Source organism: Variovorax sp. Varisp36 (genome assembly GCF_047304235.1).
Lineage (GTDB): Bacteria > Pseudomonadota > Gammaproteobacteria > Burkholderiales > Burkholderiaceae_C > Variovorax.
The window spans coordinates 1-56,267 of record NZ_JBGLYU010000008.1; the positions used below are offsets into that span (position 1 = coordinate 1).

Sequence of the window (56,267 nt, forward strand, 5' to 3'; positions counted from 1 at the left end):
GTTTTTTAAGACCAGTCAAACTTTTTGAAGACTTTCTTTGCCGACTCGCAAGCAGAACCCCTGGGAGGACTGCTTGCCTCGAACACCTTGCGGTATTCATCAGCGAAGCCCACGAGTATATGACAGTTTTCGGACCTTGCAAGGCTGCCCGCAAGAAACTTGAAGAAGGCCCCTCAAGCCCCTCACACGGGGTGGCCTCCTCCTCCACCGCCAGGCCCTGACATCGGCTCCTCCGATAATCCGCGCCACATGGCACTCATCACACTCCTCGACGCCCAGCTCGCGTTCGGTCACGTCCCGCTGCTGGATCATGCGGACTTCTCTCTTCTCGAATCGGAGCGTATCGGCCTGATCGGCCGCAACGGTGCTGGCAAGTCTTCCCTGCTCAAGATACTGGGAGGCCTGGAGAAGACCGACGACGGCACTCTCCAGTTGCAGCAGAACCTCCGTGTGGCTTATGTCGCCCAGGAACCCTTGCTGGACATGGACGCGGATGTATTCACCGCAGCCAGCCAGGGCCTGGGCCCCGTCATTGCCATTCGCGATCTCTATCTCTCCGGTGCGGACGGCCTCGATCTGGACGCGCTGCAGTCCCAGATCGAAGCCTTCGACGCCTGGAACTGGGAGCAGCGCGTGGAAGAAACGCTGCACCGCCTCCACCTGGACCGCGACGCCCGCGTCGGGTCGCTCTCCGGCGGCACCCGCAAGCGCGTCGCACTGGCCCAGGCGCTGGTGGCCGCGCCCGACGTGCTTCTATTGGACGAACCCACCAACCACCTGGACCTCGACTCCATCGAATGGCTCGAGCAGTTGCTGATCGACTTCAAGGGCAGCGTCGTCACCGTCACCCACGACCGCAGCTTCCTGAACCGCGTCGCTACCCGCATCGTCGAGCTGGATCGGGGCAAGCTGGGCTCCTACCCCGGCAACTTCGAGCAGTATCTCCTGCAGAAGGAAGAGCAGCTCGCCCAGGAAGCCGTGATCAGCGCCAAGGCCGACAAGCTCCTGGCGCAGGAAGAGATCTGGATCCGCAAGGGCGTCGAAGCACGCCGCACCCGCAGCCAGAGCCGCATCAACCGCCTGCAGGAACTGCGCGCCACGCACGCCGCCCGCCGGAACGTGCAAGGCAGCGTCAACATGGACGTGGCCTCGGGTCAGTCCAGCGGCAAGATCGTGGCCGAGCTCACCGATGCCACCAAGTCCTTCGGCGAGAAGACCGTCATCCGCAAGTTCAGCAGCACCATCTTGCGCGGCGACAAGGTCGGCCTACTCGGGCCGAACGGCGCGGGCAAGACCACACTGCTGAAGCTGATCCTGGGCGAGCTCGAGCCCGACACCGGCAAGATCCGCCGCGGCACCAACCTGCAGGTGGCGTACTTCGACCAGATGCGCGACAAGCTCGACCTCGACGCCACGCTGGAAGACTTCATCAGCCCCGGCAGCGAGTGGATCGAGATCGGCAGCCAGAAGAAGCACGTCAAGAGTTACCTCTCGGATTTCCTCTTCTCGCCGGCACGCGCCAACTCCCCGGTCCGCTCCCTCAGCGGCGGCGAGCGCAACCGCCTGCTGCTGGCCCGCCTGTTCGCCCGCCCGGCCAACGTGCTGGTGCTGGACGAACCCACCAACGACCTCGACATCGACACCCTCGAGCTGCTCGAAACCCTGCTGCAGGATTACGACGGCACGGTGTTCCTGGTGAGCCACGACCGGACCTTCCTCGACAACGTGGTGACCAGCACCATTGCCTACGAAGGCGACGGCAGCTGGCGCGAGTACGAAGGCAGCGTGCAGGACTGGCTGATCCAGTCCAGGCGCGCCCGCGAGATCGCCGAGCAACGCCTCGCCGCAGCACCCGCTCCAGCACCTGCGCCCGCCCCGGCCGCGGAACCCGCGGCAGCGCCCCGGACAGCCGTCGCCCGCAAGAAGCTCTCTTATAAGGAGCAGCGCGAACTGGACGCCCTCCCCGCGCAGATCGAAGCCCTCGAAGCCGAGCAGAAGCGCATTACCGAGATGCTCGAACTCGACGGTGGCGCCATCTACGCCACCGATGCCTCTCGCGCCGCCGAGCTGGCCGAGCGCCACGCCAACATCGACGACGAACTGCTCGCCGCCCTGGAGCGCCAGGAAGAGCTGGTCGCCGGGCGCTGACGCCCATGCCGGTCGTCCGCCTGTCCGACGCGCGGCAGGCGCCGACTAGGCTATACATGCTGCTCATCTCAACATCGGGAGAAGCCGCATGCCTTCCTCCTTCCAGGCGTTCTGCCGCCGATCCGCGACGCTTCCCGCGCTCGGCGCGTTCCTGGCGCTCCTGTTCCTCTGCGGCTGCGCGCAATTGCCGCAGAACGTCGAGCGCCCCATCTCGACCGCGATCACCTCGCCAGCCAGCGGCACCGCGCTGGCCGACCTGGTGCAGCAGCGCCGGCAGGCCGACAAGGCCCGCTATGAATCCGGCTTCATGCTCATGGGAGGCCCGCAAGCGGCGTACGGCAGCCGGCTGGCACTGATCGAGGGTGCCCAGAAGACGCTGGACCTGCAGTACTACGCCATCCACGCCGATGCCAGCACCGGCCGCCTGATGCGCGGCCTGCGGGGAGCTGCCGAGCGCGGCGTGCGGGTGCGCGTGCTGCTCGACGACTTCCACACTACCGGCCGCGACGCGGCGGTGCTGGGGCTGGCCTTCATTCCCAATATCGAGATGCGGCTGTTCAATCCGATCGCGGGCTCGCGCGATTCCCGCATCAGCCGCTTCCTCAATTCGATCGACGACGCTTCGCGCATCCAGCAGCGCATGCACAACAAGCTGTTCATTGCCGACAACGTGCTCGCCGTCACGGGCGGGCGCAATCTCGGCGATGCGTATTTCGGCAATGCGGCCAACGCCAACTTCATCGATGTCGACGTGCTGGCGGCCGGTCCCATCGTGCAGGATCTCTCGCGCAGCTTCGACAGCTACTGGAACAACGAGCGCGCCTACCCCGTGCAATCGCTGATCACGCGCGAGGAGCTGCAGGCCATGCGCGACCGCGCGCGCAAGGCCGATCAGGAACTGGCCGAGGAATCGGCCCGCGCCCAGGACGCGAACGGCAACCCGAAACCGCCGGACGGCGAGCCGCGCCCCAACGCGCCTCCCACCGCCGCCCAGCGCGCCCGCGCCTGGGACGAAAAGCCGCTGGACCTGCGCACCGCCACCTTCGTCTGGGCTCCGGCCGTGATGCTGGCCGACAAGCCCGGCAAGATCCCCGCCGACTCGGATCCCACCAATGCGAAGGCACCGGGCCTCGTGGTCAGCCGGCCCGATGACAAGGCCGGCACCTCGCGCGGTGCGGCATCGCTGGAAGCCGCCTCCGACCGGGCGGCCAACGGCGACACGGTGGTCGAGGGCCTCCTGCAGCTGATCGGCCAGGCGCGCACCGACCTGGTCATCATCTCGCCCTACTTCGTGCCCGGCAAGGACATGCTGCGGGCTTTTTCCGAAGCCCGCGGGCGGGGCGTGCGCATCCGCGTGCTGACCAACTCGCTGGCCTCGAACGACGCCCCGGTGGCGCACGTGGGCTACGCGCGCCATCGCGAGGAACTGCTCAGGATGGGCGTCGAGCTCTACGAACTGCGCAGCGAGCAGGCGAGCCTCGGCAATGTCTTCGGCTCTTCGGTCGGCGACAGCGCTCCCGGTGAATCGCGCGCGATGCTGCACTCCAAGGTGCTGGTGATGGATGGCCGGCTGCTGGTGGTCGGCTCAATGAACCTCGATCTGCGCTCGCAGCTGCAGAACACCGAGCTCGCGCTGCTGATCCGCAGCAACGAACTCTCGCGCGCAGCGTCGGAGCAGATCGAGCGCGGCATGCGCGAGCGCTCCTGGCACGTCGATCTGGTGGACGGATCGCTGCAGTGGCACGCGCCCGAAGGCAGCAACCTGAAGGACACCCGCACCGAGCCAGACGCCAGCGCCATGCTGCGGCTGATGCTCAAGCTCTTCGGGCCGCTGGCGCCCGACCAGCTGCTTTGAAGAGGCTCAGTGCTTGTGCTGATGCGCCGGGCCGGCCGCATCGGCACCTTCGGGCGCGCCCACCGGCAGCGCTACGTCCAGCGCGGTCTTCACGCCCTTGGCGTCCTCGAACTTCAGCGTCATCGGCACGCTCGCGCCCTTGGCCAGCGGGCCCTTCAGGTCCATCATCATCACGTGATAGCCGCCGGGCTTGAGCTCGACGGTCTGGCCCGCGGGCAGGTCCAGGCCGCCGGTGAGTTCGCGCATCTTCATGGTGTCGCCTTCCATCTTCATCTCGTGCACTTCGGCGATGCCGGCTGCCGGGGTCGAGATGCCGACCAACTTGGTGCCGGTAGGTGCGGTGAGCTTCATGAAGGCGCCGGTGCCGCTCTGGCCCGGCACCGACTGGCGCACCCAGCCATCGCGTACGTCGACGGTGGCCACGCCCTGCGCCACCACTTCGAGCTTCGCGGCGGGGCTCTTCAGCCCCTTGGTCGAATTGCCCGAGGCCGGCACCTCGGCCCAATCGGCCACGCCAACGTCGCAGGTCTGCAGCACCTTGAACCACAGCGTGCCCGGTGCCGCGGGCATCTTGCCGCGCAGCACGAACTCGGCGCGCTCGCTGCCGGGCAGCGCGTTCTCGGGCTTCTCGGCGGTCCAGCGCACTTCGCCATCGCCGCCCGTTCCGCCCTTCTGCACGTCGAGCTTCCAGCCCTTGCGCGCCTGTGCGTCGCTCAGCACGAAGCCCTTTGGCAGGCGCACGGCGAGGCCGGTGGTGGCCTTGGCGCCTTCGCAGGCGTGGCCAACGCGGAAGGCGGCGTTGTAGTCGCTGCCCACGGTGGCGCCGCCCGGCGGCAGCGTGACATGCGCGGAGGCGGCCGCAACGCCCGTCAGCATGGCGCAGGCAGCGAGAGTCTTGAGAGTGGTCGAGGCATTCATGGCGAAAGATCCTTGAAGTGGAAAGAGGGTCAAAGGTCGAACTTGAGTTCGGCCACGTAGGTGCGCTGCGGGTATGGGTGGAAGGCCCAGTACCTGTTGTTGTTCAGGTTGTCGATGCCGAAGGACGCGCTCCACTGCCGGTCGATCCGGTAACGTACGCGCGCGTCGACCACGAAGAACTTCGAGAAGCCCATGTACGCGGCGCCGTTGGGGTCGCTGTTGTCGAGCGTGCCGTACTGCCTGCCGCCGTAGCGCGCGCCGACGGTGTAGCTCCAGCGGGCGTCGGGGCGGTAGGTGGCGAGCAGCGTGGCGCGCACCTTGGGCACGCGCGGCTGGTCGCGGCCGACGCTGGCCGCAAAGCCGCTGTTGGCGGTGATCTTCGAGCGGGTCAGCGTGAGGCTGCCGCTCAGGTCGAGCCCCCGCACGCCCACGTCGACCGCGTTCATCGCCACTTCGAGCCCGCGCGTGCGGATGGCATCGACGTTCTGCACCGTGCTCACGAGGTTGGTGAGTGCCTGGGTGTAGAGCGCGTCCTTGGTGTTCTCGAAGAACAGCGTGGTGCGAAGCACGCCGTCGAGCCCCCAGCCCTTCATGTCGCGCTCGGCGCTGAGCTCGGTGGTCCACGAGCGTTCAGGGCGCAGGTTCGGATTCGTGTTGACGATGCGGTTGCCGTCGATCGAGCCCTGGTAGAGCTCGCTCACCGTCGGCATGCGCACCGCACGGCCGGTCGAGGCCTTGAAGAGCCAGTCGGACGTGGCCTGCCACGCGATGGCGGCCTTGGGCGAGTCGTGGCTGTTCTTGCGCGGCGTGAAGTTCAGCAGCGTGCTTGCGTTGCCGAGCTGGCCGCCGTAGGCCTGCCAGCGCTCATGGCGCAGGCCGAGCGTGGTCTTCCAGTCCTTTGCGAAGCGCCAGGTGTCCTGCGCGTAGAGCGACTGCAGCCGGGTGTTGCCGTTGAAGGCCGAGAACGGCGTGACGGGAGAGCCGTCGATCCAGTCGAGCGTGTTGCCGACGCTGGTGCGCAGGCGCGCCGTGTCCTGCTGGAAGCCGAGGTCGACCACGTGCGCGCCCACGCCTTCGGCCGAGCCGGTGGGCCGCCAGGTGCCGGCCGCCTTGAAGGTGTTCCAGCCGGAACCGCCCATGTCGGTGGTGCGGCCCGGGCCGCCGTTGAAGGCACCGGGCAGCGGTGTGGTGGGCGTGCGCGAAGTGTCGCGCGAATAGTCGAACAGGCTCGCCGCCACCTCCCAGTCGAACACGCCGCCGGTGTGGCTCTTCACCGAGAGGCCGTGCATGTAGTGCGTGAGCGCGGTCTCGGTCGGTGCGAGCGCGGCGCTCGGCGAATCGAGGTTGTAGCTGCGCCCGCCGATGTTCACGCGCCCGCCGTACACCGGCCGCCCGAAGGCGTCGCGCAGCCAGGTGTCGACGCTGCCGTGCGTGGTGTTGTTCCATGCACCCAGCGTGTAGGTGGCGCGCACCGTAGGCGAGAAGTCGTAGGCCACCTTGAGCTTGGCCTGTTCCTGCGTGGTGTCGTAGAGGGTCGAACCGCCCACCAGCCACCACGGCTGGTTCGATGGATTCAGCCCGAGTACGGCGCCGGTCACCGGCGTGCCCGCGCTGCCGACCGTGCCTGCGCTCACCAGCCGGTTGCCGAACACCAGCGCCTGCCCCTTGCTGTGGGTGCGCGACGCGCTGAGCCACCACGACCAGTCGCCGCTGCGGCTGCCCAGCGACAGGTCGAGCTGCTGGCCGGCCGGCGAGGAATGGCTGTTGTACAGGTCGAAGCTCGACGCGAAGCCGCTGAGCTTGACGTGCGCCTCCAGCTGCGTGGGCATGCGCGTCACGTAGTCGACCACCGCGCCCACCGAGTTGCCCGGGTACGCGGCCGAGAACGGCCCGTACAGCACGTCGACCCGCTCGATTTCTTCCGGCGACACCATGCCCCAGCGCGGCGCGTAGGTGGCGCCGTTGCCCAGCGGGTTCGACAGCATGATGCCGTCGGCGTACACCATCGAGCGCGCGCTGTTGCCCGTGCCCGAGGCGCGGGTGGCGAGCACGGCGTGGTTGAAATCGCCGATGTAGCGCTTGCGCACGACCAGACTCGGCAGGTATTTGAGCGCGTCTTCGCTGTCGGTGGCGTTGACGGTTTCGACGACCTGCTCGTGCGTCACGCCTTCGATGGTGGTCGGGATCTGCGTCGGAAGCGAGGTCGGGCGGCCGCCGGTCACGGTGATGGTGCTGAGCGCGCGGCCACCGGTGCCGCTTTCAGGCGTCTCGGCGGACTGCTGTGCCAGCGCAGGCGCGCCGAAGGGAAATGCCATGGCGATCGCCAGGGCGCGGGAATGCTTTTTCAAGAGGAACCTTCTCCACGAAACTTCAAGCCGGACAGGCCGCACATGCGCTTCGGTCGCGCGCATGCAGCTACGGTTTTGAGAGCGTCAGGAGAAAGCCGGGGGCCCGCGCGCCGGCAACGGCGCCGCGGTGGCCGCGGCCAGGCGCGCGGCGGGAATGGACTGGACCACGCGGCCCAGCGGCAAGGGAAGATCGAAGACGGGAGCGGCCACAGCCGGCGGCGGTGCGCCGCTCAGCACGCACAACGGGCAGTCCATGTGCGAGGCGCCCATTTCCTGCGTGCCGTCTTCGGTGTGGACCACCACCTTGATCGAGCCGGCGCTGGAACACACCAACTCCATGGCCTGCGGGTTCACCAGCGGCGATGCCACCGCCACGCCCAGCGACAGCACGAACCACAGCAGCACCCAGCGGCCGGCGAGGCCGAGGAAGCGGGTGGGGTGGCGCAGCACGTGCATGGCGGTCGCGATTATCTGCGCACTTTGCCCTTGGCAGGCGCCTTGCCCCCTTTGGCGGCAGGCACAGCCTTTGCCGATCTACCGCCCTTTGCTGCGGCAGCAGGCGCACCCTTCTGACCACGCTGACCCTTGGCGGCCTTGCCGCCGCGCACGGCCTTCGGCGCTGGCGAAGGCGCCGCAAGCGCCGGCATCGGCACCGCCGTCTGCGCCTGTGCATCGGTCAGCACCGCCGTCACGGTGAAGCCGCGCGCCGCCATCAGCGCGGGCAATCCCTGCGGGCCGATCATGTGCAGCGCACCGACCGCCGCGAACACGCGCTTGCCACCGAAGTGCAGGCGCTCGATGCCGTCGGCCAGGTTCGGGTTGCGGTCGTCGAGCAGGCGCTTCATCAGCCGCTGCTCGGCGGTCGTCTTGAGGCAGTCGCACCACTCGGGGTAGCGGGCGAGCCTGGCCGCGTCGCTGCGCGCCCAGACGTCGGCCAGCTCCTTGAGCTGGCCGCGCAGCTTGCCCGATTCCAGTTCGTCCAGCGCCGCATCGACCTGCTCTGTCTCCTCGGCTTCGGATTCGCCGGTCAGCGCCTTCAGCTGCTCGGCCGCGCTTTCGAGCGCGACGACCGGCTTGTTGCCGTTGCGGGCGGAAACCGCCAGCGTCTCGTCCACGCCGAATTCCGGGTACAGCCCGTCGGCCCGTCCCGCCAGGCCGGCCAGTGCCGTGACCTGCAGGATCGGCTGCAGCTTCGACAGCGTGCCAGGCGGCACGCAGGCCTCGGTGTTCTGGCGCTCGAGACGGCGGGCACGCTCGCCGCTGAGCATGCGTGCCAGCAGTGCCGGGTCGGCCGGCTGGCCCATGACCTGGGCAGTAGCCTCGTCGCGCAAGTCGAGCTCCAGCGCAAGGGTGTCGCTCTGCGCGAGCGCTTTCTGGATGGTCGGACCGGGCCGCACCCAGTCGCCGCGGCCGACGTGGATGGTGCCGTAGAGCCACGAGCTGCGCCCGTCGCGCTCGATGCGCCAGAGCACCCCGCGGTCGACGCCATTGCGCACGCCCATGCCCGGCTTTTCGAGGCTGGCGATGGCCGAGGGGGGGCAGGCGGCATGCGCAGCCGCGAAAGTGAACAGAAGAGCGATGCCGCACATCCGCGCGGCGAAGATCCGGAGTATCCGCAAGGCTTGCTCCACGATAAAAGAAAGTCCGGCATTCTCACAGCACCGCTGCCCATAATCCGAAACCATGCAGAGCATCTTCCACCTGGCCTTCAACGTCCGCGACCTCGACGTCGCCCGCCGCTTCTATGGCGGCGTGCTCGGCTGCGCCGAAGGCCGCAGCACCGGCACCTGGGTCGATTTCGACTTCTTCGGTCACCAGGTTTCGCTCCACCTCGGCGAGCCCTTCGCCACCGCCCGGACCGGCCGGGTCGGCGACGTGATGGTGCCGATGCCGCACTTCGGCCTCGCGCTGGCCCTGCCCGACTGGCAGGCGCTGGCCGCGCGGCTCGAAGCCGCCGGCACCGAGTTCGTGCTGAAGCCGCAGGTGCGCTTCGAGGGCCAGCTGGGCGAGCAGTGGACGATGTTCTTCCTCGACCCGTTCGGCAACCCGATCGAGGTCAAGGGTTTCCGCTCGCTCGACACGCTTTACGACAAGTGACATGACCCCGCGCCGGACCGCCCTCCGCGGCGCCGCCGCATTGCTCGCGTTGCTCGGCGCCGCGACGGCGCACGCGCAGCTGGACTGCGAGCTGAACGGCCGCAGCGTGAACCCGGCCGACGGCAGCAGCACCGCGGGCAAGACCGGCCTGCTGCGCTGCAAGGACCGCGCAACCGGCGAGCTGCAGCGCGAGGAACAGGTGCAGAACGGCGTGTCGATGGGTCTGGTGCGCATCTACGAGAAGGGCAAGCTCGCCAAGGAGCACACCCTCAATGCCAAGGGCAACCTGCAGGGCCGCGCCCGCGAGTTCTCGCCCACGGGCCGCGTGCTGCGCGACGCCACCTACGACGACGGCCAGGAGCGGGGGCTCGTGCGCAGCTTCTACCCCGACGGCAGGCTTCGGCGCGCCATCTTCTATCCCGACACCGGCAGCGGCAGCGAACGCGCGTCGGTCGAATTCACCGAGCACGGCCAACTCTCGGCCCTGCGCTGTGCCGACGCGCCCACGCTGGCCCCGGTGGTCGATGACGCCAGGCTCTGCGGCTTTACAGGCACCGGCCCGTCGCAGGTCGAACTGTTCGACTCGCGCGGCACCCTGCGCTCGCGGCTGTCGTACGTGTCGGGCAAGCGGGTGCGCTCGCAGAGCTTCTACGACAACGGCAAGACCGCGGCGATCGACGAAATCGTCGGCAACCAGCGCACCGAGCAGAACTATTCGTCCGAGGGCGTCAAGCGCCGCGAGGCGGTATACCTGCTGGTCGAGCGCGCGAGCGTGCGCCTGCGTGAGCAGGCCTTCTCCGAAAAAGGCGCGCTGGTGCGCGACCAGCGCTGGAACAGCGCGGGCGAGCCGATCGTCGACGACAGCTACTACCTCAACGGCCAGCCGAGCAGCAAATCCGCCTACAGCGGCAGCGGCGACACGCGCACGGTGGAGATCACCGAGTTCTACGACAGCGGCCAGCGCGCCGCGCAGGGCCGCTACCAGGTGGTGAGCCGCGGCCGGCAAATCCCGGTCGGCACCCACCAGCGCTTCAGCGAAAAGGGAGCGCTGCTGGCTGAATCCACCTTCGACGCCAAGGGCCGCGTGACGCGCGAGCGCGCCTGGGACGAGAACGGCGAGCTGCAGCGCGACGACGAGGTCTTCGAGGACGGCTCGAAAAAATAGGCTCGCCCCCTACTGGGGCAACACCAGGGGCCCGGCAACGCCGGTTCCTCGGTGTTTCACGAAGGGAGAGAGTCCCCTCTGCGGCTTCAGTCCAGCTTGATGCCGGCCTGCTTGATGATCGGGCCCCAGCGCCTGGACTCGGCGCGCGACAGCGCCGCGAACTGCGCCGGCGTGCCGGGCATCGCTTCCATTCCGAAATCATCGAAGCGCTTCTGCACGGTCGGCGTGCCGAAGGCCTTGTTGAGGTCGCCGTTGAGCTTGTTCACCACCGCCGCCGGCAGGCCCGCCGGGCCCAGGATGCCCTGGAAAGCGAACACCTCGGTGTTGGGCACACCCACTTCGGCCAGCGTCGGCACGTTGGGCAGCAGCTTGCTGCGCGCACCCGAGCCGATGGCCAGCACACGCACCTTGTTGCCCTGCATGATCGACAGGCCCGAAGCCAGGTCGAGGAACATGCAGGGCACCTGCCCGCCCATCACGTCGGCCATGGCCGGCGCCGCGCCACGGTACGGAATGTGGGTGATGAAAGTGCCGGTGCGCACCTTGAACATCTCCATCGCGAGGTGGTGCGGCGAGCCGTTACCGGGCGAGGCGTAGTTGACCTTGCCGGGGTTGGCCTTCACGTAGGCCAGGAACTCCTTGAAGTTCTTCGCCGGGAAGTCCGGATGCACGACCAGTGCCAGCGGGAACTTGCCGATCGCACCGATGTAGGTGAAGTCTTTCTCGGGGTTGAACGGCAGCTTGCTGAACAAGTGCTCGTTGAAGGCCAGCACGGCGTTGTCGGCCGACATGATCGTGTAGCCGTCGGGCTTGCTCTTGGCGACGATGTCGGCGCCGATGTTGGTCGAGGCACCGGGGCGGTTGTCGACCACGATCTGCTGGCCCAGCGTCTGGCGCATCGATTCGGCCAGCACGCGCGCGATCACGTCGGTGCCGCCGCCCGCAGGGTACGGCACCACCCACTTGACGAGTTGCGCGGGGTACTCCTGTGCATGGGCGAAAGGCGTGGCGGCCACGGCGGCGCCGGATGCGAGCGTGGCGAGAAGGGTGCGGCGATCCATGGATCAGTCTCCAGTCGTTATTTGTGATTCGGAAGCGGACAGCGATGGTACGGGCAGCGCGTGCAACGCGTCGGCCAGCGCGGCGCGGCAGCGCGCCTCGTCGCCGACCTGCTCGAACAGCAGCAGCGCAAGCCGCGCGAGGAACAGCGATTCGCGCTCGGCGCCCGCCTCGGTGATGGCGCGCGCGCACTCGGCGTAGAGGCGGTCGCGGGCGTCGGGGTTCAGCGGTGTCGTGCTCATGCGGGGAGCTCCTGGGCCGCACGGGCCAGTGCGGGTTGCAGGGCGCCGGGCGGCAGGCGATGCCAGCGCGCGGCCACGTGGCCGTCGGGGCGCAGCAGGTAGACCGCGCCGTCCTGTGCGCCGAGCGCTTCGAAGACGGCAGGGGATGCATGCGCATCGGCGCCGCCGGAGCCCGGGCTCGCAATGCTGCGAACGACGAAGGGCAGCGCGCCCTGCCGTGCCTGCGCGACGTCGGCCGCGGGCGGCGCGGCCACCTCGGGCTGCAGCACCAGCAGCGTGAAGGCCGGCGCGACCCAGTCGGTGAGATGGCCTTGTTCGAGTTGCTGCTCCGGCATCACTTCGCCCGGCAGCGGGCCGGCCGGCAATGCATCTCCTTCGCCCGACGACAGCGGCGAATCGGCGTAGCGCACGGCCTGCGTCTGGCGCGGGTTGATGAGTTGCGCGATGCCGCGGTGCCTTTCCGACAGCGACAGCGCCGCCTCGCGCAGCAGGTCGAAGCCGCGCGACGGCGGCGACATGAACTCGGTGCTGCGCATCGCGTTCTCGGCGTTCACGTGGAAGGCCGCGATGCGCTCCTGCGAGTACGAGTCGAGCAGTGCCGCATCCGACAAGCCCCTGGCGACGAACGCCAGCTTCCACGCGAGGTTGTCTGCGTCGTCGAAGCCCGAGTTGAGCCCGCGCACGCCGAAGATCGGCATCGCATGCGCCGCGTTGCCCGCGAACACGACGCGGCCGTGGCGGTAGCTGTCGAGCGTCATCGCGCCGGCGCGGTAGACCGAGGTCCACACCGTCTTCCATGGCAGGTGGCCTTCGCCGATGGCGTCGAGGTGGCGCTGCACGAACTCGGCCACGGCTGGTGGCTGCAGCGCCTCCTCGGTGCTCTGGCCGGGGCGCAGCTGGTAGTCGATGCGCCAGATGTCGTCGGGCTGGCGGTGCATCAGCACGGTCGAGCCCGGGTTCCACGGCGGGTCGAACCACGCGCGGCGCTCCGTCGGGTGCCTGCTCTTGAGCTCGATGTCGATGATCACGTAGCGGCCTTCGTAGCCCGTACCTTCGAGCGCGAGCCCCATCGCCTTGCGCACGAAGCTCTGGCCGCCGTCGCAGGCTGCGAGCCACTGGCCGTGCAGCCGGTATGCGCCTTCGGCGTTGCGCACGTCGAGCGTCACGCCGTCGTCGTGCTGCGCGAGGCCGGTGAGCTCGGTGCCCCAGCGGATGTCGATGAGCCCCGCCGTCGCCTCGTTGCGGCGGAAGATCTCTTCGAGCAGGTAGTGCTCGGCGTAGTACTGCTCGAGGTTGATCATCGGCGGCAGCTTCTGCTGCGCGTCGTGCGGCATCTCGAAGCGGAACACCTCGGCCGTCTTGTAGAAGCTGCGCCCGCCGGTCCACGGCAGGCCCTTGCCCATGAAGCCGCGCAGCACGCCGAGCCGCTCCATGATCTCGAGACTGCGGCGCGAGATGCAGGCCGCGCGGCTGCCCACGCACACGGTGTCGTCGGCTTCGAGGATCACGCAGCGCACACCGTGGTTCGCGAGCCCCAGCGCCAGCGCCATGCCGACAGGGCCGCCGCCGGCGATCACCACCGGGTGGCTGCCGGCTTCAACGCCGCCAGGGCCGAGCGCGGGCGTTCGGGCTCCGTAGCGCGTGTAGTGGAACGCGCCGACCGAGGGCGGCAGTCCGGCGTCGGCGCCGGACTTCGGCGGCACGGGGCCGCTGGCGGCATCGCCGAGGGTGGCAGCGGGAGAGTTCGTCATCCGGCGGGATTGTCCCGATGCGGGAGGAGCGGCAATGTCATAACTTCGTACGAGGTAGTTACCCGTATGTGCGCCCTTTTCTTCTTCTTTCCTCCCGCATGAGACGCTGGCGCATCCACCCCGCCGAAGACACCGCGCTGGCCGCCGCCGTGGTCGGCGACGTGCTCTCCGGCGTGGGCACGCCGCTTCTGGCGACCAGCTATCTCAAGGCCATGCAGCGCGTGATGCCGGTGACTTTCTGCACCGTGTTCGTGGTCGATGCCGCCGGACGCATCGAGCTCGTGTCTGCCGCCAGCAGCTACGGCAGCACGGCCGAGCGCACGTCCGAACGCTACGTGGCGCAGCGCTTCGATTTGCTCGACCCGAACATGGCCTGGCTGGCGGCGCGCAAGCTGCCCAGGCGTGCGCAGCTCTGGATGGGGCACCAGCGCGCCGACGAAGTGGCCGACCCGGTGTACCGCGCCGCCTGCTACGGCGACGTGGGCATTCGCGAGCGCGCCTCGGTGCTGTTGCTGCAGCCCACGGGCCAGCGCGTGGCCGTGAGCTTCTACCGCAGCCTTGCGCAGCCGGAGTTCGGCGCGGCCGACTTCGCGCGCATCGAGGCGCACGCCACGCTCCTGGCCGATGCCACCGCCGCGCACGGCCGCAGCGCAGTGGCCGCGCGGGAACCGGTGGAACCCGTCCTCGCCTCGCGGCTGCTGAAGCTGAGCCTGCGCGAGCGCGAGGTCATCGGCCACTTGATGGCGGGCCGTACGGCCAAGGAAGCCGCGCGCGAGATCGGCGTGGAACTGACGACGGTGCGCACCCACCAGTACCGGGCGTTCCGGCGGCTGGGGATACGGTCGCAGAAGGAGTTGCTGCGCGGCGCGGGGCCGCACTGAGCCGACCCCTCAGTCTTCGGAAGCTTCCTGCTCCGGCCGTGGCTCGTCCGGCGCCCCGCCCTGCTGCGGCTTCACCAGCGACACCGGCGCCTCCTTCGGCCGCCCCGCCGTGGACACGATCTCCTGATCGATCGCCCCGAACAGCGAGCGCCCGTCCAACCCCTTCATCTCGATGCGGATCGTGTCGCCGAACTTCATGAACTCGGTGTAGGGCTGGCCGGTCTGGATGGTCTCGATGCAGCGCTTCTCGGCGATGCACGAATAGCCCTTGGGCCAGTCCATGTGACCGTTCTTCTCGACGCCCTTGTTGCTCACGGTGCCGCTGCCCACGATGCTGCCGGCGCGCACGTTGCGCGTCTTGGCGATGTGGGCGATGAGCTGGCCGAAGTGGAAGGTCATCTCCGGGCCGGCGTCGCACAGGCCGACCTTGCGGCCGTTCCAGCTGCTTTGCAGCGCGAGGTGTACGCGGCCGTCCTGCCACGCCTCGCCGATCTCGTCGAGCGTGACGGCCACGGGGCTGAAGGCGGTGGCGGGCTTGCTCTGGAAGAAGCCGAAGCCCTTGGCCAGCTCGGCCGGAATGAGGTTGCGCAGGCTCACGTCGTTGGCCAGCATCACGAGGCGGATGCCGTCGAGCGCCTGGTCGGGCGTGGCACCCATGCGCACGTCGCCGGTGATCACCGCGATCTCGGCCTCGAAGTCGATGCCCATGGCTTCGCTGGGCACGACCACGTCGTCGGTCGGGCCTAGGAAGTCGTCGCTGCCGCCCTGGTACATCAGCGGATCGGTGTAGAAGCTCTCGGGCACCTCGGCGTTGCGCGCCTTGCGCACCAGCTCCACGTGGTTCAGGTAGGCCGAGCCGTCGGCCCACTGGTAGGCGCGCGGCAGCGGGGCCAGGCACATCGACGGATCGAAGGGAAAGGAATGGCGTGCACGGCCGGTGTTGACGGCGTCGTACAGGTCCTGCAGCTGCGGGCTCATGAAGCCCCAGTCGTCCAGCACCTGCTGCAGCCGGCTTGCGATGCCGGTGGCGTAGTGGGCGAGCGTGAGGTCGCGCGATACGACGACGAGCTGGCCGTCGCGCGAGCCGTCCTTCAAGGTGGCGAGTTTCATGATGCGGTGCGTGCGTGAGAACAGGGACGGGGCGCCGGCACGGGCCGGTCGCCGCTCCCACTTAAACTGGTTGAACGGGCGGCAGTTTACCGAGGTGGTCTTTCGTGAACCTCCGGGCCGGCGCCTCACTCCACATACCGATGCCGACGCTCGTCGCCCCCTCCTCCTCGCCATCGCTGCCTCCCGGGCTGCCGGGGCGTCCGTCGTGGCGGGTTCTGATCGGGCTGACGCTGCTGGTGGGGCTGGTCCATCTGTTGCTGCTCGGGCTGGCGCCGATGGCGGTCGGGCCGGAACCCTCGCCGCTGGCTAGCAAGTTCAGCACGCGCACCATCGTGATCGCACCACCGGCGTCCGAGGCGCCCGCTCCGGCGGCCGCACCCGCCGAAGCGAAGCCGCCTCCGCCACCCAAGCCGCGGCGTCCCCGTGAAGCGTCTGTGCCCAAGCCGAAACCGGCCGTCGTCAAGCCTGCGCCCGCGCCGGAGCCGGATGCCTCCACGCCCTCAGCCCCCGAAACGCCCGACCTGACAGCCCAGGCCGCTACCAATTCAGGAGCAACACCGCCGGAAGCAGCGGCCAGCGCCCCAACCGGCGCGGTATCGCCTTCCAGCGGCACCGGAACCGGCACCACCGCGGCGGCCGGCGAGGCCTCGGGCACCATCGCCGGCACCCAGGCGATGAAGATCCCCGGCTCGGTCACGCTGGACTTCGAGGCCACCGGCCAGTCCGGCGCCTCCCCGCAGCGTGGCGTGTTCGGCGAACTGGTCTGGCTGCAGGATGGCAGCCGCTACGACGGGCGGCTGACGCTCAAGGCGGTGTTCTTCACCTTGCTCAACTGGCACAGCACCGGCCGCATCGGTCCCTCGGGGCTGGAGCCCGAGCGGTACTCCGAAAGCCGCAAGTCAGAGGTGGCTTCTCATTTCGTACGCGAGCAGGGGCAGATCGTGTTCAGCAACAACGCGCCACCCGTGCCCCTGCTGGCCGGCGCGCAGGACCGCATGAGCGTGATGATGCAGCTCGGCGGCCTGCTGGCGGCCAGCCCAGGGCGCTATCCGGCAGGCACCCGGATTTCGGTCCAGACCGTGGGGCCGCGCGATGCCGACGTCTGGGTCTTCGTGGTCGGTGACGAAGAAAAAGTGAGCCTTCCGGCCGGCGAATACGTCACGCGCAAGCTCACCCGCAATCCTCGGCGGGAGTTCGACCGAAAACTCGAGCTTTGGCTTGCGCCAGCGTACGGCTACCTGCCAGTGCGCATCCGGCAGACGGAACCCAACGGGGACTTCGCTGACGCCCAATTGCGCAAACCCCTACCCGCGGCCCCCCGAACTGAGGAGAAGGTCGTTCCATCGGAGCAAAGCCAAGAAAATTAGCCCGTTGGTTTTACAAGAATGACAACCTGTCTTGAAACTGGCGCGTTGATTGCTATGTATCCCCCATGAACGCCATCGACATCCTCACAGGGCCCGCCATGAACATGCTTTATGACTCGGAGTCTTTCGTCGTCGTCCACGTGCAGCCCAATGAAGGCGACGAACCCGCGCAACCCAACGTGCCGGTTCTGGAGCGCCACGGCTTCGAGATCGTGGACAAGCGTTCGGGCAAGGAGGTCTACCTTGACGGCTCGTGGGCCGAGCTGTTCCAGCAGCAGATCGCCGCGTGGCAGCTCAACACCCCCACCCAGGAAGAAGTCGAGGACACGCTCGAAGGCTACGCCGAGCTGGCCCACACGCCGGTGCTGGTGCACTGACGCAAATTCGGCCTCCAACGACAAAGCGCCCTGTCCGGGCGCTTTTTTCATGAAGCACCGGCAACGGCTCCCATGAACCTCAGGTCAGCGAAGAAACCGAAAGAGACGACAGGGAAAAGCGGAAATGGACGGCACGGCGGGCGTGTGCCGGGGCATAGTATGGCGTGATGTCCCCTCCAAACCGGCCCCTGCGGACTCCCTGGCGCCTGCTTCTTCCCCTGCTCGCCACCACCGCATTCGGGGGCTGCTCGGTGCTGCCTCCCGGCGCCGATGCACCCATCGCGCGCCGCATCGCAGCACTCCAGCCGGTCGACGCCCTCCTGCTCGGCGAGCAGCACGACGCCCCCGAGCACCACGCCATCGAGCGCGAAGCCGTCGAGGCGCTGGTCGCGCGCGGCCATCTCGCCGCGCTTGCGCTCGAAATGGCCGAGGAAGGCCGCAGCACCGCGCGCATCGCGCCCTCCGCCACCGAAGCGCAGGTGCAGGCGGCCCTCGACTGGAGCGACAAGGCCTGGCCCTGGGCCAGCTACGGCCCCACCGTGATGGTGGCCGTGCGCGCGGGCGTGCCCGTGGTCGGCGCCAACCTGCCGCGCACGCGCATGAGGGACGCCATGGCCGACGTCTCGCTCGACGTGCAGCTCAATGGCGAGGCCTATGCCGTGCAGCAGGACGCCGTGCGGGAGGGCCACTGCAAGATGCTGCCCGAGTCCCAGATCGTCCCGATGACGCGCATCCAGGTGGGCCGCGACCGTGCAATGGCGCAGGCCATCGTCAAGGCAAGGCGGCCGGGCCAGACGGTGCTGCTGATCGCCGGCGCTGGCCACGTCGTGCGCACGCTCGGCGTGCCGCAGCATCTACCCGACGACATCAAGGTTGCCACGGTGCAAATGCGCGCCGCTGCCGCTGCGGCGGACGTGGCGGCGGGCGATTACGACCGCACATGGCAGACGCCGCCATTGCCCGAGAAAGACTATTGCGCCGAGTTCAAGCGGCTGGCCAGGCCGCAACCGAAGGCTTGAACGCGTTCGTCGACCCTATTCACCGAACCAGAACAACAACCAGGCGCCGACAGAGCCGAGTGTCACGGTGACGAGAAGAGCCTGACGACCCACGAAAAGCGGCTGATTCATCCAGCGCCCGATTTTTTCCGACATCGTCATCTCCAGCCCCGTGGTGAGGGCTGAAGAATGAAGCTCCCGCTGGCTTCTGTCAAAGCGCTAAAAATGCTTCGTCGACAGTCAGTTCAAAACGAAAGTCGCATGATTTCCGGCGCCGCGATCCTGCGAACGGCCTTCGCGTCGCCGGCTTGCGCAAGGGCCGCCGCCCCGCTCAAGCGTGCTTTCTGATCGAATCCGCCAGCGTATTCACCAGCGTGTCGATGTGCGACTTTTCCACGATGTACGGCGGCGCGATCACCAGCACGTCGCCCGCGGGCCGTACCAGTGCACCCTTGTGGAAGCAGTCGAGGAAGATGTCGTAGGCGCGCTTGCCCGGCGTGCCCGCGATGGGCGCGAGCTCCACCGCGGCGGCGAGGCCCAGGCTGCGGATGCCGACCACGTTCGGCAGGCCCTCGAAGGCACTGTGGAAGGCATCGCCCAGCACCTTGCCCATTTCGCCGGCGCGCGCGAACAGGTTCTCCTGCTTGAAGAGATCGAGCGTGGCGATGGCCGCGGCGCAGGCCACCGGGTGGCCCGAGTAGGTGTAGCCGTGGAAGAACTCGACCACGTGCTCGGGCGCGTCGGTCTTCATCATCGCGTCGTAGAGCTTGTCGCGGCAGATCACGCCGCCGAGCGGAATGACGCCGTTGGTCACGCACTTGGCGAAGTTCAGCATGTCGGGCACCACGCCGTAATAGTCGGACGCGAAGTTGGTGCCCATGCGGCCGAAGCCGGTGATGACCTCGTCGAAGATCAGCAGGATGCCGTGCTTGTCGCAGATCTCGCGCAAGCGCTTCAGGTAGCCCTTGGGCGGCAGGTACCAGCCGGCCGACCCGGCCACCGGCTCGACGATGATCGCGGCGATGTTGCTCGCATCGTGCAGCGGCAGGATGCGCGTTTCGAGCTCGACCAGCGGGTCTTCGGCCCACACCGGCTCCTCGTTGTGGATGTAGGCGTGGTTCACCGGATCGTGGATGAAGCGCATGTGGTCCACGCGCGGCAGGAAGGCCGAGCCGAACACCTTGCGATTGCCGGGAATGCCGCCCACCGACATGCCACCGAAGCCCACGCCGTGGTAGCCCTTCTCGCGGCCGATGAACACGTTGCGGTGGCCTTCGCCGCGTGCGCGGTGATAGGCAAGCGCGACCTTCATCGAGGTGTCTGCGGCTTCCGAACCCGAGTTGCAGAACAGCACCTTGTTGAGATCGCCGGGCGCGAGCGAGGCGATCATCTCGGCCGCCTTGAAGGCGCGGTCGTTGCTGACCTGGAAGGCAGTGGCGTAGTCGAGCGTGTCGAGCTGCTTCTTGATCGCCTCGTTGATGGGCTTGCGGTTGTGGCCCGCGCCCACGCACCACAGCGAGGAGATGCCGTCGATCACCTTCTTGCCGTCGTGCGTGGTGAACTCCATGCCATCGGCCGCCACGAAAACGCGCGGGTCTTTCCTGAAATGGCGGTTGGGAGTGAAGGGCAACCATTGGTTGTCCATGTTGAAGTCCTGCTGGGCCATGTCTCGCTCCTGCGGTTATGTGGTCGAGGAAAATCGCGATTCTGGCACCCCTGCGACAATCACGCCCCTGATGACGACCACTACGCCCACCTCGCCCGCCTACATCCTGAACCTCTCTTGCCCCGACCGTACGGGCATCGTGCACGCCGTGTCGGGCTTCCTGCTCGAACGGGGCGCCAACATCGAAGAGGCCGCCCAGTACAACGACCACGACACGGGCCTGTTCTTCATGCGGGTGCGCTTCGCCTGCGGCGAGCACAGCGAAGCCACGCTGCGCGAGGAATTGAAGACCTTCGCCGCCGGCTTCGGCATGGCGCTGCAGCTGCATGCCGCCGCCGAGCCCATGAAGACCGTGATCCTGGTCAGCAAGGAAGGCCACTGCCTCAACGACCTGCTGTTCCGCTGGAAGAGCGGCCTGCTGGCCATCGACGTGCGCGCCATCATCTCGAACCACCGCGACTTCTACCAGCTGGCCGCCAGCTACAACGTGCCGTTCCACCATATCCCGGTGACAGGCGCGACCAAGGCGCAGGCCGAGGCGAAGCAGCTGGAAATCATCGAGGCCGAGGGCGCCGAGCTCGTGGTGCTCGCGCGCTACATGCAGATCCTGAGCAACGACCTGTGCCGCAGCCTGGCTGGCCGTGCGATCAACATCCACCATTCGTTCCTGCCCAGCTTCAAGGGCGCCAAGCCCTATTACCAGGCCCACGACCGCGGCGTGAAGCTGATCGGCGCCACCGCCCACTACGTGACGGCCGACCTCGACGAAGGCCCGATCATCGAGCAGGACGTGGAACGCGCCGACCACACCGACACGGTCGAAGACCTCACGGCCCGCGGCCGCGACACGGAGAGCCAAGTGCTGGCGCGGGCGGTGAAGTGGCACAGCGAACACCGCGTGCTGCTGAACGGCCACCGCACCGTCGTGTTCCGCTGAACCCTGCCGTCAGTTGCGATTCGGGTCGTCCGGCCGGCGGTCGTAGCGGTTCGGCACCCCGTCGCCATCGCGGTCCCAACCGCCCCTGTGGTACTGCCAGCGGTCGCCGTCCTGGCGCCATTCCGGCGGACGGTAGGCATAGCCCGGACGCTCGCGCACCCAGTAGCCGCGGACCCACACGTGGCGGCCACCGTGCCATTCATAGTGCCCCGGCGACCACACATAGCCGCGGCGCGGCGGCGGCATGCGTTCGAACCGCGGCGGGGGCGGCGCCACCTCGATGGCGACGGGCTGCGCCTGAGCGGCCGTGGGAACAGCCAACGTGCCCACCGACAGAAGCGAAGCAGCGCCGATGGAAAGAGCCAATGCGATCTTTTTCATGAAGTACCCCTCATGAGTTGTAGGAGCCTTCATGCTGCCCAGCCCATGTGAAGCGCCTGTAAGCGGTGCACGAAATCTTGTGTAGAGCTGTGACCCGCCTTTCGCTGCTCCCACAGCCCTTGCGAGCACTCACTCCTGCAATTCGTGCAGGTCGATGGCCGCGGCCATCGCGGCATGGCCGGCCTTGTTGGGGTGCAGATGGTCACCCGAGTCGAACAGCGGGTTCAATGCCTGCGGGTCTGCGGGATCACGCAGCGCCGCATCGAAATCGACCACGCCGTCGATGTCCTGCCGGCCGCGAATCCAGCGGTTGACGGCTTCGCGCATGGCATCGTTGGCCTCGTTCCAGTAAGGCGTGTTCCTGAATGGCGGCACCGTGCCGAGCAGCACCTTCACACCCTTGGCGCGAGCCTGCTTGACCAGTTGCTCCAGTCCGTCGGTGATGCGCTCGGCGGTCGGCATGTCGCGGGCCTTGATCTCGGCGCCGGGCACGTTGGCGAACAGGGTGCGGCCGATGTCGTTGGTGCCGAGCAGGACGATCGCGTGCGTCACGCTGCTCTGCCGCAGGGCGTCGCGCTCGAAACGCGAGAGGCCGCTGGGCCCCATGCCGTCGGCCAGCAGGCGGTTGCCGCCGATGCCGGCATTGAGCACCGCTATGTCGTTTCCGGCGCCCTGCGTATCGCGCAGGCGCGTGGCCAGCATGTCGGGATAGGCCCCGAACTTGGCCTCCGCGGTGCCCGAGGTGATGGAGTCGCCGAAAGCCACGACGGTGCGCACGGACTTCGTGGTGAGCACGTCGAGCCCGGTCACGATCTGGTTCAGCACCAGCGGCGTGGGGCTCTTCAGCTTCGGCGCCATCACGGCATTGCCGGCAGTCACCCAAGTCGTTCCCGGCTCGAGCATGGAAACCGTGGAAAACGGCGCGGCGCGGTCGAAGAAGGCACTCACGACCACGGTTTGCCCCGCCTGAACCGGCAGGTCGACGCCATCGCTCCAGGCGTCCGCGCCGGGGGCGATCGTGAGGCTGGTGCGCCCGCCGAACCGCAGCACGCGCAGCGTGGCCGGCGAGAACGCATCGGCGCCGGTGCCGCGTGCCGCACTCGCGGCGGCAATGCGCAGCGGCGTTTTGCCGAAGCGGTTCGAGAAGCGGATGCGGATGCGCTGGCCGTCCAGCGACAGTTCGACCTGCTGGCGCAGCGTCTGCCCGCGCAGGTCATTGCCGGCGGGCGATGAATAGCCCGCGCCGCCGGGGCTTGCGGCCAGCTCGCCGAACTCGACCGGCGCCACGGCCCAGCTCGCCACCCAGTGCGCCTCGGCGGGCTGGCGGGGATGGTTGCCGGGAGTGACGGCCTGCACGCCGACGGCCAGCACCGCGAGGCAGAGGGCCGCCACCCAGTGCGCCGTGGCCACGTCGCGGAGGTGGGCTGCCCAACGAGAAACCAGTTTCATTCGCGCAAAGCGGCTCAGTTTACGGAGCCATGATCTCCCGCGCGTGACGAGGTCTAAAGCCGGGTTACCAAGTGTCTACATAGGTAGCGGCCGCGCCGGGCGCCTTCGTCGCGGAGGACAGTCCACGCACCAGCCAGGTGCGTGTTTCGGCCGGATCGATCACTGCATCGATCTCCAGCGTCTGCGCCATGTGGATCGCCTCGCCGTTCGCGTACTGCTGCGCCACGAGCTTCCTGAACAGCGCATCGCGCTCGCCGCCCTCCGGGACGGCCGCCAGTTCCTTGCGAAAGCCCAGACGCACAGCACCTTCGAGCCCCATCGCACCGAATTCGCCAGTGGGCCAGGCCACGGTGAAAACGGGTGCGTCGAAACCGCCCGCCGTCATCGCCTGCGCGCCCAAGCCATAGCCCTTGCGCAGCACCACGGCGAAGAACGGCACGCGCAGGTGCGAGGCCACCATGAACATGCGGCACACGTGGCGCACCTGCGCCTGCGCCTCGATTTCGGGCCCGACCATGAAGCCGGGCGTGTCGCACAACGAAACAATTGGAAGGCCGTGCGCATTGCACAGCTGCATGAAGCGCGCGGACTTGTCGGCCGCTTCCACGTCGATCGCGCCGCCAAGGTGGTGCGGGTTGTTGGCCATCAGGCCCACGGGCCGGCCCTCGATGCGCGCGAGCGCCGTGACGATGCCCGCGCCGAAACCCGCGCGCAGTTCGAGCAGCGAGCCGGTGTCGGCCACGCCGCGCATCGCCGCTCGCACGTCGTACACGCGCAGCCGGTTCTCGGGCACGACGTGGCGCAGCGTGCGCGGGTCTGCGCATTGCCAACCGGTGGTCGCACCCTGGAAGTACGACAGGTACTGCTTCGCCGCGGCCACTGCGGCGGCTTCGTCTTCCACGAGGATGTCGATCACGCCATTGCGCGACTGCACGCTGCTCGGGCCGATCTGTTCGGGCGCAAAGGTCCCGAGGCCGCCGCCTTCGATCATCGCGGGGCCGCTCATGCCGATGTTGCTGCTCCTGGTGGCGATGATCACGTCGGCGCAGCCCAGCAGCGCCGCGTTGCCCGCGAAGCAGCGGCCGTGCACGATGCCGACCACGGGCACCTTGCCCGAGAGCGCCGCGAACTGGCTGAAGGTATGGTTGTTGAGCCCCGCGACGATCGGCATGTCCGTATCGCCGGGACGACCGCCGCCACCCTCGGCGAACAGCACCACCGGCAGCTTCAGCTGATGCGCGACCGCCAGCAGCCGGTCGGTCTTGTGGTGGTTGCGCATGCCCTGCGTGCCGGCCAGCACGGTGTAGTCGTAGGCCAGCACGGCGCAGCGCGACACCTCGGGGCCGAACTGCTTCGCATTGATGCTGCCCAGGCCCGTGACCATGCCGTCGGCGGGCGTGTTGGCGATCAGGTCCTCGAGCGTGCGGCGGCGCGTCTGTGCGGCGATGGCGAGCGCGCCGTACTCGATGAAGTTTTGGGGGTCGGCAGCGGTGTCGCACAGGTCGGCGATGTTCTCGCGCGCGGTGCGGCCGCCCTGCGCGTGGCGCTTGTCGACGGCGGCCTTGCGATTGATGTCGAGCGTGGGCGCGTGGCGGTCGATGACCTTTTGCAGGTCGGGGCGGATCGCATCGAGGTCGTGCTCGGCGCGCGCCTCGGCCTCGACGGCTTGCGCATCGACGGCTTCGAGCTGCACCAGCGACTGGCCTTCGACGAGGTAGTCGCCGGGCGCGGCCAGCAGCGCGACCACGCGGCCGGCCACGGGCGCGTGCAGCAGGTGCTCCATCTTCATGGCCTCGAGCACGCCGAGTTGCGCGCCGGCGGGCAGCACGTCGCCGATGTCCACTTCGAACTGCAGGAGGCGGGCCGGCATCGGCGCCTTGACGGTCAGTTCGTCCGAACCGTCGTCTTCGACGGCGGGTTGTGTAGCCGGCGCGGCCGCCGTCTTCTTCGCATGCTTTTCAAACGAGGCCGCGGCGGCCAGCAGATCGCCCAGATGCGCCTCCACGAAGCGCGTGTGCACCGCCTGCGTCGCGAACTCGGGCCGCGCTGCGATGGCGCGCAGCAGCGGCAGGTTCGTGGCGATGCCGTCGATGTGGCATTCGTCCAGCGCGCGCAGCGAACGGCGCAATGCATCCGCGAAACGCGGCGATGGCGAATGCACGATGAGCTTGGCGAGCAGCGTGTCGTAGTGCGGCGAAGGCGCAAGGCCCGCATAGCCGTGCGTGTCGACGCGCACGCCCGGCCCGGCCGGCAGGTCGAAGCGCGCGAGCGTGCCGCCCGAAGGCCGCGCGTTGCCTTGCGCATCGAGCGTCTCGGCGTTGATGCGCCACTGCACCGCGAAGCCGCGCTGCGGCGCGGTGCGATCGGCGTCCACGCCCAGTTCATCCAAGGGCTGGCCCGCTGCGACAGCGATCTGCAGTTGCACCAGATCGAGACCGGTCACCGCTTCCGTCACCGTGTGCTCGACCTGCAGCCGCGGGTTCGCCTCGATGAAGACGAAGGGCAGCGTCGTCGATCCGGCATCGACCAAGAATTCGAACGTGCCCAGCCCGCGATAACCCACCGCCTTCGCCATGCGCAGCGCAGCCTGCGTGACCCGCGCGCGCAGGGCCTCGGGCAGCGAGGGACTCGGTGCAATTTCCACCAGCTTCTGGAAGCGCCGTTGCAGCGTGCATTCGCGCTCGCCGAGGCTGGCGACGGACTGCCCGTCGCCCAGCACCTGCACCTCGATGTGCCGCGCATTGCGCATCAGCCGTTCGACGTACACGCCCTCGATGCCGAAGGCCGCCCTGGCTTCGGACATGCAGCGGGCATGTGCCTCGGGCAGTTCGTGCACATCGATCACCGCGCGCATGCCGCGCCCGCCGCCGCCGCCAATGGCCTTGACCATTACGCCCGCGCCCTGCGCGTGCTGCTCGGCGAAGAAGGCCTGCGCCTGCGCAAGCGTCACCGCGCCGGCGCTGCCGGGCATCACCGGCACATCGCATTGCGTGGCCAGGGCGCGCGCGCGTGCCTTGTCGCCGAACAGGCCCAGCTGCTCGGGCGTCGGTCCGATGAAGACGAGGCCTGCCTCGGCACAGGCCTGCGCGAAATCGGCGCGCTCGCTGAGAAAGCCGTAGCCGGGATGCACCGCATCGCATCCTTGCGCCTTTGCAACGGCAATCAGCGCGGCCACGTCGAGGTACGCGGAAGGCCCGGTCGCATCGAGTGCGACGGCCGTGTCGGCCAGCTGCGCGTGCAGCGCCGAGACGTCGTCGCGCGCATGCACCGCCACGCTGGCGATGCCCAGGTCGCGCAGGGCGCGCATCAGCCGCACGGCGATCTCGCCGCGGTTGGCAATCAGAACTTTGGAGAACAAACAGAACCTCTCAGCTTTGGTCTTTGAGCAGGCGGCGCAGCACCTTGCCCGCGCCGGTGGTCGGCAATGCATCGATGAAGCTCACGGCGCGCGGCGCCTTGTAGCTCGCCATGTTGTCTCGCGCCCAGGCAATCAGCGCATCGGCCTCGAGCGCGGCGCCGGGCTTGCGCACGATGAAGGCCTTCACGACCTCGCCCTTCTCGGCATCGGGCTGCGCGATGACGGCCGCCTGCGCGACCGCCGGGTGCTTGATGAGGATGGTCTCTACCTCTTCGGGGAACACGCTGTAGCCCGAGACTTTGATCATTTCCTTGAAGCGGCCGATGAAGGTGAGGTAGCCATCGGCGTCGAGCTTGCCCATGTCGCCCGTGTGCACCCAGCCATTGCGCAGCGTGGCAGCGGTGGCCTCGGGCTTGTTCCAATAGCCCTTGAAGACGCCGGGGCTGGTCAGCACGATCTCGCCGACGTCGCCCGTAGGCATGTCGGCCTGCGTGTCGCCATCCTTGTCGGGATTGACGATGCGGATCGTCACGCCCGGCACCGGCACGCCCTGCGTGCCCCAGCGCGGCGCATGGTGCGGCGTGTAGGTGTCGCAGGTGTGCGTTTCGCTCAAGCCGTAGGCCGCCTCGAACGAGGTGCAGCTGGGCGCGTGCGAGCGCCACTGGCGCGCCAGCGTTTCGGTGAAGGTGATGCCGAAGCTCGTCACCGGGTTCATCTTCAGGCTGCCCAGGTCGAAGCTCGCGATGTCGGGCACCTGCATGCAGGCCACGTTCATCGGCGCGATGCTGTACCACCAGCTCACCTTGTACGCGGCGATGGCCTGCAGCGCGGCGCGCGGGTCGAAGCGGTGCATCAGCACCGAGGTTGCGCCGCTGAGCACCGGCACGTTGACGCCCATCAGCATGCCCGCGATGTGATACAGCGGCGCAATGGACAGCAGCACGTCATCGGGCCCCACGCCATTGCAGTCGGCCGCGGCGCGCGTCTTGAAGAGCGCGTTGCCATAGCTCAGCATCGCGCCCTTCGGCAGGCCGGTGGTGCCCGAGGTGTAGGTCATGAGCGCAACGTCGTCCATGTCGATGGCGACGGCCTGCGGCTTCGCGCCAGCCTTCATCACGGCGAGGAAGTCTTCGCAGCCTTCGGGTACGGTGCGTTCGGACTTGCGCTCCGCGGCGAGTTCGAGCGGAAGGTCGAGCGCGGGATGGGCAGGCAGCAGATCGGCGTAGTGCACCACGAACACATGTTCGAGCGCGCTCTGCGGCTGCACCTTGCGCACTACCGGCAACAGCGGCGCGGCCGCGACGATCACGCGCGCCTTCAGGTCGTTGACCTGGTAGGCCAGCTCGTGCTCCTTGTTGAGCGGCCCGCTCGGGCAGACGATGGCGCCGATTTTCTGAATGCCGAAGTGCGCCACAAGGTATTGCGGGCAGTTGTTGAGGAAGAGCACCACCGGCTCTCCCTTCTTCACGCCGAGCGCCTGCAGCCGCGCGGCGAAGGCGTCGCTCGCGCGATCGAGCTCGGACCAGCTCATCGCCTGGCCGTACCAGAGACAGGCAGTGCTGCCGCCGCGCTCGCGTGCGTGGGTGCGCAGGTACTCGTGCAGGGGCTGCTGCGGGCGGTCGGGCAATGTCTCCATGGCGTCACTTCCTCAGGGTTATCGATAGCCGCACGCACCGGGCTGGCGCTTGCCAATGGCGCATGGTGCACGAACAATCCTACCCATGGGTATAACTTCCGCGACACGGCACAAACCCTCTGGAGGCCAGAGCGGCACCGCTGCACAGCCGCACCTGCCGCAAGGCACGGGCCGACAGCGCGCAGCCACGCAGGGCACCGACCTGCAGCGCGAGCGCATCCTGCAGGCGGCTGCGCAGCTGTTCGCGGCGCAGGGCTATGCCAACACCACCATGGCGCAGATCGTGCGCGCGCTGGGCGTGACCAAGCCCTTCGTGTACTACTACTTCCGCGACAAGCAGGAGATTTTCGAGACGCTCTCCTGGCGCCCGGCTGTCGATTGCTTCACCGCGCTCGACTTCGCAGCCACCGACCCGCGCCGCGCCAGCGAGAAGGTGATCGACGGCATCGAGCGGCTGATTCGCGCGACCATTGCGCATCACCCCGTCGCCTTCTTTCCTTATCGCGAGCCGCAGGTGTACCGGCCCGAGTACATCGCGGCGCAGAAGAAGCTCGCCCGCCACTTCTACGACCTGCTGTGCCCGCTGCTCGAAGAAGCGCGGCGCGACGGCGACCTCGACTTCGCCGAGACCAAGCTCACCGCGCTCGCGGCCTGCAGCCTGCCGGGTTTTCTCTACAGCTGGTACCGCCCGAACGGGCGCCTCTCGCCCGACGAGGTGGTGGCCGAACTCACGAAGCTGGCCGGCCGCGTGATCGGGCTGCAAGCGAAGAACTGACCGACAACCATCCCCGGAGACAAACCATGAAGTTCAACCGTGCGCCATTGGCGCGGATCGCCCTTGCCTGCCTGCTGGCCACCGCCGGCGCCGCTCACGCGCAGCAGACCTACAAGGTCGCCTACATCGATCCGCTCTCGGGTCCTTTTGCCAACGTCGGCGAGCTGATGCTGATGCACACGCAGTACGCCATCGAGGACATCAACGCCAGGGGCGGCGTGCTCGGCGGCACGAAGCTGCAGCTGCTGCAGTTCGACAGCAAGCTCTCGGCGCAGGAAAGCCAGAGCGCGCTGCAGGCGGCCATCGACCAGGGCGCGAAGGCGATCGTCACGGGCGGCTCGGGCTCGTCGGTGGTCACGGCGCTGGTGCAGTCGGTGGCGCGCTGGAATCAGCGCAACCCGGGCAAGGAGCTGATCGTGTTGAACCACTCCTCCATCGACCCCGAGATGACGGGCAAGAGCTGCAGCTTCTGGCACTTCCAGACCGAGGCCAACACGGCGATGAAGATGAAGGCGCTGGCCAACTACATCAAGAAGACGCCCGACGTGAAGAAGGTCTACCTGCTCAACCAGGACTACGCGCACGGCAAGCAGTGGGCGAGCTATGGCAGGCAGCTGGTGGGCCTGGCGCGGCCCGACGTCCAGTTCGTGGGCGAGGCGCTGCACCCCATCGGCCGCGTGAAGGACTTCGCGCCCTACATCGCCAACGTGAAGCAAAGCGGCGCTGATTCGGTCATCACCGGCAACTGGGGCCAGGACATGACGCTGCTGCTGAAGGCCGCCGGCGACGCGGGCTACAACCTGCGCTACTTCAACCACAGCGCGGGCTCGGTGCCGGGCACGGTGACGGCCGTGTCGCAGGCGAAGCTGGGCCAGTTGACCTGGGTGGCCGAATGGCATCCGGGCGAGGCCGACACGCCCAAGGTGGACGCGCTGGCCAAGGCCTACAAGGCCAAGACCGGCAAGGACTTCCTCGCGCCGCGCATCGACATGACGCCGCGCCTGCTGGCTGCCGCCATCGACAAGGCCGGTTCGACCGACACCGTCAAGGTGGCTCGCGCGCTCGAGGACCTGAGCTTCGACTCTGTGGTGGGCTCGGTGCGCATGCGTGCCGAAGATCACCAGCTGCTGCTGCCGCAGGTGGTCAACACCATCGTGCCGGTGGACGGCAAGACGGTGAAGACGGGCTGGGAAGGCACTAACTACGGTTTTCGCACCGACGCGGTGTATACCGGGAACGAGCTGGCGCAAGGTACGGAGTGCAAGATGGTTCGGCCATGACTTGCCTCGGGGCGCGCGCGAAGGCCACCGGGTGCTCCCCTCCGCGAATGTCCTAAGGGAAACCCCGTCCTGCCCACCTCCCGTGCCGTCGGGATACTCCGGCTTCCATACCCCGGTATCCGAAGCGGGTCCACTCCGAAGGCACAACAAGACCATGGCAGGCAAAAACTCGCTCCACCCGATCCCGCATCCGGCGAAGAAGCCCTTCGTCGGGAACCTGCTGTCGATCGGCTCCGACTCCCCCGTGCTCGACATGTGGAAGATCGCGCAGGACCTCGGCGGCATCTACTGGCTGGACATGCCGGGCATGCCGGTGATCGTGGTCTCGTCGCCCGCGCTGGTGGACGAACTCTGCGAGGAAGCGCGCTTCGACAAGAGCACGCGCGGCGCGCTGCGCCGGCTGCGCGCCGCCTCGCACGGACTGTTCACTTCGGACACGCACGAGGAGACCTGGTCGAAGCCGCACAACATCCTGCTGGCCAACTTCAGCCAGCGCGCGATGCAGGCCTACCACCCGATGATGCTGGACATCGCGGGGCAGCTGGTCACCAAGTGGGAGCGGCTGAACTTCGATGAAGAGGTGGACGTGGTGCGCGACATGACCGCGCTCACGCTCGACACCATCGGCCTGTGCGGCTTCGGCTATCGCTTCAACTCGTTCTACCGCGAGGGCTTCCATCCTTTCGTCGACGCGATGGTGCGCACGCTGGAGACGGTGCAGAACCGCCGCGGCCTGCCGCTGGAAGAGCTGATGCTGAAGAAGGAGCTCGCGCAACAGCGCAAGGACATCCGCTTCATGCACAAGATGGTGGAAGACATCATCGAGGAGCGGCGCGCGAGCGGGGCCGACATCGCCACCAAGCCCGACCTGCTGAGCTACATGATCGCTGGCGTGGACAAGAAGAGCGGCGAGCAGCTCACCGACAAGATGATCCGCGACGAGTGCATCGAATTCCTCATCGCGGGGCACGAGACCACCAGCGGCCTGCTCTCGTTCGCCATCTACTTCCTGCTGAACAACCCCGAGGCGATGGCCAAGGCGCAAGCCGAGGTGGACAACGTGTTCGGCCCGGACACCTCGCAGAAGCCGACCTACGCGCAGGTCAACCGGCTGCAGTACGTGATGCAGGTGCTGAAGGAATCTCTGCGCCTGTATCCGACCGCGCCCGCGATCTCGATGCGCGCCAAGGAAGACACGAAGATCGGCGGGCTGTACACGATCAAGAAGAACAACATGGTCATCATGCATGCGCTGGCGCTGCACCGTGACAAGGGCATCTGGGGCGAGGATGCCGACCAGTTCAACCCCGACCACTTCAGCCGCGAAGCCGAGCGCGAGCGGCCGGTGAACGCGTTCAAGCCCTTCGGCAACGGGCAGCGCGCCTGCATCGGGCGGCAGTTCGCGCTGCAGGAAGCGGTGCTCACGCTGGGCATGATCCTTCAGCGCTTCAACCTCGTGGACCACACGGGCTACAAGCTGAAGATCAAGGAAGCGCTGACGATCAAGCCCGAGAATTTCAAGATCAAGGCACTGCTGCGCGACCCGGCCACGCGCCCGCGCGGCAACATGAGCGACGCGGCCGCCGCGCCCGTGCAGCCCACGCAGCCAGCACAGCGCAAGCAGCAGGCGGCGCGCCACGGCACCTCGCTGCTGGTGCTGCAGGGCTCCAACCTCGGCACGGCCGAAGACCTCGCGCGGCAGCTGGCCGAGGCCGGCGAGACGCGCGGCTTCTCCACCCAGCTGGCCTCGCTCGACGACTATGCCGAGCGGCTGCCGGCCAACGGCGCGGTCGCCATCGTCTGCGCCTCGTACAACGGCGTGGCGCCCGACAACGCGGCCGAGTTCCACCGCTGGCTCGACAAGGCCGACGATTCGCTCAACGGCGTGCGCTTCAGCGTGTTCGGCTGCGGCAACACCGACTGGGCCGCCACCTACCAGGCGGTGCCGCGCCGCATCGACGAACGGCTCGAGGCGCTCGGCGCCACGCGCGTGCATCCGCGCGGCGAAGGCGATGCGCGCGAGGACATGGACGGCGCCTTCCAGGACTGGAGCGATGCGCTGTGGCCCGAGCTGGTGAAGGCCTTCGACATCAAGACCGGCGCCGACTCACCCGCGCAGAGCGAGCCGCTCTACACGCTCGAGGAGCTGCCGCCGCCGCAGAAGAACGCGATCGTCGACGCGCTGGGCGCGGTGGCGCTGCGGGTGATCGAGAACCGAGAGCTGCAGAACGGCGGCAACGGCGAAGCAGGCCGCTCCACGCGCCACGTCGAGCTGATGCTGCCCGAGGGTCTGGTCTACCGCGCCGGCGACCACCTGAGCGTGGTGCCGCGCAACAGTCCGGCCCAGGTCGAACGTGCGATGGCGCGCTTCGGCTTCGACCGCGACGCGCATGTGCGCCTGCATGCCGGCTCGGGCCGCAAGGCGGCGCTGCCGCTGGAGCAGGTGATCGCGGTCGACCGCCTGCTGGGCGACTACGTCGAGCTGCAGGACGTGGCCACGCGCAAGCAGATCGCCACGCTCGCGGCGTACACCGAGTGCCCGTTCACCAAACCCAAGCTCGTGGCCCTGTCGGGCAGCGACGAGTCTTCGCAGACGGCGTACAAGACAGAGGTGCTGCACAAGCGCAAGTCGCTGCTCGACCTGCTGGAAGAGCACCGCGCCTGCCAGGTACCGTTCGCGGTGTTCCTCGAAATGCTGTCGCCGCTGTCGCCGCGCTACTACTCGATCTCTTCTTCCCCGACGATGACGCCGGGCAAGTGCAGCGTGACGGTGGGCGTGGTGAGCGGCCCCGCCAGGTCGGGCAGCGGCACCTTCGAGGGCGTGTGCTCCAACTTCCTGGCGCGCGCCGAAGCCGGCGACACGGTGCACGGCGTGGTGCGAGAGACCACGGCCGAGGGCTTCCGGCTGCCCGACGATGCGGCCCGGCCGCTCATCATGGTCGGACCAGGCACCGGCCTCGCGCCGTTCCGCGGCTTCCTGCAGGAGCGCGCGGCGCAGATCGAAGGAGGTAACCCGCTCGGCGAGGCGCTGCTTTTCTTCGGCTGCCGCCATCCCGAGCAGGACTTCATCTATGCCGACGAACTCCAGGCCTGGGCGCACCGCGGCGTGATGAAGCTGCACACCGCGTTCTCGCGCGCGGGCGAGCGCAAGGTCTACGTTCAGGACCTGATCCGCGAGCAGGCCGCCGATGTGTGGAAGCTGCTGGAAGCGGGCGCGGTGGTCTACGTGTGCGGCGACGGCTCGCGCATGGAACCCGACGTGCGGCGCACGCTGAGCGACCTCGCGCGCGAGCACGGGCACGACAGCAAGGCGTGGATGGACAAGATGATCGCCGACCAGCGCTACGTGCTGGACGTGTGGGCCGGAAGCTGAGGAGCCCGCTGGGGCTCAGATATCGCGATCGGGATCCGGATAGACCAGCGGCCCCAGCAGCCCTCGGTTGAAGGGCTTCCACTCGCCCTCGGGCTGCGCCAGCCGGTCGGCCACCGCATAGAGCACCGCGGGGTGCGCGCCCAGTCCCAGGTGGCTGGCGACGACTTCGATGTTCTCGGACTGCGGCCCGGTCTTCTCGATGCTGCAGCGCCAGGCAACGACACCGTCGGTGCGGCTGAAGATCGAGGTGGTCGGCACCGGCGGCGTGGGCTGCACGAACTTCATGCGGCGCGGGTCATGCGAACTCTGGCCGCTCACGCCTTCGTACACGCGCCATGCGTTGGTGGCGCGCGGGCTGCCTGAGAACGGGCTGCCCAGCGTGATGACGTTGCGGATCATGGGCGCATAGGAAGACGCCAGCAGCCGCGCATACACGCCGCCCAAACTCCAGCCGATCACGCTGACCTTCTGGCCGCTCTTGTCGTGCAGGGTCTTCAGCAGCTCGACCATGGCGTCTTCCACGCCTTCGCGCGGACCGAAATTGCGGCCCTGGCCCCAGCCGTGCGCGTCATAGCCGCGGCTGCACAGGTAGCGGCGCAGCAGCAGCGTGGAGCCGTCACCCGCCACCAGGCCCGGCAGTACGAGCACCGGGTGTCCATCGCCGCGCGGCGTGAGCTGCAGCAGCGGCCACATGGCGATGCCGGCGCCGGTTTCCCAGAGCGCGCGGGCTTCGGCCAGCAGCAGCAGGCGCGACGGCGGCGCGACAGGTTCCTTGGCGTAGGTGGCAGTGGTCATGATGAAGGATGGCTCCTTTGTGGTTTTTATCTGCTTCAAGACGAACATGAGGCCGACGGAACCAATGCCCCGTCGGACGACAGCGACATTTAACCGAGGTATTTGCGCCTCAGGTAATCAAGGTAAGCCCTCGATTCGCTGGAAACATACGGAGAAACCAGCGTGAGCGTGTAGAAAGCCGCCAAACCGGGGTCGGCCTGCGCCAGCGCGTCGCGCCCCGGCACGAGCCGCTCGAAGGACAGCCAGCAGGTGGTGGTGAAGACCATCTGCAGCGCCAGGATGCGGGCCTGCTCGGCACTGGTCTCGATCACGCCGGAGGCCACCAGGCCTTCGCACAGCGTTTGCGCAGCCAGCAGGTTCTGCGCGGTGAGGGCCTGCGCGCGCTGGCCCAGCGCCGGGTATTCGCTGGCCAGGAAGGCCATGTCGCGGTAGATGAAGCGGTATTCGTCGATGGCCTCGAAGCGCAGGTGCAGCGCAAGCCAGAGGTCGTCGATGGCGGCGATCGATGCCGACGAACCGTTCAGGGCCTCGAGCCGCTGCTCGAAGCGCCGGAACAGCCATTCGACGATCAGCTGCTTGGCCTTGAAGTGGTAGTGCAGGTTGCCCGGGCTGATGCCGAGCTCGGCCGCGATCTTGTGGGTCGACACGGCCGCGAGGCCTTGCGCGTTGAACAGCGCGAGGCTGGCCTGCAGGATGCGGTCGCGTGTGGTGTTGGAACTGGCCACAACCGGCTTGTCGGGTTGCCGCTCAGCGTTTGGCGCGGCCACGGGGGGCGGCGGCGCCGGTGCCTTCGAGTTGCGCCACGCGTGCGCGCAGTTGCGCGACCTCGTCGCGCAGGGCCTGCACTTCTTCTGCGCCGGGCATGCCCAGGCGCTGCATGGCGGTGGCGACGCGCTGGTCGAAAACGTCCTCGAACTTGCGGATGCCGAAGCTGTCGAGCCCGGGGACCTTGCCCTGCCCGATGCCGAGCAGGCCCTCGATCACGTTGGCCTGGCGCTTGGCGACGTCGTTGCGCACGTTGTCCAGTGCCTTCAGGCCGGCGCGCAGCAAGACTTCAGCCTTGCCGGGCTCCGCGGACTTCTTGGTTGCCGCGGTCGCCTTCCTGGCAGCCGGCATCTTCTTCGCAGGCGCCGCCCTCTTCTTCAGCTTTGCAGTTTCGTCAGGACGGGTCGCCATGCAGTGCTCCAGATGCCGGAAAAAAGAAAAGGGCGCTTTCACGCGCCCCGGGGTCAGGCCGCCTTGCGGGCAGCAGCGCGGCGAACCGGCTTCTTGGCGGCGGCGGCCTTGGCCTTCACCGTGCGAACGGGCCTGGCTTCTTCGGCGCCGCTCACGCGGGCTTCGATCTGCTTCGTGCCGGCGGCGATCTTGTCGGCGATCTGCACCGAGACGGCGGCGATCGGCTGGTTCAGCGCGCCCAGGGCATTGATCACCGAGGTGGCGACCGGCGACTCGACGCGGGCCACGCGGCCAGCAACGGCTTCGATGCCGCTGGTGGTGCCGGCTGCAACGCGGTCCATCACGGACACGATGCGGCTGGTGTCGATATCCAGGCGGTTGGCCAGGAAACCATTGATCTTTTCCTGCGCGCCGATCAGGTTGGCCTTGACCTGCTCGCTCACCAGCGGAATCTGGCGGCTGCCGAGGAACTCGCTGTAGCGCGAAGCGGCACCGCCCAGGAGCCGATGCACGCCGGTGCGGTAGGCGCCGACCAGGGTCTTGCCGGCGTCGTTGTACTGGCCGACGACATGAACGGCTGCGGAAGCGATGGTGGTTTGCGTGGACATGAGAGTGATTTCCTTGAAGTTGATGGGCTCGCGAAGGAAACGGGTGTGTCTGTCGCGATGGGCCTATCTTCTTCCGCGGGGCCTAGGCCTGAAAAACTAGAACGGTCGGAAAACTAGTCCAACTGCCCCAATTTTCAGCAGGCCGCCGGGCCCCGTGCGCCGATCATGCCGCAGCGGCCCGGGGGGTGCCGGAGCGTTTGGCCGGAGCGGCCTTGCGGGCCGGTGGCTTGGGCGCGACCTTGATGGGCGCCTTCTTCACGGCAGCCTTCACGGGAGCCTTCTTGCGCGCGGCAGGCTTCTTCTTCGCGGCAACGGGCGCGGGCGTGGGCGCGGCCTCGTCCGACGGGTCTTCGGCCATCTTGGCCGGCACCGGCGCGGGCGCCGCACCGGTGGCCGCCGGGTGCTTCTGCGTCAGCTCCATCAGCAGCTTGTGCTCGGCCAGCATGTAGTCGCCGATCTCGGTGATGTCGGGTACCGCGCGGCGGCAGGCGATCAGGCCGTAGTCCATGCGGCCGTTGTAGCTCTGCACCGTCACGTTGAGCGCCGTGCCGTGGCTGGCGATCGACACCGGGTAGTAGCAGGTGACCAGCGCGCCCGCGAAGTACATCGGGAACGGCGCCCCGGCCACGTTCGAGATGGCCACGTTGGCCGCCGGCGGCAGCAGGTTGACGATGCCAGAGCGCCCCACCATCGAGGCAATGCCCGACATCAGCCAGGGCGCGGCGAAGGTCGGGAAATCGTCGAGGATCACCGCCTTGAAGCGGTTCATGGTCGACTTCGACGAGGTCGACGACGCGTTGATCGCCTTCAGCCGCTGCACCGGGTCGGTGATGTCGGTGGCCAGGCTCACGAGGATCATGCTGGCCTGGTTGTTGGCCGTCTGGTCGCCGGCCTCGCGCAGGCTGACCGGCACGCCGGCCACCAGCGGCTTGGCCGGCAGTTCGTTGTTGTCGGCCAGGTAGTGGCGCAGGGCGCCGGACACGGTGGCCATGACCACGTCGTTGAGCGACACGCCGAAGTGCTTGGCGATGTACTTGGTCTCGGCCAGCGAGATGGTGCGCCCGGCGAAGGTGCGCTGGTTGGTGATCGACACGTTGAGCGAGGTTCGCGGCGCGAAGAGGTTGAACTTCTTCGGCGCGGCGGCCGTGTCCTTCTCGGCCGCCTTCTCGTCGGGCTTGGCCAGCCCGCCGATGGCACGCGCGATGGCCGGCGCCATCTTGAAGAGCTTCACGTACTGCTGCGCGGTGTTGCGCAGCGCCGCGGTCGCAAGCTCCGCCATGCCCAGCTGGTAGCCGCTGCCGCGCGGGCGCGAACGCGGCGGCTTCACCACGCGGCCGGTGGCCTCGAGGTCGAAGATGGCCTTGCCCACTTCCACGCCGGCCTGCCCGTCGATGCCCGCGTGGTGCACCTTGGTGTAGAGCGCCACCTGCCCGCTCTTGAGGCCGTCGATGATGTAGAACTCCCACATCGGCCGGCTGCGGTCGATGAGCGAGGAATGCAGCCGCGCCACGTACTGCTGCAGCTGGCGGTTGGTGCCGGGCTTGGGCAGCGTGATGTGGCGCACGTGGTAGTCGAGGTCGATGTCGTCGTCCTCGACCCACACCGGGTTGCTCATGTCGAAGGGCATCAGCGCGAGCTTGCGCGTGAACACGTCGGCCAGGTGGATGCGGCTGGCCATGAAGCTCTTGGCGTCTTCGTAGAAGTCGCCCTTGTAGCCCTTGGGCAGGTCGAGCACGTTCAGGGAGCCCACGTGCATCGGCATTTCCGGCGTTTCCATGTGCAGGAAGGTGGCATCAAGACCGCTCAGGTGTTTCATGTGTTGTCTCTCCTTGGTGGGGCATGCGCCGCTAGGGTCTGTCATCAATCAAACGCCCTCGCGAACCCCTGCTGCGCGGTGCAGTGCAAGGCGCCCTGAACGCCGCGTAGCATCGCTACGCAAGTGAAGGGCAACGCCGCATGGCGGGGCCAGCGCGAGGGCGTTTGATTGATGACAGACCCTAAGCAGGATAGCGCGGGCACTGCATTCGTGGGCCCCGCGTTCTTCAGTGTTTCCACCGGGGGGAAGGCATCGGCGCGACAGGGGTTTGCCCGAAGTAGCGAAAAAGTGTCGGGCGCCTGGCGGGCATGCGGCAACTGCTCACAAGGCCCTCTTTCACACGGGCTCCGTACACTGAGGCCATGACATCCAGCCTCCCCCCGCAGCATCCGCAAGACGAGCAGCTCTGGCTCGAAGACATCGACGGCGAGAAGCAGCTCGCCTGGGCCCGCGAACAGAACGCGATCACCGTGCAGGCCTATGCGCAGTCGCCCGCGTTCGAGGCGCTCCAGCAGGGCATCCTCGAGGTGCTCGACTCGGACGACCGCATTCCGATGGTGCGCAAGATCGGTCCCTTCTTCTACAACTTCTGGCGCGACAAGGAGCACCCCAAGGGCCTGTGGCGCCGCACCACGCTGGACGAGTACCGCAAGCCGCAGCCCGCGTGGGAGAGCGTGCTCGACCTCGACGCGCTGGCCGCGGCCGACAAGGAGAACTGGGTCTGGCACGGCGCCGACTGCCTGGAGCCCGACTACAAGCGCTGCCTGGTCTCGCTGTCGCGCGGTGGCGCCGATGCCGACGTGGTGCGCGAGTTCGACCTCGAATCGAAGCAGTTCGTCGAAGGCGGCTTCTCGCTGCCCGAGGCCAAGAACCACGTGGGATGGAAAGGCATCGACCAGCTCTACGTGGCCACCGACTTCGGCCCCGGCTCGATGACCAGCTCCAGCTATCCGCGCATCGTGAAAGAGTGGCGGCGCGGCACGCCACTCGCGAGCGCGGCCACGGTGTACGAAGGCCTGCACGAGGACATGTCCATCAGCGCCTACCGCGACAACACGCCCGGCTTCGAGCGCGACTTCGTCTCGCGCCAGATCGACTTCTACGAGAGCGAGACCTGGCTGCGCGGCGCCGACGGCACCCTCGCCAAGATCGACGTGCCCGACGACTCGCTGGCCGAGATCACGCGCGAGTGGATGCTGATCGAGCCGCGCACCGACTGGACCGTGGGCGGCGCCACCTACAGGTCGGGCTCGCTGCTGGCTGCGAAGTTCGACGACTACATGGCCGGCCGGCGCGAGCTCACGGTGCTGTTCGAGCCCGACGACACCACCGCGCTCGACAGCCACTCGTGGACGCGCCATCACCTGATCGTCAACGTGATGCACGACGTGGTGAACCGCCTCGAGGTGCTCACGCCTCCCGCCGACGGAAGGGGGCCATGGAGGCGCGAGAGCCTGGGCGGCGCGCCCGAGCTCTCGACCATCGCCGCGGGCGGCATCGACGAGGACGAGAACGACGACTACTTCCTCACGGTGAGCGGTTTCCTGCAGCCGACCACGCTCTACATCGGCACCATCGGACAGGGCGAGCCCCAGGTGCTGAAGGACAGCCCCGCCTTCTTCGATGCCTCGCGCCATCGCGTGAGCCAGCATTTCGCGACCTCGAAGGACGGCACGCGCGTGCCCTACTTCGAGATCGCCCCGAAGGACCTGCAGGCCAACGGCCGCAACCCCACGCTGCAGTACGCCTACGGCGGCTTCGAGATTTCATTGCAGCCGAGCTACAGCGGCAGCATCGGCCGCGCGTGGCTCGACAAGGGCGGCGTGTACGTCATCGCCAACATCCGCGGTGGCGGCGAGTACGGCCCGCGCTGGCACCAGGCCGCGCTGCAGGAAAACCGGCTGCGCACCTGCGAAGACTTCGCGGCCGTGTCGCAAGACCTGTTCGCGCGCGGGATCACCTCGCCCGCGCACCTTGGCGCGATGGGCGGCAGCAACGGCGGCCTGCTGATGGGCAACATGCTCACGCTGTATCCACAGCTCTACGGCGCCATCGTGAGCGAGGTGGCGCTGCTCGACATGCGGCGCTACACGCACCTGTCGGCGGGCGCCTCGTGGATCGCGGAATACGGCGACCCCGACCAGCCCGAGGAATGGGAATGGATCAAGACCTTCTCGCCCTACGAGAACGCGAAGCCGGGCCAGGCCTATCCGCCCGCGCTGTTCACCACCTCCACGCGCGACGACCGCGTGGGCCCGGTGCATGCGCGCAAGATGCACGCAAAGCTGTCCGCACTGGGGTACGCCAGCAGCTTCTACGAGAACATGGAAGGCGGCCACAGCGCGGCCGCGGACAACAAGGAGTCCGCCTTCATGGACGCGCTGGGCTATGCGTACCTGTGGCACCACCTGAGGAGTTGAAATGAGCAACGCCAACGTCACCCTCGAACTGATCGGCGCGCCGACCGACGTCGGCGCCAGCGTGCGCGGTGCCGGCATGGGCCCCGACGCCCTGCGCGTGGCGGGCCTGCCGGAAGCGCTGGCGCGGCAGGGCTACGTCGTTGTCGACCGCGGCAACCTCGCGGGCCCCGCCACGCCGTGGGCGCCGCCGGCCAACGGGCTGCGCCATCTCGACGAGGTGATCGCCTGGAACCGCTCGGTGTACGCGGCCGTCGACACCGCGCTGGGCGCCAGCCATGTGCCGCTGATGATGGGCGGCGACCACTGCCTGGCCATCGGCTCCATCAGCGCGGTGGCATGGCATGCGCGCAAGCGCGGCAAGAAGCTGCGCGTGCTGTGGCTCGACGCGCACTCCGACGTCAACACCGAGACCACGAGCCCCAGCGGCAACCTGCACGGCATGCCGGTGTCGTGCCTGCTGGGCCACGGGCCCGCGGTGCTCACGGGCTGGAGCGGCGAGCGCGCGGCGCTGCACCACGACGCCATCCGCTTCATCGGCATCCGCAGCGTCGACAGCGACGAGAAGGAGGCCATCCGCACGCTGGGCCTGAGCGTGTTCGACATGCGCCACATCGACGAGCACGGCATGCGCACGACCATGACCGAGGCGCTGCAGGACGTGGACGACGACACGCATCTGCACGTGAGCTTCGACCTCGACTGCCTCGACCCGGCCGACGCGCCCGGCGTGGGCACCGGCGTGCGAGGCGGGCCGACCTACCGCGAGATGCAGTTGTGCATGGAAATGATCGCCGACACCGGACGGCTGGGCTCGCTCGACGTGGTGGAGCTGAACCCCGCGCTCGACGTGCGCAACCAGACGGCCGAGGTGGCGGTCGAACTCATCGAGAGCCTGTTCGGCAAGTCGACGCTGGTGCGTTAGGGCTTGGCGGCCTGCGCGGCCTTGGCCTTGACCGCGTACTGCTGGTAGGCCGGCAGCGCGATGGCCGCGAGGATGCCGATCGCCGCGATGACGGGAAGAAGCAAGGCGCCGATGATGACGCCGACGCCGTTCGGCGGTGGCGGCGCGCCGAAGCGATTGACGCCCTTCGTACCGGGGTTGAACACCCAGACCAGGCTCACGAGCGGAATGAGGCACAGCAGCACGGTCCAACCGGTCCATCCCATGTCGTGGCTGCGCTGGATCGAAAGCAGCGTGAAGAACACGAAATAGGGAATGACGATCAGCAGCGGCAACAGCGACGCGAGGGTCGAACTCAATGAGCTCGCGAAGATCGCAACGATCACGCCGACCACGATCGCGAACAGCAAGTAGCCCACGAGGCTGTAAGACAGATAGCGCAGCCGCCCGATCCGCCCCTTGGAGGACAACAGCTTCACGGGCTGCACTCGGGCTTCGCCGCCATACACATCGGCCACTTCCGCCCTCGGCGCGGCATAGGGATTCACCATCTCTGTCATGCGCTTCTCCTCTGTTGTTGAACGAACATTGTGAACAAGGGTGCCTACAAAAGGCCAGCCCTTTTGACTGCGTGATAGCGATTCACCAACGCCACCGCAAGGTCGGCCGGTTCCACGTCGACCGACAGCGGATCGTTGCCGACCACGCGCGCAAAGGCGTCGCGGCGCGACTGCTCGAACAGGTGCGCCGCGGCCACGTCGACCGCGTCGCGCGCATGCACCAGCGGCTGATTGGCGATGCGCCCGAGCACCCGCTCGCGCAGGCTCGCGACCAGCACGAGGTGCTTGCGGCGCAGCAGCTTGATGGCGGGGCGCAGTTCGGCGGAATCTTCGTCGCGGAAATTGGTCAGCACGATGACCAGCGCGCGCCTTCTCTGCACGCGCAGCAGTTCCTGCGCGGCCAGCAGGTAGTCCGAATGGGTGGCGCCGGGCTGGATGTCGTGCAGCCGGTTCATCAACGCGTTGAGGGTGGCGGTGCCCTTGCGCGGGGCGAAGTCGCGCCGCTCCTCGGCAAGGCAGCCGAAGGTCATGGCGCCGACCTCGTCGCCCTCCTTCAGCGCCACGTAGCTCAGCAGCATCAGCGCATTGAGCGCCTCGTCGAAATGGCTGCCGGCCTGCTGCGCCAGCGCGCCTTCGTCGGCACGCATGCGGCGGCCGCAGTCGAGCAGGAACAGCACGCACTGGTCGCGATCGTCCTGGAACTCGCGCACGATCGGGCGGCGCTGGCGCTGCGTGGCCTTCCAGTCGATGTGGCGCAGCGAATCGCCGGTCTTGTAGTCGGCGAGCTGGCGGAAGTCGGTGCCGAGCCCGCGCTGCGCGTAGGTCTTGATGCCGATCTGCGCCAGCCGCCGGTCACCCGACAGCCAGGCGTAGCGCGCCAGTGCGGCGAAGTTGGGGTACACGCGCAGCCGGCGCGGCTCGCCCAGCGTCTGGCGCATGTCGAAGCAGCCGAAGCGCGTGCGCCAGCGCAGCTGGGTGGCGCCGAACTGCGCAACGCCGCGCTGCGTCGCGGTGGCGGTGTAGCGCAGCGCGATGTGCGAGAGCGCCGGCACGATGACCGTCTGGGGCAGGCCCTCGAAGGCGAAGTGCGTGTCGAGCTCGTCGAACACCGACACCTGCCAGGCCCGTGCGCCTTCGTTCACCAGCGTGAGCGTGAGCACCGTGGGCACGCCGAGCGAGAACGCACCGGGCAGCTTGCGCTCGATGCGCAGCGGCGCGGCGCGCCAAAGGCGCAGGCTGTGCCAGAGGTCGACGCCCGCAAGCACGAGCCCCGCCGCCAGCAGCGCGCCCGCCACGGCGGCGACGTATCCCACCGGCGCGCCCAGCAGCAGCGCCGCGGAGGCGGCCGCTGCCAGGCCGGCCAGCGCCAGCACGGCCGCGCGCGCGGGGATTGGCAGCAGGCGCATCAACGGAGCACCGCCCCTTCGGGAAACACCGCGGAACCGGCTTCGCCGGGCCGCAGGTGTTGCCCCCGGCAGGGGGTTGGCGAAGCGACACGAAGTGCGCGAAGCCTGGGGGGGAGTGTCATAACCTCGGGGCTTCCACGCTGTCGCGCGCGGCGCGCAGCAGGGTGTCGACGCCCAGGCCTTCGAGCTGCGCGTCGGGCGAGATCATCACGCGGTGCCGCAGCGCCGGCAGCGCCTGGCGCGCCACGTCATCGGGGGTGATGAAGTCGCGCCCGGCCATCAGCGCGGCGGCGCGGGCGGCGCGCACCAGGGCCATGGCGCCGCGCGGCCCGGCGCCGGAGGAAAGGCCCGGCCAGTCGCGCGTGGCGCGTGCGATGCGCACCGCGTAGTCGATCACGCGCTCGTCGGCCTGCACCAGGCAGGCCAGCCGCTGCAGTTCGAGCACCTGCGCCTCGTCGAGGCAGGGGCGCACGGCCTCGAGCGGAAACTGGTTGCCTGCGCGGTGCCGCGTGGTCAGCTGCACGATGGCGTTCTCTTCGCCGTGGCTCGGAAATCCGATGTCGATCTTCAGCAGGAAACGGTCGAGCTGCGCCTCGGGCAGCGGGTAGGTGCCCTCGGTGTCGATCGGGTTCTGCGTGGCCATCACCATGAAGGGCTTCGGCAGCGGCATGGCCGTGCCTTCGAGCGTGACCTGGTACTCCTGCATGACTTCGAGCAGCGCGCTCTGCGTCTTGGCGGGCGCGCGGTTGATTTCGTCGGCCAGCAGGAGGTTGGTGAACACCGGCCCCTGGTGCACGCGCAGCGTGCCGAGGCTGCTTTCGCCGCGCGTGGCGAGGTCGAGCACCGCGTGGCCCGTGATGTCGGAGGGCATCAGGTCGGGGGTGAACTGCACCCGCGCATAGCGCAGCGTCATCGCCTGTGCGAGGGCCCGCGCGAGCAGGGTCTTGCCGAGCCCCGGCACACCTTCGATCAGCACGTGGCCCGAGGCGACCAGCGCCACCAGCGTCTGGTCGACCGCCTCGATCTGGCCGACCACGGCCTGGCCGACCTCGGCGCGCAGCGTCTGCAGCCACTGGGCCGCGCGCGTGAGTTCTTCGGGTTGGATGGCTTGCATGGACGTCTCTCGGTTCAGGATGTGGAGGAAGAATCGGATGAAGGCATGAACGGCCCGTGGGCATCGAGCCGGCGGCGCGCGGTTTCCAGCACCTCCAGGTCGACCGACATGGCGCCGGCATGGCGCGCTCGCGCGGCCATCGCCCGCACGAGCATCGCGGGCTCCAGGCCGGTGGCCTGGGCGATGGCCGCGGCGCGTGCCGACGCATCGCGGCGCGCGTAGCCGCGCAGCTGGCGGCCGGCGGACTCGTGCAGCGCGCGCAGTTGCGCCGCATGCAGCGCGTCGGCGCCATGCATGTGCAGGAAGCCGGCGGTGCCGCGCACCTGCTCGGCCATGGAGCGCCGGTGCGTGCCAACCGAGGGCATCAGCGGCCCGAAGCGCATGGCCGCGCGCCAGAGCGCGGCGGCCAGCGCGAGCATGCCCACGATCAGTGCCGCCCAGCCCTTGTGCCAGAGCCAGCGCAGGAAGGGTTCGCGCGTTTCCTCGGCGACGAACCAGACTTCGGCGCCGCTGCGCGCCTGCACCGCGGCGGCGGTGAGCAGCGCGTTGTCGGCGCGTGTCAGGCCCTCGTTGTGCCACAGGCCCAGGGGCATCACGGTGACGGTCCCGCGTCCGGCCTGAACGCGGATCGCCTCGGTGCCGCGCTTGCCCGCCACCGCCCACAGCGGCGGCTGCTGCTTGTCGGCGGGCCGGTAGCGCGCCGCGGACGCCCAGGTGCAGATCCGGAAGCCGCGGCCGCCGGCGAAGCTCGCGGGCACGGTCTCGGGTTCGGTCACCGCACGGCAATCCGCGTCCCTGGCGGGTTCGGCGAATGGCGACCTGGGCAGTCTCGTCCTCGGTACGGGTGGCTCTTTCTTCTCGTCCGCCGCTGCCGGCTTTTCCTTGACCAGCGGAATCCAGCTTTCCAGCAGGTCGCTGTCGACCAGATGGCTGGGCATCACGAGGTGTCCGCCCTGCTCCACCCACTCGCGCAGGCGCCGCTCGCGCTCGGGGAACATGTCCCAGTGGCCGGAGGCGAGCACCAGCCGTGCCTGTGCGGGGGGCATGGCGTCCAGGTCGTCGCGCTTGACCACCTGCATGCCGAGTTCGCGCAGCATCGCCTGCGCCGCATAGAAGGAATTCGTCCTGGCCTCGCCGCTCGCGGGTGTCGGCACCTCGGTGTCGGCCCATTCGGTGGCCCAGACCAGCCAGAAGCCGATCAGTGCCAGCACGAGCACCGAGCCGATGCGGACCAGCCAGGCGCTCATGCGGCCACGCCTTTCGGACTGCCGGCCGGCGCGGTCGCGGGCAGGCGCAGGTCGAACTCGCTGCAGACCGCCAGCACCTGTGCGGTGGAAGGCAGCCGCCCGCCGTACGCCCCCAGTTGCCAGGCCCCGACCAGCCGCACGAAGAAAGCCTGCGAGTCAGGCGCCAGCCGGGTCGCGGAGAGCTGCATGCATTCGCCCTCGGTGCTCGCGGCCCGCACCGGCACTTCGTGCGCATGCACGAGGCGCGACAGCGCACCGCGGTACAGCAGCGACAGCGCGGGCCTGTGCTGGCCGCGCTGCCATAGCGCGGCGGCGGCATTGCCGATGTCGTCGGGCAGGCTTTCGGGCCGGATGTCGAGGCTGCCGACATGGCTGGGCAGCAGCGCCTTGCCGGGCCGCGCGCCGCCGGCACGCACCTGCATCCATCGGTGAAGGCGAATCGCCAGCCAGGCCAGCGCCAGCGCGCCCAGCCCCCACACGAGCCAGCGCGCCCCTTCGGCCGCCGCCTTCACGAAATCGCGCAGCCAGTCGAGGCTATCGGACTTCTTCTCGGCTTCGTCTTCCTCGTCGTCCCGTTCCTTGAAGCGGAGCTTCTTCTCGGTTTTGGTGCCGGGCATGTTCGGATCGGCGCGCACCTTGTCGACCGCAGCCTTCACCTGCTCGCGCGTCGGCGATGCCTCAGTTGCGGCCACGGCTGCCGGCAGCGCCCCTGCGCCCCACAACACGAGCAATGCGACGATCAACCCTCTTCCAGGGCTACCGCGGAACCGGCTTTGCCGGGCCGCTGGCATCGCCCCCTGAAAGGGGGAAGGCGCAGCGACACGAAGTGCGCGAAGCCTGGGGGTGTCACAGGAACCCACGGCGGAACTCCTGTTCGATGTCCCAGGCCTCGAGTTCCACCCGGCGGTTGAGGTACATCGCGAAACCCGCCGCCACGTAGAACGGCTCCAGCACGCCGACGACCAGCGCATAGGCCCCCGCGGTCAGCAGGCTCTGCAGCGAACTGTCCGATTGCGTGAGCCAGCCGAACAGGTCCCTCACGCTGCCTTCCGGCGCAAACCAGAACAGCAGCGACAGCAGGCAGATGTCGAGCGACATTTCCACGTTCGCGAACACCAGCTGCATTCCCGTGGCCGCGCCGCGCCGCCCGCGCAGCAGCTGCGTGCGCCGCTTGCGCCGGGCGCTGCCGCGCTGGCCTTCGAGCTGCTCGATCGCCTGGGTGAACGAGCGCCAGGGCGAGAAGCGCCGCCACACCAGCGTGCGCAGCAGCTGCCCGCCCCACACGGCGCGGCGGTTGTGCCACAGGTCGGCCCAGCGCGTCTCCTGCCCGAACACCGCGCGCGAATGAACGAACAGCAGGCTGCGGTCGAACCAGGGCTTGAGCCAGAAGATCAGCAGGCTGGGCAGCCAGCCGGCGATCTCGAACGTGCACAAGGCCAGCAGCACAGTCACCACATACACCGGCAGGAAGGTGCGCCACACCGAACGCGCATGGTTGCGCACCAGCTGGACGCCCAGGTCGGCGGCCTCGGCCATGGGGCGCGGCCGCAGTGCAATGGCGAGGCCGTCAACCTGCATGTTCATCGGCCTTTGCGACAGCAGCAGCAGCGGCGCGCGGCCGGCCTTGCCAGCCCAGGTATGCCAGCACCAGTGCCCAACAGGCGCCGCCCACGCCGTACTTCACGGCCGGCGCGATCCAGCGCGCCGACGACCAGAAAGCCTCGACCGCGGCAGCGATCAGCAGCAGCCCGATGACGCCGTAGACGATCACCACGGCATGGCGCGCGGCCAGCCGCAGGGCCTCGAGCCGCGTGTGTCTTCCGGGCGCGACCCACGAATAGCCGAGCCGCAGGCCGGCCGCGCCGGCCAGCACGATCGCCGTGAGCTCGAAGGCCGAGTGCGTGACCACGAAGGAGCAGAAGTTCCCGGCATGCCCCGAGGCGATCAGGTAGCCGCCGACCGCTCCGATCTGGACGCCGTTGAACACCACCACCGCGGCGCTGCCCACGCCGGCGAAGATGCCGGCCGCGAAGCAGCGAAAGCCGATGCCGATGTTGTGCATCACGTAGAAGCCGAACATCTGCCAGTCGTCGCTTGCATTGCGCGTGCGGCCCAGCGACTCGGCGCCATCGCCGTACATGGAATCGAACTGCCGAACGGCGCTGGCGTCGAGCAGGTGCAGGATGAAGCCGGGGTCGCGATAGGCCGCCCAGCCGGCGGCCAACAGGGGCAGCACGAACATCAGCGCCGACACCAGCAGGTAGCCGCGGTGCGCCCGCACCGCCTCGGGAAAGTCGACCAGCGCCAGCCGGGCGAAGCGTGCCAGGCCGTAGTCGTGCTGCCGGTAGATCAACCGGTGCGCGCTCTGCGTCAAGCCCTCGAGCCGCTGCGTGAGGTGGATCGGGTAGGCGCGCGCCTGCGCCAGCGCCAGGTGCTCGCACACGCGGCGGTACAGCGTGGCGAGCCGCGCGCCGTCGAATTTGCGTCGGGTCTCCGCGACGCGGACGACGGCTTCGAGTTCGGCCCACAGCGGCGCATAGGCGGCTTCGAAATCGATCGGCGTCATGGCCCTCTTCCTTCTGCTGCTCCTCGCGCATCGGCGCCGGCGCGGCGGCCCAGCACCCACTGCGCCACGCCGAGCAGGCGCTGCGACGCGGAAGCGCCGGAAGTGTCGGGGCCCAGCACCGGTTCGGCGACGCGTGCGAGTTCGTCGAAGCGCTCCGGGGTCAGGCGCGTCGCGCGCCCGGCCCACGACACGATGGCCACCTGCTCGCGCGCCGTCAACGGCCGCGCGGGCGCCTGCGGTTCGGCTGCGGGCACGCTGCCATGCAGGCTCACCTGGTCGCTGAACACCACCAGCGTGCCGGCCGCAAGATCGCCCAGCCGCTTGCTGTCGCGCCGCCACAGCATCGACACGATGCCCGCGCCATAGAAGGACGGCACGAAGTCGGCCGCGCGCAGCAGGTTGCGGGTCAGCGCGGCGGCGGGCGTCACCGGCAGGCCCGAGTCCATCACCACGCGCAGCCCCATCGCGCGCTTGCCGGGCGTGGCCGCGGCGCGCGTGAGCTCGAAGACCACCGGGTAGAGCCACTCGAGGCAGAAGTAGCTGATCAGCAGGATGCCGACACCCATCTTGCCCAGCATGCCGGCGGTGATCGAGATCGCGACGAAGATGCCGAGCCGGATCGCGAAGTCGATGAGGTACGCCAGCCCGCGCGCGACCAGGCCGGCCGGGCGCAGCGAGAGTGCGATGCCTTCCGGGGTCTCGGCGGTGTAGAGCGTGTCGAGGCGCACTGGCGTGGCGCTCAGCTCAGGCCTGCAGCACGACGGTGTCGGCGATCTGGTCGTGCAGGCAGCGGCGCGATGCACGGAAGATGAAGAGGCAGTCGACGAGCATGTAGATCGGCCCGAGCAGCGGCCAGATGCTCATCACGAACATCGGGCTGTCGCGCAGGCCGAGGATGCGGCCGATCGGCGCCTGCGTTCCGTCGGGCCGGGCAATGCGGATCCTGAACAGCGCCTTGCCGATGGTCTGGCCGCGTGTGACCAGCAGGTAGCCGTGCAGCACGAGGTAGAGAACGATGCCGGCGGCCGCATCGGCGGGCCGGGGCACCCAGAGGCCGAGGCCGTCGTCTTCCCAGAGATTGATCGGCGTGAACTTCGCGAGGAGCCAGATCGCGGCGATGGAGATGCCGCCATCGAGCATCGCGGCCAGGAAGCGCCTGCCGCGCGATGCAAGTTCTCCGGGCTGCGCCCGGCCCGGTTGCAGCACGTCCTCCACATGGGATTGCGGCGGCGCGTAGCGCGCATCCTGCGACTGGTCTTCCATGCCCGTCCCTCTCCGAAACGATTGATTTTCGGAAGATTCTAGGGCTTGGGTCCGTCAGGCGGATGACGGCGAGCGGGCTCCGAGCACGTGCTGCAGGCGGCGCAAGTCGTCGAAGAGCAGGCTCAGCGGCGCGGCCAGGAGCGCATTCGACGGCACGCTGCGCGACGCCTGCGCACAGCGGCCGAGCTCGTCGAGGTCGGGCGGGGTGCTCCTTCCCGCGAGCGCATCGGCCATGCCGGCGATGGCGGTGCCGGCAGCCTGTGCGGCTTCTCTCCACGTGGCGTCGGCCGCCGTGTCCCGCGCTTGCCGGAACACGCGGTCGAGCACCACGGCGTCCTGGAAGATGCGCGCCGCCAGCCGGGCCTTGTCGCGGTAGGGGCCGCGCGCGGTGGCATCACCGCGGCGCCACCACCGCGCCTCCAGGTCCGCGCCGTCGGCCAGCACGGCCAGCCGGCCCAGCGCGACGCGCGTGCCTGAATGGATGCGCTCCGCCTCGGCATCGGCGGGCTGCCGCGCGGCCACCATGCGCTTCGCGATGCCGTGCAGCAGCGCGGCGCAGCTCTCGTCGAAACGCGCACCCGCGTGGTATTCGGACACGACCGTGGAGACCGCCAACGCCACCCCCACCCCGATGCCGATCTGCGCCATGCGCAGCAGCGCCACCTGCAACGCCGATTGGCCGGGGATGCCGCCGGCCGACAGGATGATCAACGCAGCCACCGGCGCGCTGCGCAGGCCCGGCGCGGCCGCGCTGGCAAAGGACAGCAGCATGACGACGGCCAGCGTGCTCGCGAGCGCCGGTGTGCCGTGATGCTGCATCCAGACGCCGGCCAGGCCGCACAGCGCGCCGGCGGCCGTGCCGCGCACCCGGTTCCATCCGGCGTCGAGCGTCGAACCGGCGCTCGGGCGCATGACGATCAGCACGCTCATCACCGCCCAGAAACTTTCGGGCAGATGCAGGACGACCGCCACGCCCCAGGCGATGGCCACTGCCGCCGCCAGCTGTACGCCCGGACGCCAGCGGCCGTGGCGCCAGGGGTCCGTCAGGCGTTGGAGAGCCGGGGCGCCGATCATGACTCGGCTGCCGCTGAATCGCTGTCCAGCGCGGCTGCGATGCCATCGATGAGCCCGCAAGCCTGCAGCAGCAAGGCACGCTGGCCGACATCCAGCGTGGCGCCGATCGCCTCGGCCAGCGCCGCCTCGCGCCTGCGCATGAGCGCCTTGAGACGGCGCACGCCCTCGGCCGTGAGCGACAGCAGCCATTGGCGCCCGTCGCTCGGGTGGGGTGCGCGGCCGATCCAGCCTTCGGCTTCCAGTTCGGCCAGCAGCCGGGTCAGCGATTGGAGCTTGACGCGTTCGAGCCCCGCCAACGCGGTGGGTGTGCACGGCCCGTGCCGATGCAGCTGGCCGAGCACGCTGAGCTTGGCCACGCTCGGGCCATCGGGCCCGGCGCTGCCGCTGCGCAGCTGGCGCGACAGCAGCGACACCGAGGCGCGCAGGCGCGAGGCGCATTGCGCCGGATCCGGGATGGGGGAAGCCATGCCCGGATTGTAAGACGCATCTTTGTACTTTGGCGTCCGGGCGTCAGCCCCGGTTGGGTGATGAGTTCACGGGATACGTGACGGCGGGCGTGACGGCGGGCGCCGCGGCAGGCGGTGAAGCGACCGGCGTTTCCGCGGGTGCCGCGGCTTCGCCCTCTCCTTCCGGGCCGTCGAGGAAACGATCGAGCAGCGCGAAGAAGCGGTCGTAGAAGCGCTCGTCGGTCAGCGTCTCGCTCGCGACCTTCACCATCGCGTCGTCGCTGCTCGAGAACGGCAGCGAGAGCGAGCCGATCGCGCCCACGCCGAGGCTGGCGGAGTTGTTCACCTTCTTGATGCCGTAGCGGTCCTGCAGCGCGGTCGCGAAGGCCACGGTGCTCTTGCTGGCCTTGCCGCCCCTCGTGTTCTCGCGCGCGCAGACCACGCGGAACTCGACCTCCACGTGCACCTCGGCCGCAGGCTGGAAGCTCTTGCGCCCGGTGACGAGGTCGGTGTTGGCGGCCGTGATCATGTAGCCCTGGCTCAGCAGCGCGCGGCGCGCGGCCTCGCAGGTCTGGGCCTCGGTGGCCTCGTAGTCGCGGGTGTGGGTGGTGGTCGAGCCGAAGGCCTCGGGCTCGTACGACACGCGGTGCGAGGCGCTGCCGCAGCCGGCGAGCACGAAGGCGGACAGCAGGCCCAGCACGAGGACCGGGGCGCGGGCAAGAGAGAAGCAGGTGGGGTGCGTGGACGGCATGGAGCGGCGAATGCTAACCGGCGGCTCGCCGGCATGGCTTCGAGCGCGCCGCCCCGCTTGCGTTCCCTGCCGCGCGGGATTTTCAGGACCAGGGCAGCACGTGGTGCGCGCGCATTCGCGTCGCCGCGATCAGGCGCGCGTTGGGTGCGTCGGTGCTCGCCACCCAGGCGCGCGCTTCCTCGGCGCTGCGGCCGAACTGCTGGTGGCGCCGCACCAGGCGCTCTTCGCGCACCGCGTCGTCGATGTCCACGTACCAGACCTCGTCGAGCATCGCCGCCGCGCCGGCCCAGGGGCCGTCGTCGTGCAGCAGGTAGTTGCCTTCGGTGATGACCAGCTGCGTCGACGGCAGCACGGCAATGGCGCCGGCGATCGGCTCCTCGATCTCGCGGCGGAACTCGGGCGCGTAGACGATGCCGCCGTCGGGCCGCTGCTCGCGCAGGCGCTGCAGCAGCGCAACATAACCGGCGCTGTCGAAGGTGTCGGGGGCGCCCTTGCGGGCAGCGCGGCCGAGCCGCTGCAGCTCGACGTTGGCCAGGTGGAAGCCGTCCATGGGGACGACCTGGGCGCGGTCGGCGCCCACCGAGCGGAGCAGTGCTGCAGCTAGCGTGGACTTGCCTGCGCCCGGCGCGCCGACGAGGCCCAACAGCTTGCGCCGCCCGCTGGCCATGAGAGCCTGCAGACGGGCCAGGCCATCCGCGGGAAGGGAAGGGAGGTTCTGCGCGGGCACGGTGGTCATGCCCCGAGCGTACTGCCTCTTCCTGTCAAAAAATCATGGGTACAGACCGCGTTCCTGGCGTGCCATGAGGATTCGTTCGCAGGCCACCGCATAGGTGGCCGTGCGCAGCGTGATCTTGTGCTTGTCCGCCGTGTCCCAGATGTGGTTGAGCGCGTTCATCATGATGCGGTCGAGGCGCACGTTGATCTCGTCCTCGTCCCAGAAGAAGGACGAGAAGTCCTGCACCCATTCGAAGTAGCTCACCGTCACGCCGCCGGCGTTGCAGATCACGTCGGGCACCACCAGCACGCCGCGCTCGGCGAGGATGTCGTCGGCGATCGGCACCGTGGGGCCGTTGGCGCCTTCGAGCACCAGCTTGGCGGTGGTCTTCTGTGCGCGTTCGGCCGTGAGCTGGCCTTCGAGCGCGGCCGGGATCAGGATGTCGCAGGGCGTTTCCCAGAAGTCCTCGTTCGGCACGATGTCGCCGCCGGCCTTGAAGCCGACCACGCCGTCGGTGCGCGAGATGGGCACCAGCTTGGCCAGGTCGAGGCCGTTGCTGTTGACGATGGTGCCGGTGTGGTCCTGCACCGCAACGATCTTGGCGCCGGCTTCGGCGAAGAGTTCCGCCGCGACCGAGCCCACGTTGCCGAAGCCCTGCACCGCGATGCGCGCGCCGCGCAGGTCCATGCCCAGTCGGCGAGCGGCTTCACGGCCGGTGACGAACACGCCGCGGCCGGTGGCCTTCACGCGGCCCAGCGAACCGCCCAGGTGCAGCGGCTTGCCGGTGACGACGCCGGTGGCGGTGCCGCCGACGTTCATCGAGTAGGTGTCCATCATCCACGCCATGATCTGCGCGTTGGTGTTCACGTCGGGCGCGGGGATGTCGGTGTGCGGGCCGATGATGATGCCGATCTCGCTGGTGTAGCGGCGCGTGACCTTCTCCAGCTCCTGCAGCGAGAGCTTCTTCGGGTCGACGCGGATGCCGCCCTTGGCGCCGCCGTACGGCAGGTTGACGGCCGCGGTCTTGATGGTCATCCAGGCCGACAGCGCCATCACCTCTTCCAGCGTGACGTCGGGATGGAAGCGCACGCCGCCCTTGCCCGGGCCGCGGCTCATGTTGTGCTGAACGCGGTAGCCCTCGAAGTGGGCAATGGTGCCGTCGTCCATCTCGATCGGCACGTCGACGATCAGCGCGCGCTTGGGGCGCTTGAGTGTCTCGACCCAGCGGGCCAGCGGGCCGAGGTACGGCACGACGCGGTCGACCTGCGAAAGATACGTGCCCCACGGGCTGTTGGCGGTCGGGCTGACGAAGGAGAGTTTTTCGCTCATGGGATATCCCTTGGTTTGTTCGGGTGGGCGCAACGATAGACCTCTACCGCGCGTCGCGCCATGGCTTATGCGCGCCGCGCTGACGGTTATGCAAGAGACGTTGGGACCACGCATTGCGCCGATGTAATCGCGGCGTGCGGCACCTGACGGCCTGCCTCCCTAGATTCGACCGGCATGCCGGCCCAGGCCTGGCATGGCTGGCGCCATGTCGGCGACGGCGAACAACCAAGGGACATCCATCACCATGCTGCACCGCACACTTCTCTTTCCCCTTCTCGCCGTGGCCGTTTCGGCCGCCGCGCTGGCGCCCCTGGCCGCTTCGGCCGCGAGCGAATACCACTTCGCGCCGACCGAGGCCGGCGTGACGCGCCACCCCGACCACGCCAGGCTGGATCCGTCGCGCGATCGCGTCGTCGCCGAACTGGAGACGGCGCGCAACCAGCCCGCATGGAGCGCCGTGAGCCAGGGCGCACCCTGGCCCGTGGCGCGCACCGGCCAGCCCGCCACGCGCGAAGCCGTGGAGGCCGAGGCCATCAAGGCCATGCGGGAGGGAACGATTCCGTCCGGCGAGCGATAGGCACCGCGGCTCATCGACCCCGCAGATGCGGCGCGTTGGGTAGGCAAGGGTAGGCCGCCGGCAACTCCCTGGTTCTATTTCCTATGGCCAGCACCCATAGGCCGCATCTTCTGCAAGAAATTGACATTCGAGCCGGATAATCCTCCGATGCTCGACCTGGACCGCATCGATCTCCGGCTGCTGAAGATCCTTCAGGAGGATGGCCGCATCACCAACCTCAAGTTGGCCGAGGCGGTGGCGCTCTCGCCCACCGCGGTGCTGGCGCGGGTGCAGCGGCTCACGCGCGACGGCTTCATCCTGGGCTACGAGGCGCGGCTCGATCCGCACAAGCTGGGCCGCGGCTTCACCGTCTTCGTCGAGGTGCTGCTCGACCGCACCACCCCCAACGTGTTCGACCAGTTCAAGGCGGCCGTGCAGGTGCGCGACGAGATCATGGAATGCCACATGGTCGCGGGCGGCTTCGACTACCTGCTCAAGACCCGCATGGCCGACATGGCCGCCTACCGCGAGTTCGCCGGCACCGTGCTGTGGCAGCTGCCGGGCGTGCGCGAGACGCGGACCTATGCGGTGATGGAAGAAGTGAAAAGCAGCGCGCGCCTGCCGCTGGGGATCTGAAGCACGGGCCGGTCAGGCCGGCTTGCCGTACGAGCGGCCGCCGAAAATGGCCGTGCCGACGCGCACCATCGTGCTGCCGGCGCTGATCGCTGCTTCAAGATCGGCGCTCATGCCGAGCGACAGCGTATCTAGCGCGATGCCCGCGTCGCGGATCGACTGGTACACCGCATGCGCGCGCAGGCACAACGCGCGCTGCGCTTCGAAATCGGCCGCCGGCTCGGGGATCGCCATGAGCCCGCGCAGCCGCAGATGTGGCAAGACCGCCACAGCGCGCGCCAGCGCGAGCGCCTCTTCGGGCGGCACGCCGGACTTGTTCGCGCCGCCGTCCACATTAACCTGAAGGCATACATCGAGCGGCGGCAAGTGCGCCGGCCGCTGGGCAGAAAGTCGCTCGGCGATCTTCAGCCGGTCGATGCTGTGGACCCAGTCGAAGTGCTCGGCCACGGGCCGCGTCTTGTTGCTTTGCAGGGGGCCGATGCAGTGCCACTCGAGGGAAGCGCGCAGGTCGGCGAGGGCTTCGATCTTGTCCAGGCCTTCCTGCACGTAGTTCTCGCCGAAGGCCGACTGGCCCGCCGCATGCGCCTCGCGCACGGCCTGCGGCCCGAAGGTCTTGGACACCGCCAGCAGCCTCACCTCGGCGGGCGCGCGGCCGGCCGTTACACATGCCTTTGCGATCCGGTTGTTTACTTGCTGGAGGTCGTCGCCAATCATCGTCATAATCGTCCAAAATCGTATCAAAACGTCACCAGAACCGAGCCGAGGAGCCCCGTGGACATCACCCAATTGCTGGCGTTCAGCGTCAAGAACAAAGCCTCCGACCTGCACCTTTCCGCAGGGCTGCCGCCCATGATCCGCGTCAACGGCGACGTGCGCCGCATCAACGTCGATGCGCTCGATCACAAGGGCGTTCACGCCATGGTGTACGACATCATGAGCGACACGCACCGCAAGCACTACGAAGAGTTCCTGGAGGTCGACTTCTCCTTCGAGATCGACGGCCTCGCGCGCTTCCGCGTGAATGCCTTCAACCAGGCGCGCGGCGCGGCCGCGGTGTTCCGGACCATTCCCTCGAAGATCCTGACGCTGGAGCAGCTCAATGCGCCGAAGATTTTCGGCGAACTCGCCCTCAAGCCGCGCGGACTGGTGCTGGTGACGGGCCCCACGGGCTCGGGCAAGTCGACCACGCTGGCGGCCATGGTCAACTACCTCAACGAAAACGAGTACGGCCACATCCTCACGGTGGAAGACCCGATCGAGTTCGTGCACGAATCGAAGAAGTGCCTGATCAACCAGCGCGAAGTGGGGCCGATGACGCTGTCGTTCTCGAACGCGCTGCGCTCCGCACTGCGCGAAGACCCCGACGCCATCCTGGTGGGCGAGCTGCGCGACCTGGAAACTATTCGCCTCGCCATGACGGCGGCCGAGACGGGCCACCTGGTGTTCGGCACGCTGCACACCTCGTCGGCGGCCAAGACCATCGACCGGATCATCGACGTGTTCCCCGGCGAGGAAAAGGAAATGATCCGCGCCATGCTGTCGGAGTCGCTGCAGGCCGTGATCTCGCAGACGCTGTGCAAGACCAAGGACGGCCAGGGCCGCGTGGCGGCGCACGAGATCATGCTGGGCACGCCGGCCATCCGCAACCTGATCCGCGAGGCCAAGGTCGCGCAGATGTACTCCACCATCCAGACCGGCCAGGGCTCGGGCATGCAGACGC

The 56,267-nt window shown here is 68.5% G+C and carries 50 protein-coding genes (1 of these 50 running past the window's edge); 17 read left to right on the forward strand and 33 right to left on the reverse strand.

What is annotated here, in order from left to right; genetic code table 11:
• The first annotated feature begins 249 nt into the window (after positions 1-249).
• Together ACCD11_RS07080 and ACCD11_RS07085 are read left to right on the forward strand one after the other, a co-directional pair.
• On the forward strand, positions 250-2,148 hold the full coding sequence (locus ACCD11_RS07080; RefSeq protein ID WP_007835946.1) for an ATP-binding cassette domain-containing protein: 1,899 nt from the start codon (positions 250-252) through the stop codon (positions 2,146-2,148).
• An 88-nt stretch (positions 2,149-2,236) separates the two neighbouring features.
• Positions 2,237-4,003: a phospholipase D family protein gene (locus tag ACCD11_RS07085; protein ID WP_413313198.1), complete on the forward strand. Its 1,767-nt coding sequence runs from the start codon at positions 2,237-2,239 to the stop codon at positions 4,001-4,003.
• A gap of 6 nt (positions 4,004-4,009) precedes the next feature.
• Here the strand turns inward: ACCD11_RS07085 and ACCD11_RS07090 are convergent, their stop codons facing one another.
• The 4 genes from ACCD11_RS07090 to ACCD11_RS07105 form a co-directional block, all read right to left on the reverse strand.
• Complete coding sequence (locus ACCD11_RS07090) at positions 4,010-4,921, reverse strand: copper chaperone PCu(A)C (protein WP_413313199.1); 912 nt, start codon at positions 4,919-4,921, stop codon at positions 4,010-4,012.
• Positions 4,922-4,950: 29 nt separating this feature from the next.
• The gene (locus tag ACCD11_RS07095) at positions 4,951-7,236 is read right to left on the reverse strand and encodes a TonB-dependent receptor (protein WP_413313353.1); all 2,286 of its coding nucleotides are present in this window, start codon (positions 7,234-7,236) and stop codon (positions 4,951-4,953) included.
• 117 nt (positions 7,237-7,353) lie between these two features.
• Entirely contained in the window at positions 7,354-7,725 is a 372-nt protein-coding gene (locus tag ACCD11_RS07100; protein WP_413313201.1) for a DUF2946 family protein, read from the reverse strand.
• A gap of 11 nt (positions 7,726-7,736) precedes the next feature.
• Entirely contained in the window at positions 7,737-8,888 is a 1,152-nt protein-coding gene (locus tag ACCD11_RS07105) for a TraB/GumN family protein (protein WP_413313203.1), read from the reverse strand.
• A 64-nt stretch (positions 8,889-8,952) separates the two neighbouring features.
• Between ACCD11_RS07105 and ACCD11_RS07110 the strand changes: the two genes are divergently transcribed.
• Both ACCD11_RS07110 and ACCD11_RS07115 read left to right on the forward strand, forming a co-directional pair.
• Positions 8,953-9,366, forward strand: a complete 414-nt coding sequence (locus ACCD11_RS07110) for a VOC family protein (RefSeq protein WP_413313204.1) — start codon at positions 8,953-8,955, stop codon at positions 9,364-9,366.
• Position 9,367: 1 nt separating this feature from the next.
• Entirely contained in the window at positions 9,368-10,531 is a 1,164-nt protein-coding gene (locus ACCD11_RS07115; RefSeq protein ID WP_413313206.1) for a toxin-antitoxin system YwqK family antitoxin, read from the forward strand.
• A gap of 86 nt (positions 10,532-10,617) precedes the next feature.
• On the opposite strand, the gene ACCD11_RS07120 is transcribed toward ACCD11_RS07115, so the two are convergent.
• From ACCD11_RS07120 to ACCD11_RS07130, 3 genes are read right to left on the reverse strand one after another with little or no spacing between them, the layout of a single operon-like run.
• Entirely contained in the window at positions 10,618-11,592 is a 975-nt protein-coding gene (locus tag ACCD11_RS07120; protein ID WP_007835962.1) for a Bug family tripartite tricarboxylate transporter substrate binding protein, read from the reverse strand.
• Positions 11,593-11,595: 3 nt separating this feature from the next.
• A complete protein-coding gene (locus ACCD11_RS07125; RefSeq protein ID WP_413313208.1) occupies positions 11,596-11,832 on the reverse strand; it encodes a hypothetical protein in 237 nt (78 codons plus the stop codon).
• On the reverse strand, positions 11,829-13,583 hold the full coding sequence (locus ACCD11_RS07130) for an FAD-dependent monooxygenase (protein WP_413313210.1): 1,755 nt from the start codon (positions 13,581-13,583) through the stop codon (positions 11,829-11,831). The genes ACCD11_RS07125 and ACCD11_RS07130 overlap by 4 nt, the downstream gene beginning before the upstream one ends.
• Positions 13,584-13,681: 98 nt before the next feature.
• On the opposite strand from ACCD11_RS07130, the gene ACCD11_RS07135 reads away from it, so the two are divergent.
• The gene (locus ACCD11_RS07135; RefSeq protein ID WP_007835965.1) at positions 13,682-14,464 is read left to right on the forward strand and encodes a helix-turn-helix transcriptional regulator; all 783 of its coding nucleotides are present in this window, start codon (positions 13,682-13,684) and stop codon (positions 14,462-14,464) included.
• 9 nt (positions 14,465-14,473) lie between these two features.
• Here ACCD11_RS07135 and ACCD11_RS07140 read toward each other — a convergent pair whose 3' ends face one another.
• Positions 14,474-15,574, reverse strand: coding sequence for a fumarylacetoacetate hydrolase family protein (locus ACCD11_RS07140; protein ID WP_413313212.1), 1,101 nt, complete (start codon positions 15,572-15,574; stop codon positions 14,474-14,476).
• 140 nt (positions 15,575-15,714) lie between these two features.
• Here ACCD11_RS07140 and ACCD11_RS07145 point away from each other — a divergent pair, with 140 nt between their 5' ends.
• From ACCD11_RS07145 to ACCD11_RS07155, 3 genes are all read left to right on the forward strand, one after another.
• Complete coding sequence (locus ACCD11_RS07145) at positions 15,715-16,941, forward strand: DUF3108 domain-containing protein (protein WP_413313213.1); 1,227 nt, start codon at positions 15,715-15,717, stop codon at positions 16,939-16,941.
• 65 nt (positions 16,942-17,006) lie between these two features.
• A complete protein-coding gene (locus ACCD11_RS07150; protein ID WP_007835970.1) occupies positions 17,007-17,318 on the forward strand; it encodes a DUF3567 domain-containing protein in 312 nt (103 codons plus the stop codon).
• A 167-nt stretch (positions 17,319-17,485) separates the two neighbouring features.
• Positions 17,486-18,337 carry a ChaN family lipoprotein gene (locus ACCD11_RS07155; RefSeq protein WP_413313215.1) on the forward strand — a complete coding sequence of 284 codons (852 nt, stop codon included), beginning with the start codon at positions 17,486-17,488 and terminating at the stop codon, positions 18,335-18,337.
• 310 nt (positions 18,338-18,647) lie between these two features.
• Here ACCD11_RS07155 and ACCD11_RS07160 read toward each other — a convergent pair whose 3' ends face one another.
• Positions 18,648-19,982: an aminotransferase class III-fold pyridoxal phosphate-dependent enzyme gene (locus ACCD11_RS07160; protein ID WP_413313216.1), complete on the reverse strand. Its 1,335-nt coding sequence runs from the start codon at positions 19,980-19,982 to the stop codon at positions 18,648-18,650.
• A 70-nt stretch (positions 19,983-20,052) separates the two neighbouring features.
• Between ACCD11_RS07160 and purU the strand changes: the two genes are divergently transcribed.
• A complete protein-coding gene (gene purU / locus ACCD11_RS07165; RefSeq protein WP_007835977.1) occupies positions 20,053-20,919 on the forward strand; it encodes a formyltetrahydrofolate deformylase in 867 nt (288 codons plus the stop codon).
• 9 nt (positions 20,920-20,928) lie between these two features.
• Here purU and ACCD11_RS07170 read toward each other — a convergent pair whose 3' ends face one another.
• From ACCD11_RS07170 to ACCD11_RS07185, 4 genes are all read right to left on the reverse strand, one after another.
• On the reverse strand, positions 20,929-21,300 hold the full coding sequence (locus ACCD11_RS07170; protein WP_413313218.1) for a YXWGXW repeat-containing protein: 372 nt from the start codon (positions 21,298-21,300) through the stop codon (positions 20,929-20,931).
• Positions 21,301-21,429: 129 nt separating this feature from the next.
• Positions 21,430-22,749, reverse strand: a complete 1,320-nt coding sequence (locus tag ACCD11_RS07175) for an SGNH/GDSL hydrolase family protein (protein ID WP_413313220.1) — start codon at positions 22,747-22,749, stop codon at positions 21,430-21,432.
• 64 nt (positions 22,750-22,813) lie between these two features.
• Positions 22,814-26,107 carry a carboxyl transferase domain-containing protein gene (locus ACCD11_RS07180; protein WP_413313222.1) on the reverse strand — a complete coding sequence of 1,098 codons (3,294 nt, stop codon included), beginning with the start codon at positions 26,105-26,107 and terminating at the stop codon, positions 22,814-22,816.
• Between the two features lie 10 nt (positions 26,108-26,117).
• A complete protein-coding gene (locus tag ACCD11_RS07185; protein WP_413313224.1) occupies positions 26,118-27,743 on the reverse strand; it encodes an AMP-binding protein in 1,626 nt (541 codons plus the stop codon).
• 85 nt (positions 27,744-27,828) lie between these two features.
• Here ACCD11_RS07185 and ACCD11_RS07190 point away from each other — a divergent pair, with 85 nt between their 5' ends.
• The 3 genes from ACCD11_RS07190 to ACCD11_RS07200 all read left to right on the forward strand — a co-directional run bounded on the left by ACCD11_RS07190 (position 27,829) and on the right by ACCD11_RS07200 (position 33,171).
• Positions 27,829-28,518: a TetR/AcrR family transcriptional regulator gene (locus tag ACCD11_RS07190; RefSeq protein WP_413313226.1), complete on the forward strand. Its 690-nt coding sequence runs from the start codon at positions 27,829-27,831 to the stop codon at positions 28,516-28,518.
• A gap of 26 nt (positions 28,519-28,544) precedes the next feature.
• A complete protein-coding gene (locus ACCD11_RS07195; protein WP_413313227.1) occupies positions 28,545-29,798 on the forward strand; it encodes a branched-chain amino acid ABC transporter substrate-binding protein in 1,254 nt (417 codons plus the stop codon).
• A 154-nt stretch (positions 29,799-29,952) separates the two neighbouring features.
• The gene (locus ACCD11_RS07200) at positions 29,953-33,171 is read left to right on the forward strand and encodes a bifunctional cytochrome P450/NADPH--P450 reductase (RefSeq protein WP_413313229.1); all 3,219 of its coding nucleotides are present in this window, start codon (positions 29,953-29,955) and stop codon (positions 33,169-33,171) included.
• A 15-nt stretch (positions 33,172-33,186) separates the two neighbouring features.
• Here the strand turns inward: ACCD11_RS07200 and ACCD11_RS07205 are convergent, their stop codons facing one another.
• From ACCD11_RS07205 to ACCD11_RS07225, 5 genes are all read right to left on the reverse strand, one after another.
• Entirely contained in the window at positions 33,187-33,966 is a 780-nt protein-coding gene (locus ACCD11_RS07205) for an esterase/lipase family protein (RefSeq protein ID WP_007835991.1), read from the reverse strand.
• Between the two features lie 89 nt (positions 33,967-34,055).
• Positions 34,056-34,691 (reverse strand): TetR/AcrR family transcriptional regulator, encoded by a 636-nt coding sequence (locus ACCD11_RS07210; protein WP_007835992.1) that lies wholly within the window; start codon positions 34,689-34,691, stop codon positions 34,056-34,058.
• A gap of 22 nt (positions 34,692-34,713) precedes the next feature.
• A complete protein-coding gene (locus tag ACCD11_RS07215) occupies positions 34,714-35,142 on the reverse strand; it encodes a phasin family protein (RefSeq protein ID WP_413313231.1) in 429 nt (142 codons plus the stop codon).
• A 53-nt stretch (positions 35,143-35,195) separates the two neighbouring features.
• Entirely contained in the window at positions 35,196-35,750 is a 555-nt protein-coding gene (locus tag ACCD11_RS07220) for a hypothetical protein (RefSeq protein ID WP_007835996.1), read from the reverse strand.
• Between the two features lie 163 nt (positions 35,751-35,913).
• Positions 35,914-37,566 (reverse strand): WS/DGAT/MGAT family O-acyltransferase, encoded by a 1,653-nt coding sequence (locus ACCD11_RS07225; protein ID WP_413313233.1) that lies wholly within the window; start codon positions 37,564-37,566, stop codon positions 35,914-35,916.
• Between the two features lie 362 nt (positions 37,567-37,928).
• Here ACCD11_RS07225 and ACCD11_RS07230 point away from each other — a divergent pair, with 362 nt between their 5' ends.
• Both ACCD11_RS07230 and rocF read left to right on the forward strand, forming a co-directional pair.
• Positions 37,929-39,986 (forward strand): prolyl oligopeptidase family serine peptidase, encoded by a 2,058-nt coding sequence (locus ACCD11_RS07230; protein WP_413313235.1) that lies wholly within the window; start codon positions 37,929-37,931, stop codon positions 39,984-39,986.
• A 1-nt stretch (position 39,987) separates the two neighbouring features.
• Positions 39,988-40,908: an arginase gene (gene rocF / locus ACCD11_RS07235; protein ID WP_413313236.1), complete on the forward strand. Its 921-nt coding sequence runs from the start codon at positions 39,988-39,990 to the stop codon at positions 40,906-40,908.
• Here the strand turns inward: rocF and ACCD11_RS07240 are convergent.
• The 14 genes from ACCD11_RS07240 to ACCD11_RS07305 all read right to left on the reverse strand — a co-directional run bounded on the left by ACCD11_RS07240 (position 40,905) and on the right by ACCD11_RS07305 (position 53,358).
• On the reverse strand, positions 40,905-41,447 hold the full coding sequence (locus ACCD11_RS07240; protein ID WP_413313238.1) for a DUF805 domain-containing protein: 543 nt from the start codon (positions 41,445-41,447) through the stop codon (positions 40,905-40,907). The two genes, rocF and ACCD11_RS07240, sit on opposite strands and share 4 nt — an antisense overlap.
• 44 nt (positions 41,448-41,491) lie before the next feature.
• The gene (locus tag ACCD11_RS07245) at positions 41,492-42,853 is read right to left on the reverse strand and encodes a DUF58 domain-containing protein (RefSeq protein WP_413313240.1); all 1,362 of its coding nucleotides are present in this window, start codon (positions 42,851-42,853) and stop codon (positions 41,492-41,494) included.
• 118 nt (positions 42,854-42,971) lie between these two features.
• Positions 42,972-43,967 (reverse strand): AAA family ATPase, encoded by a 996-nt coding sequence (locus tag ACCD11_RS07250; protein ID WP_007833282.1) that lies wholly within the window; start codon positions 43,965-43,967, stop codon positions 42,972-42,974.
• Positions 43,968-43,981: 14 nt separating this feature from the next.
• A complete protein-coding gene (locus tag ACCD11_RS07255; RefSeq protein WP_413313242.1) occupies positions 43,982-45,214 on the reverse strand; it encodes a DUF4350 domain-containing protein in 1,233 nt (410 codons plus the stop codon).
• A complete protein-coding gene (locus ACCD11_RS07260; RefSeq protein WP_413313243.1) occupies positions 45,211-45,957 on the reverse strand; it encodes a DUF4129 domain-containing protein in 747 nt (248 codons plus the stop codon). Before ACCD11_RS07260 ends, ACCD11_RS07255 begins: the two co-directional genes overlap by 4 nt.
• Positions 45,958-46,060: 103 nt before the next feature.
• A complete protein-coding gene (locus tag ACCD11_RS07265) occupies positions 46,061-46,798 on the reverse strand; it encodes a hypothetical protein (protein WP_413313245.1) in 738 nt (245 codons plus the stop codon).
• On the reverse strand, positions 46,782-47,780 hold the full coding sequence (locus ACCD11_RS07270) for a stage II sporulation protein M (protein WP_413313247.1): 999 nt from the start codon (positions 47,778-47,780) through the stop codon (positions 46,782-46,784). Before ACCD11_RS07270 ends, ACCD11_RS07265 begins: the two co-directional genes overlap by 17 nt.
• The gene (locus ACCD11_RS07275; protein WP_413313248.1) at positions 47,777-48,508 is read right to left on the reverse strand and encodes an RDD family protein; all 732 of its coding nucleotides are present in this window, start codon (positions 48,506-48,508) and stop codon (positions 47,777-47,779) included. Before ACCD11_RS07275 ends, ACCD11_RS07270 begins: the two co-directional genes overlap by 4 nt.
• Before the next feature lie 16 nt (positions 48,509-48,524).
• Positions 48,525-49,043 (reverse strand): RDD family protein, encoded by a 519-nt coding sequence (locus tag ACCD11_RS07280; protein ID WP_007833288.1) that lies wholly within the window; start codon positions 49,041-49,043, stop codon positions 48,525-48,527.
• A gap of 54 nt (positions 49,044-49,097) precedes the next feature.
• Positions 49,098-50,117, reverse strand: a complete 1,020-nt coding sequence (locus tag ACCD11_RS07285; protein WP_413313250.1) for an FUSC family protein — start codon at positions 50,115-50,117, stop codon at positions 49,098-49,100.
• Complete coding sequence (locus ACCD11_RS07290) at positions 50,114-50,584, reverse strand: MarR family winged helix-turn-helix transcriptional regulator (RefSeq protein WP_413313252.1); 471 nt, start codon at positions 50,582-50,584, stop codon at positions 50,114-50,116. The genes ACCD11_RS07285 and ACCD11_RS07290 overlap by 4 nt, the downstream gene beginning before the upstream one ends.
• Before the next feature lie 43 nt (positions 50,585-50,627).
• Positions 50,628-51,314, reverse strand: a complete 687-nt coding sequence (locus tag ACCD11_RS07295) for a DUF2242 domain-containing protein (protein ID WP_413313253.1) — start codon at positions 51,312-51,314, stop codon at positions 50,628-50,630.
• 82 nt (positions 51,315-51,396) lie between these two features.
• Entirely contained in the window at positions 51,397-52,050 is a 654-nt protein-coding gene (locus ACCD11_RS07300; protein WP_413313255.1) for a nucleoside/nucleotide kinase family protein, read from the reverse strand.
• 33 nt (positions 52,051-52,083) lie between these two features.
• A complete protein-coding gene (locus tag ACCD11_RS07305; protein ID WP_007833298.1) occupies positions 52,084-53,358 on the reverse strand; it encodes a Glu/Leu/Phe/Val family dehydrogenase in 1,275 nt (424 codons plus the stop codon).
• Positions 53,359-53,602: 244 nt separating this feature from the next.
• Here ACCD11_RS07305 and ACCD11_RS07310 point away from each other — a divergent pair, with 244 nt between their 5' ends.
• Both ACCD11_RS07310 and ACCD11_RS07315 read left to right on the forward strand, forming a co-directional pair.
• Entirely contained in the window at positions 53,603-53,935 is a 333-nt protein-coding gene (locus ACCD11_RS07310; protein WP_413313256.1) for a DUF4148 domain-containing protein, read from the forward strand.
• A gap of 147 nt (positions 53,936-54,082) precedes the next feature.
• A complete protein-coding gene (locus ACCD11_RS07315) occupies positions 54,083-54,550 on the forward strand; it encodes an Lrp/AsnC ligand binding domain-containing protein (protein ID WP_007833308.1) in 468 nt (155 codons plus the stop codon).
• 12 nt (positions 54,551-54,562) lie between these two features.
• Here ACCD11_RS07315 and ACCD11_RS07320 read toward each other — a convergent pair whose 3' ends face one another.
• Entirely contained in the window at positions 54,563-55,267 is a 705-nt protein-coding gene (locus tag ACCD11_RS07320) for a YggS family pyridoxal phosphate-dependent enzyme (protein ID WP_007833309.1), read from the reverse strand.
• Positions 55,268-55,318: 51 nt separating this feature from the next.
• Here ACCD11_RS07320 and ACCD11_RS07325 point away from each other — a divergent pair, with 51 nt between their 5' ends.
• Positions 55,319-56,267, forward strand: the 5' portion of a protein-coding gene (locus tag ACCD11_RS07325; protein ID WP_007833310.1) for a type IV pilus twitching motility protein PilT. It continues 95 nt past the right edge of the window; 949 of the gene's 1,044 nt are visible here — the first part of the coding sequence; it begins with the start codon at positions 55,319-55,321; the stop codon falls past the right edge of the window.

What these genes read in the sequence shown, in the direction of transcription:
- ACCD11_RS07080 (WP_007835946.1), top strand. Translation starts at nt 250, where the DNA reads ATGGCACTCATCACACTCCTCGACGCCCAGCTCGCGTTCGGTCACGTC.
- ACCD11_RS07085 (WP_413313198.1), top strand. Translation starts at nt 2,237, where the DNA reads ATGCCTTCCTCCTTCCAGGCGTTCTGCCGCCGATCCGCGACGCTTCCC.
- ACCD11_RS07090 (WP_413313199.1), bottom strand. Translation starts at nt 4,921, where the DNA reads ATGAATGCCTCGACCACTCTCAAGACTCTCGCTGCCTGCGCCATGCTG.
- ACCD11_RS07095 (WP_413313353.1), bottom strand. Translation starts at nt 7,236, where the DNA reads ATGGCATTTCCCTTCGGCGCGCCTGCGCTGGCACAGCAGTCCGCCGAG.
- ACCD11_RS07100 (WP_413313201.1), bottom strand. Translation starts at nt 7,725, where the DNA reads ATGCACGTGCTGCGCCACCCCACCCGCTTCCTCGGCCTCGCCGGCCGC.
- ACCD11_RS07110 (WP_413313204.1), top strand. Translation starts at nt 8,953, where the DNA reads ATGCAGAGCATCTTCCACCTGGCCTTCAACGTCCGCGACCTCGACGTC.
- ACCD11_RS07115 (WP_413313206.1), top strand. Translation starts at nt 9,368, where the DNA reads ATGACCCCGCGCCGGACCGCCCTCCGCGGCGCCGCCGCATTGCTCGCG.
- ACCD11_RS07120 (WP_007835962.1), bottom strand. Translation starts at nt 11,592, where the DNA reads ATGGATCGCCGCACCCTTCTCGCCACGCTCGCATCCGGCGCCGCCGTG.
- ACCD11_RS07125 (WP_413313208.1), bottom strand. Translation starts at nt 11,832, where the DNA reads ATGAGCACGACACCGCTGAACCCCGACGCCCGCGACCGCCTCTACGCC.
- ACCD11_RS07130 (WP_413313210.1), bottom strand. Translation starts at nt 13,583, where the DNA reads ATGACGAACTCTCCCGCTGCCACCCTCGGCGATGCCGCCAGCGGCCCC.
- ACCD11_RS07135 (WP_007835965.1), top strand. Translation starts at nt 13,682, where the DNA reads ATGAGACGCTGGCGCATCCACCCCGCCGAAGACACCGCGCTGGCCGCC.
- ACCD11_RS07140 (WP_413313212.1), bottom strand. Translation starts at nt 15,574, where the DNA reads ATGAAACTCGCCACCTTGAAGGACGGCTCGCGCGACGGCCAGCTCGTC.
- ACCD11_RS07145 (WP_413313213.1), top strand. Translation starts at nt 15,715, where the DNA reads ATGCCGACGCTCGTCGCCCCCTCCTCCTCGCCATCGCTGCCTCCCGGG.
- ACCD11_RS07150 (WP_007835970.1), top strand. Translation starts at nt 17,007, where the DNA reads ATGAACGCCATCGACATCCTCACAGGGCCCGCCATGAACATGCTTTAT.
- ACCD11_RS07155 (WP_413313215.1), top strand. Translation starts at nt 17,486, where the DNA reads ATGTCCCCTCCAAACCGGCCCCTGCGGACTCCCTGGCGCCTGCTTCTT.
- ACCD11_RS07160 (WP_413313216.1), bottom strand. Translation starts at nt 19,982, where the DNA reads ATGGCCCAGCAGGACTTCAACATGGACAACCAATGGTTGCCCTTCACT.
- purU (WP_007835977.1), top strand. Translation starts at nt 20,053, where the DNA reads ATGACGACCACTACGCCCACCTCGCCCGCCTACATCCTGAACCTCTCT.
- ACCD11_RS07170 (WP_413313218.1), bottom strand. Translation starts at nt 21,300, where the DNA reads ATGAAAAAGATCGCATTGGCTCTTTCCATCGGCGCTGCTTCGCTTCTG.
- ACCD11_RS07175 (WP_413313220.1), bottom strand. Translation starts at nt 22,749, where the DNA reads ATGAAACTGGTTTCTCGTTGGGCAGCCCACCTCCGCGACGTGGCCACG.
- ACCD11_RS07185 (WP_413313224.1), bottom strand. Translation starts at nt 27,743, where the DNA reads ATGGAGACATTGCCCGACCGCCCGCAGCAGCCCCTGCACGAGTACCTG.
- ACCD11_RS07190 (WP_413313226.1), top strand. Translation starts at nt 27,829, where the DNA reads ATGGGTATAACTTCCGCGACACGGCACAAACCCTCTGGAGGCCAGAGC.
- ACCD11_RS07195 (WP_413313227.1), top strand. Translation starts at nt 28,545, where the DNA reads ATGAAGTTCAACCGTGCGCCATTGGCGCGGATCGCCCTTGCCTGCCTG.
- ACCD11_RS07200 (WP_413313229.1), top strand. Translation starts at nt 29,953, where the DNA reads ATGGCAGGCAAAAACTCGCTCCACCCGATCCCGCATCCGGCGAAGAAG.
- ACCD11_RS07205 (WP_007835991.1), bottom strand. Translation starts at nt 33,966, where the DNA reads ATGACCACTGCCACCTACGCCAAGGAACCTGTCGCGCCGCCGTCGCGC.
- ACCD11_RS07215 (WP_413313231.1), bottom strand. Translation starts at nt 35,142, where the DNA reads ATGGCGACCCGTCCTGACGAAACTGCAAAGCTGAAGAAGAGGGCGGCG.
- ACCD11_RS07220 (WP_007835996.1), bottom strand. Translation starts at nt 35,750, where the DNA reads ATGTCCACGCAAACCACCATCGCTTCCGCAGCCGTTCATGTCGTCGGC.
- ACCD11_RS07225 (WP_413313233.1), bottom strand. Translation starts at nt 37,566, where the DNA reads ATGAAACACCTGAGCGGTCTTGATGCCACCTTCCTGCACATGGAAACG.
- ACCD11_RS07230 (WP_413313235.1), top strand. Translation starts at nt 37,929, where the DNA reads ATGACATCCAGCCTCCCCCCGCAGCATCCGCAAGACGAGCAGCTCTGG.
- rocF (WP_413313236.1), top strand. Translation starts at nt 39,988, where the DNA reads ATGAGCAACGCCAACGTCACCCTCGAACTGATCGGCGCGCCGACCGAC.
- ACCD11_RS07240 (WP_413313238.1), bottom strand. Translation starts at nt 41,447, where the DNA reads ATGACAGAGATGGTGAATCCCTATGCCGCGCCGAGGGCGGAAGTGGCC.
- ACCD11_RS07245 (WP_413313240.1), bottom strand. Translation starts at nt 42,853, where the DNA reads ATGCGCCTGCTGCCAATCCCCGCGCGCGCGGCCGTGCTGGCGCTGGCC.
- ACCD11_RS07250 (WP_007833282.1), bottom strand. Translation starts at nt 43,967, where the DNA reads ATGCAAGCCATCCAACCCGAAGAACTCACGCGCGCGGCCCAGTGGCTG.
- ACCD11_RS07255 (WP_413313242.1), bottom strand. Translation starts at nt 45,214, where the DNA reads ATGAGCGCCTGGCTGGTCCGCATCGGCTCGGTGCTCGTGCTGGCACTG.
- ACCD11_RS07265 (WP_413313245.1), bottom strand. Translation starts at nt 46,798, where the DNA reads ATGAACATGCAGGTTGACGGCCTCGCCATTGCACTGCGGCCGCGCCCC.
- ACCD11_RS07270 (WP_413313247.1), bottom strand. Translation starts at nt 47,780, where the DNA reads ATGACGCCGATCGATTTCGAAGCCGCCTATGCGCCGCTGTGGGCCGAA.
- ACCD11_RS07280 (WP_007833288.1), bottom strand. Translation starts at nt 49,043, where the DNA reads ATGGAAGACCAGTCGCAGGATGCGCGCTACGCGCCGCCGCAATCCCAT.
- ACCD11_RS07285 (WP_413313250.1), bottom strand. Translation starts at nt 50,117, where the DNA reads ATGATCGGCGCCCCGGCTCTCCAACGCCTGACGGACCCCTGGCGCCAC.
- ACCD11_RS07290 (WP_413313252.1), bottom strand. Translation starts at nt 50,584, where the DNA reads ATGGCTTCCCCCATCCCGGATCCGGCGCAATGCGCCTCGCGCCTGCGC.
- ACCD11_RS07295 (WP_413313253.1), bottom strand. Translation starts at nt 51,314, where the DNA reads ATGCCGTCCACGCACCCCACCTGCTTCTCTCTTGCCCGCGCCCCGGTC.
- ACCD11_RS07300 (WP_413313255.1), bottom strand. Translation starts at nt 52,050, where the DNA reads ATGACCACCGTGCCCGCGCAGAACCTCCCTTCCCTTCCCGCGGATGGC.
- ACCD11_RS07305 (WP_007833298.1), bottom strand. Translation starts at nt 53,358, where the DNA reads ATGAGCGAAAAACTCTCCTTCGTCAGCCCGACCGCCAACAGCCCGTGG.
- ACCD11_RS07310 (WP_413313256.1), top strand. Translation starts at nt 53,603, where the DNA reads ATGCTGCACCGCACACTTCTCTTTCCCCTTCTCGCCGTGGCCGTTTCG.
- ACCD11_RS07315 (WP_007833308.1), top strand. Translation starts at nt 54,083, where the DNA reads ATGCTCGACCTGGACCGCATCGATCTCCGGCTGCTGAAGATCCTTCAG.
- ACCD11_RS07320 (WP_007833309.1), bottom strand. Translation starts at nt 55,267, where the DNA reads ATGACGATGATTGGCGACGACCTCCAGCAAGTAAACAACCGGATCGCA.